The sequence below is a fragment of the Acinetobacter bohemicus ANC 3994 genome (assembly GCF_000367925.1).
Lineage (GTDB): Bacteria > Pseudomonadota > Gammaproteobacteria > Pseudomonadales > Moraxellaceae > Acinetobacter > Acinetobacter bohemicus.
Genome location: NZ_KB849176.1, coordinates 346,029 through 403,699 on the forward strand (window position 1 = coordinate 346,029; position 57,671 = coordinate 403,699).

The 57,671-nt window shown below is 39.7% G+C and carries 53 protein-coding genes, 2 tRNA genes and 1 pseudogene (2 of these 56 cut by a window edge); 32 read left to right on the forward strand and 24 right to left on the reverse strand.

Going from position 1 to position 57,671, the window contains the following annotated elements:
* From lpdA to pgaD, 7 genes are all read left to right on the forward strand, one after another.
* Nucleotides 1–205: the 3' end of a dihydrolipoyl dehydrogenase gene (gene lpdA, locus F994_RS14430; protein ID WP_004651301.1), read on the forward strand. The gene continues 1,229 nt to the left of window position 1, outside the view; the window shows 205 of its 1,434 coding nt (coding positions 1,230–1,434); its start codon lies off the left edge, out of view; its stop codon occupies nucleotides 203–205.
* Nucleotides 206–379: 174 nt separating this feature from the next.
* Entirely contained in the window at nucleotides 380–1,546 is a 1,167-nt protein-coding gene (gene sucC, locus F994_RS14435; RefSeq protein ID WP_004651302.1) for an ADP-forming succinate--CoA ligase subunit beta, read from the forward strand.
* A gap of 12 nt (nucleotides 1,547–1,558) precedes the next feature.
* Nucleotides 1,559–2,449, forward strand: a complete 891-nt coding sequence (sucD, locus tag F994_RS14440) for a succinate--CoA ligase subunit alpha (RefSeq protein ID WP_004651304.1) — start codon at nucleotides 1,559–1,561, stop codon at nucleotides 2,447–2,449.
* Nucleotides 2,450–2,796: 347 nt separating this feature from the next.
* The gene (gene pgaA / locus F994_RS14445) at nucleotides 2,797–5,271 is read left to right on the forward strand and encodes a poly-beta-1,6 N-acetyl-D-glucosamine export porin PgaA (protein ID WP_004651305.1); all 2,475 of its coding nucleotides are present in this window, start codon (nucleotides 2,797–2,799) and stop codon (nucleotides 5,269–5,271) included.
* Entirely contained in the window at nucleotides 5,271–7,109 is a 1,839-nt protein-coding gene (gene pgaB / locus F994_RS14450; RefSeq protein WP_004651306.1) for a poly-beta-1,6-N-acetyl-D-glucosamine N-deacetylase PgaB, read from the forward strand. Before pgaA ends, pgaB (F994_RS14450) begins: the two co-directional genes overlap by 1 nt.
* Nucleotides 7,109–8,377: a poly-beta-1,6-N-acetyl-D-glucosamine synthase gene (gene pgaC / locus F994_RS14455; protein WP_004651307.1), complete on the forward strand. Its 1,269-nt coding sequence runs from the start codon at nucleotides 7,109–7,111 to the stop codon at nucleotides 8,375–8,377. The genes pgaB (F994_RS14450) and pgaC overlap by 1 nt, the downstream gene beginning before the upstream one ends.
* Complete coding sequence (gene pgaD / locus F994_RS14460) at nucleotides 8,370–8,876, forward strand: poly-beta-1,6-N-acetyl-D-glucosamine biosynthesis protein PgaD (RefSeq protein WP_004651308.1); 507 nt, start codon at nucleotides 8,370–8,372, stop codon at nucleotides 8,874–8,876. Before pgaC ends, pgaD begins: the two co-directional genes overlap by 8 nt.
* Here pgaD and pgaB (F994_RS14465) read toward each other — a convergent pair.
* The 4 genes and pseudogenes from pgaB (F994_RS14465) to F994_RS14480 all read right to left on the reverse strand — a co-directional run bounded on the left by pgaB (F994_RS14465) (nucleotide 8,842) and on the right by F994_RS14480 (nucleotide 12,235).
* Nucleotides 8,842–10,065, reverse strand: a complete 1,224-nt coding sequence (gene pgaB / locus F994_RS14465; protein ID WP_004651309.1) for a poly-beta-1,6-N-acetyl-D-glucosamine N-deacetylase PgaB — start codon at nucleotides 10,063–10,065, stop codon at nucleotides 8,842–8,844. The genes pgaD and pgaB (F994_RS14465) overlap by 35 nt on opposite strands.
* A gap of 108 nt (nucleotides 10,066–10,173) precedes the next feature.
* Nucleotides 10,174–11,004 (reverse strand): VOC family protein, encoded by an 831-nt coding sequence (locus F994_RS14470; RefSeq protein ID WP_004651311.1) that lies wholly within the window; start codon nucleotides 11,002–11,004, stop codon nucleotides 10,174–10,176.
* Between the two features lie 151 nt (nucleotides 11,005–11,155).
* Nucleotides 11,156–11,452 (reverse strand): annotated as a pseudogene (locus F994_RS14475) (flotillin domain-containing protein); the annotation flags it as partial.
* Nucleotides 11,453–11,692: 240 nt separating this feature from the next.
* The gene (locus tag F994_RS14480; protein ID WP_004651313.1) at nucleotides 11,693–12,235 is read right to left on the reverse strand and encodes a hypothetical protein; all 543 of its coding nucleotides are present in this window, start codon (nucleotides 12,233–12,235) and stop codon (nucleotides 11,693–11,695) included.
* 339 nt (nucleotides 12,236–12,574) lie between these two features.
* Between F994_RS14480 and cysD the strand changes: the two genes are divergently transcribed.
* From cysD to F994_RS14510, 6 genes are all read left to right on the forward strand, one after another.
* Nucleotides 12,575–13,483: a sulfate adenylyltransferase subunit CysD gene (cysD, locus tag F994_RS14485; RefSeq protein ID WP_171065359.1), complete on the forward strand. Its 909-nt coding sequence runs from the start codon at nucleotides 12,575–12,577 to the stop codon at nucleotides 13,481–13,483.
* 112 nt (nucleotides 13,484–13,595) lie between these two features.
* Nucleotides 13,596–15,212 carry a sulfate adenylyltransferase subunit CysN gene (gene cysN, locus F994_RS14490; protein ID WP_004651315.1) on the forward strand — a complete coding sequence of 539 codons (1,617 nt, stop codon included), beginning with the start codon at nucleotides 13,596–13,598 and terminating at the stop codon, nucleotides 15,210–15,212.
* Between the two features lie 146 nt (nucleotides 15,213–15,358).
* Nucleotides 15,359–15,631, forward strand: coding sequence for a hypothetical protein (locus tag F994_RS14495; RefSeq protein WP_004651316.1), 273 nt, complete (start codon nucleotides 15,359–15,361; stop codon nucleotides 15,629–15,631).
* A gap of 181 nt (nucleotides 15,632–15,812) precedes the next feature.
* Entirely contained in the window at nucleotides 15,813–16,334 is a 522-nt protein-coding gene (locus F994_RS14500; RefSeq protein ID WP_004651317.1) for a PadR family transcriptional regulator, read from the forward strand.
* Between the two features lie 9 nt (nucleotides 16,335–16,343).
* Nucleotides 16,344–16,646: a DUF3861 domain-containing protein gene (locus F994_RS14505; RefSeq protein ID WP_004651319.1), complete on the forward strand. Its 303-nt coding sequence runs from the start codon at nucleotides 16,344–16,346 to the stop codon at nucleotides 16,644–16,646.
* Between the two features lie 33 nt (nucleotides 16,647–16,679).
* Nucleotides 16,680–16,928, forward strand: coding sequence for a DUF2798 domain-containing protein (locus tag F994_RS14510; RefSeq protein WP_004651320.1), 249 nt, complete (start codon nucleotides 16,680–16,682; stop codon nucleotides 16,926–16,928).
* Nucleotides 16,929–16,977: 49 nt separating this feature from the next.
* Here F994_RS14510 and F994_RS14515 read toward each other — a convergent pair whose 3' ends face one another.
* Nucleotides 16,978–17,256, reverse strand: coding sequence for a hypothetical protein (locus F994_RS14515; RefSeq protein WP_004651321.1), 279 nt, complete (start codon nucleotides 17,254–17,256; stop codon nucleotides 16,978–16,980).
* Nucleotides 17,257–17,479: 223 nt separating this feature from the next.
* On the opposite strand from F994_RS14515, the gene F994_RS14520 reads away from it, so the two are divergent.
* A complete protein-coding gene (locus F994_RS14520; RefSeq protein ID WP_004651322.1) occupies nucleotides 17,480–18,472 on the forward strand; it encodes an NAD(P)H-quinone oxidoreductase in 993 nt (330 codons plus the stop codon).
* 241 nt (nucleotides 18,473–18,713) lie between these two features.
* Here the strand turns inward: F994_RS14520 and F994_RS14525 are convergent.
* Nucleotides 18,714–18,799: transfer RNA gene (locus F994_RS14525), tRNA-Leu, on the reverse strand.
* A 12-nt stretch (nucleotides 18,800–18,811) separates the two neighbouring features.
* Nucleotides 18,812–18,885: transfer RNA gene (locus tag F994_RS14530), tRNA-Cys, on the reverse strand.
* A 152-nt stretch (nucleotides 18,886–19,037) separates the two neighbouring features.
* Here F994_RS14530 and folD point away from each other — a divergent pair.
* A complete protein-coding gene (gene folD / locus F994_RS14535) occupies nucleotides 19,038–19,886 on the forward strand; it encodes a bifunctional methylenetetrahydrofolate dehydrogenase/methenyltetrahydrofolate cyclohydrolase FolD (RefSeq protein ID WP_004651323.1) in 849 nt (282 codons plus the stop codon).
* A gap of 271 nt (nucleotides 19,887–20,157) precedes the next feature.
* A complete protein-coding gene (locus F994_RS14540; RefSeq protein WP_004651324.1) occupies nucleotides 20,158–20,826 on the forward strand; it encodes a class I SAM-dependent methyltransferase in 669 nt (222 codons plus the stop codon).
* Between the two features lie 24 nt (nucleotides 20,827–20,850).
* Here the strand turns inward: F994_RS14540 and F994_RS14545 are convergent, their stop codons facing one another.
* Together F994_RS14545 and F994_RS14550 are read right to left on the reverse strand one after the other, a co-directional pair.
* A complete protein-coding gene (locus tag F994_RS14545) occupies nucleotides 20,851–21,279 on the reverse strand; it encodes a hypothetical protein (RefSeq protein ID WP_004651325.1) in 429 nt (142 codons plus the stop codon).
* Nucleotides 21,280–21,503: 224 nt separating this feature from the next.
* Nucleotides 21,504–22,811, reverse strand: coding sequence for an MFS transporter (locus tag F994_RS14550; RefSeq protein ID WP_004651326.1), 1,308 nt, complete (start codon nucleotides 22,809–22,811; stop codon nucleotides 21,504–21,506).
* Between the two features lie 301 nt (nucleotides 22,812–23,112).
* On the opposite strand from F994_RS14550, the gene glpD reads away from it, so the two are divergent.
* Nucleotides 23,113–24,627 (forward strand): glycerol-3-phosphate dehydrogenase, encoded by a 1,515-nt coding sequence (gene glpD / locus F994_RS14555; protein ID WP_004651327.1) that lies wholly within the window; start codon nucleotides 23,113–23,115, stop codon nucleotides 24,625–24,627.
* Between the two features lie 192 nt (nucleotides 24,628–24,819).
* Here glpD and F994_RS14560 read toward each other — a convergent pair whose 3' ends face one another.
* Nucleotides 24,820–25,185: a hypothetical protein gene (locus F994_RS14560; protein ID WP_004651328.1), complete on the reverse strand. Its 366-nt coding sequence runs from the start codon at nucleotides 25,183–25,185 to the stop codon at nucleotides 24,820–24,822.
* A gap of 94 nt (nucleotides 25,186–25,279) precedes the next feature.
* Nucleotides 25,280–27,112, reverse strand: coding sequence for a phosphoenolpyruvate carboxykinase (GTP) (locus tag F994_RS14565; RefSeq protein WP_004651330.1), 1,833 nt, complete (start codon nucleotides 27,110–27,112; stop codon nucleotides 25,280–25,282).
* A gap of 416 nt (nucleotides 27,113–27,528) precedes the next feature.
* Between F994_RS14565 and F994_RS14570 the strand changes: the two genes are divergently transcribed.
* The 8 genes from F994_RS14570 to F994_RS14605 all read left to right on the forward strand — a co-directional run bounded on the left by F994_RS14570 (nucleotide 27,529) and on the right by F994_RS14605 (nucleotide 35,828).
* Nucleotides 27,529–28,467, forward strand: coding sequence for a diacylglycerol/lipid kinase family protein (locus F994_RS14570; RefSeq protein ID WP_004651331.1), 939 nt, complete (start codon nucleotides 27,529–27,531; stop codon nucleotides 28,465–28,467).
* On the forward strand, nucleotides 28,448–29,221 hold the full coding sequence (locus F994_RS14575; protein ID WP_004651332.1) for a metallophosphoesterase family protein: 774 nt from the start codon (nucleotides 28,448–28,450) through the stop codon (nucleotides 29,219–29,221). The genes F994_RS14570 and F994_RS14575 overlap by 20 nt, the downstream gene beginning before the upstream one ends.
* A gap of 197 nt (nucleotides 29,222–29,418) precedes the next feature.
* Complete coding sequence (locus F994_RS14580; RefSeq protein WP_004651333.1) at nucleotides 29,419–29,709, forward strand: co-chaperone GroES; 291 nt, start codon at nucleotides 29,419–29,421, stop codon at nucleotides 29,707–29,709.
* Nucleotides 29,710–29,766: 57 nt separating this feature from the next.
* Nucleotides 29,767–31,401 (forward strand): chaperonin GroEL, encoded by a 1,635-nt coding sequence (gene groL, locus F994_RS14585; protein ID WP_004651334.1) that lies wholly within the window; start codon nucleotides 29,767–29,769, stop codon nucleotides 31,399–31,401.
* Nucleotides 31,402–31,971: 570 nt separating this feature from the next.
* The gene (locus tag F994_RS14590) at nucleotides 31,972–32,472 is read left to right on the forward strand and encodes a Dps family protein (RefSeq protein WP_004651335.1); all 501 of its coding nucleotides are present in this window, start codon (nucleotides 31,972–31,974) and stop codon (nucleotides 32,470–32,472) included.
* A gap of 206 nt (nucleotides 32,473–32,678) precedes the next feature.
* Entirely contained in the window at nucleotides 32,679–33,908 is a 1,230-nt protein-coding gene (locus F994_RS14595) for an efflux RND transporter periplasmic adaptor subunit (RefSeq protein WP_004651336.1), read from the forward strand.
* On the forward strand, nucleotides 33,905–35,128 hold the full coding sequence (locus F994_RS14600; protein ID WP_004651338.1) for an ABC transporter permease: 1,224 nt from the start codon (nucleotides 33,905–33,907) through the stop codon (nucleotides 35,126–35,128). The genes F994_RS14595 and F994_RS14600 overlap by 4 nt, the downstream gene beginning before the upstream one ends.
* Nucleotides 35,121–35,828: an ABC transporter ATP-binding protein gene (locus F994_RS14605; RefSeq protein WP_004651339.1), complete on the forward strand. Its 708-nt coding sequence runs from the start codon at nucleotides 35,121–35,123 to the stop codon at nucleotides 35,826–35,828. Before F994_RS14600 ends, F994_RS14605 begins: the two co-directional genes overlap by 8 nt.
* 364 nt (nucleotides 35,829–36,192) lie before the next feature.
* Here the strand turns inward: F994_RS14605 and F994_RS14610 are convergent, their stop codons facing one another.
* From F994_RS14610 to F994_RS14620, 3 genes are all read right to left on the reverse strand, one after another.
* Nucleotides 36,193–38,283, reverse strand: coding sequence for a TonB-dependent siderophore receptor (locus F994_RS14610; RefSeq protein ID WP_004651340.1), 2,091 nt, complete (start codon nucleotides 38,281–38,283; stop codon nucleotides 36,193–36,195).
* 298 nt (nucleotides 38,284–38,581) lie between these two features.
* Nucleotides 38,582–39,331: a copper resistance protein NlpE N-terminal domain-containing protein gene (locus tag F994_RS14615; RefSeq protein WP_004651341.1), complete on the reverse strand. Its 750-nt coding sequence runs from the start codon at nucleotides 39,329–39,331 to the stop codon at nucleotides 38,582–38,584.
* A gap of 173 nt (nucleotides 39,332–39,504) precedes the next feature.
* A complete protein-coding gene (locus F994_RS14620; protein ID WP_004651342.1) occupies nucleotides 39,505–39,993 on the reverse strand; it encodes a copper resistance protein NlpE in 489 nt (162 codons plus the stop codon).
* 294 nt (nucleotides 39,994–40,287) lie between these two features.
* Here F994_RS14620 and F994_RS14625 point away from each other — a divergent pair, with 294 nt between their 5' ends.
* Nucleotides 40,288–40,875: a 1-acyl-sn-glycerol-3-phosphate acyltransferase gene (locus tag F994_RS14625; protein ID WP_004651343.1), complete on the forward strand. Its 588-nt coding sequence runs from the start codon at nucleotides 40,288–40,290 to the stop codon at nucleotides 40,873–40,875.
* Between the two features lie 153 nt (nucleotides 40,876–41,028).
* Here F994_RS14625 and F994_RS14630 read toward each other — a convergent pair whose 3' ends face one another.
* From F994_RS14630 to mrdA, 4 genes are all read right to left on the reverse strand, one after another.
* Entirely contained in the window at nucleotides 41,029–41,358 is a 330-nt protein-coding gene (locus tag F994_RS14630; RefSeq protein ID WP_004651345.1) for a hypothetical protein, read from the reverse strand.
* Nucleotides 41,359–41,516: 158 nt separating this feature from the next.
* Nucleotides 41,517–42,251, reverse strand: coding sequence for a sulfite exporter TauE/SafE family protein (locus F994_RS14635; RefSeq protein WP_004651346.1), 735 nt, complete (start codon nucleotides 42,249–42,251; stop codon nucleotides 41,517–41,519).
* A 140-nt stretch (nucleotides 42,252–42,391) separates the two neighbouring features.
* The gene (rsmD, locus tag F994_RS14640; protein ID WP_004651347.1) at nucleotides 42,392–42,952 is read right to left on the reverse strand and encodes a 16S rRNA (guanine(966)-N(2))-methyltransferase RsmD; all 561 of its coding nucleotides are present in this window, start codon (nucleotides 42,950–42,952) and stop codon (nucleotides 42,392–42,394) included.
* Between the two features lie 3 nt (nucleotides 42,953–42,955).
* Nucleotides 42,956–44,965 (reverse strand): penicillin-binding protein 2, encoded by a 2,010-nt coding sequence (gene mrdA, locus F994_RS14645; protein WP_004651348.1) that lies wholly within the window; start codon nucleotides 44,963–44,965, stop codon nucleotides 42,956–42,958.
* Between the two features lie 231 nt (nucleotides 44,966–45,196).
* Here mrdA and F994_RS14650 point away from each other — a divergent pair, with 231 nt between their 5' ends.
* The 4 genes from F994_RS14650 (at nucleotide 45,197) to F994_RS14665 (ending at nucleotide 48,127) form a co-directional block, all read left to right on the forward strand.
* Nucleotides 45,197–45,715, forward strand: coding sequence for a hypothetical protein (locus F994_RS14650; RefSeq protein WP_034697383.1), 519 nt, complete (start codon nucleotides 45,197–45,199; stop codon nucleotides 45,713–45,715).
* A gap of 65 nt (nucleotides 45,716–45,780) precedes the next feature.
* Nucleotides 45,781–47,097, forward strand: a complete 1,317-nt coding sequence (locus F994_RS14655) for a DUF445 domain-containing protein (protein WP_004651350.1) — start codon at nucleotides 45,781–45,783, stop codon at nucleotides 47,095–47,097.
* A gap of 91 nt (nucleotides 47,098–47,188) precedes the next feature.
* Entirely contained in the window at nucleotides 47,189–47,848 is a 660-nt protein-coding gene (gene adk, locus F994_RS14660) for an adenylate kinase (protein ID WP_004651351.1), read from the forward strand.
* A gap of 96 nt (nucleotides 47,849–47,944) precedes the next feature.
* Nucleotides 47,945–48,127: a hypothetical protein gene (locus tag F994_RS14665; RefSeq protein WP_034697385.1), complete on the forward strand. Its 183-nt coding sequence runs from the start codon at nucleotides 47,945–47,947 to the stop codon at nucleotides 48,125–48,127.
* A 2-nt stretch (nucleotides 48,128–48,129) separates the two neighbouring features.
* On the opposite strand, the gene nth is transcribed toward F994_RS14665, so the two are convergent.
* Together nth and F994_RS14675 are read right to left on the reverse strand one after the other, a co-directional pair.
* Nucleotides 48,130–48,825 (reverse strand): endonuclease III, encoded by a 696-nt coding sequence (gene nth / locus F994_RS14670; protein ID WP_004651354.1) that lies wholly within the window; start codon nucleotides 48,823–48,825, stop codon nucleotides 48,130–48,132.
* A 1-nt stretch (nucleotide 48,826) separates the two neighbouring features.
* Nucleotides 48,827–49,621 carry an RnfABCDGE type electron transport complex subunit B gene (locus tag F994_RS14675; RefSeq protein WP_004651355.1) on the reverse strand — a complete coding sequence of 265 codons (795 nt, stop codon included), beginning with the start codon at nucleotides 49,619–49,621 and terminating at the stop codon, nucleotides 48,827–48,829.
* 346 nt (nucleotides 49,622–49,967) lie between these two features.
* Here F994_RS14675 and gdhA point away from each other — a divergent pair, with 346 nt between their 5' ends.
* Entirely contained in the window at nucleotides 49,968–51,314 is a 1,347-nt protein-coding gene (gdhA, locus tag F994_RS14680; RefSeq protein ID WP_004651356.1) for an NADP-specific glutamate dehydrogenase, read from the forward strand.
* A gap of 622 nt (nucleotides 51,315–51,936) precedes the next feature.
* Here the strand turns inward: gdhA and F994_RS14685 are convergent.
* From F994_RS14685 to rlmH, 3 genes are all read right to left on the reverse strand, one after another.
* Entirely contained in the window at nucleotides 51,937–52,704 is a 768-nt protein-coding gene (locus F994_RS14685) for an META and DUF4377 domain-containing protein (protein ID WP_004651357.1), read from the reverse strand.
* Nucleotides 52,705–52,843: 139 nt separating this feature from the next.
* Nucleotides 52,844–53,620, reverse strand: coding sequence for a dioxygenase family protein (locus F994_RS14690; RefSeq protein WP_004651358.1), 777 nt, complete (start codon nucleotides 53,618–53,620; stop codon nucleotides 52,844–52,846).
* A 201-nt stretch (nucleotides 53,621–53,821) separates the two neighbouring features.
* Nucleotides 53,822–54,304, reverse strand: a complete 483-nt coding sequence (gene rlmH, locus F994_RS14695) for a 23S rRNA (pseudouridine(1915)-N(3))-methyltransferase RlmH (protein WP_004651360.1) — start codon at nucleotides 54,302–54,304, stop codon at nucleotides 53,822–53,824.
* Nucleotides 54,305–54,458: 154 nt separating this feature from the next.
* Between rlmH and F994_RS14700 the strand changes: the two genes are divergently transcribed.
* Nucleotides 54,459–55,418, forward strand: a complete 960-nt coding sequence (locus tag F994_RS14700; protein ID WP_004651361.1) for a M28 family peptidase — start codon at nucleotides 54,459–54,461, stop codon at nucleotides 55,416–55,418.
* Between the two features lie 532 nt (nucleotides 55,419–55,950).
* Here the strand turns inward: F994_RS14700 and lon are convergent.
* A protein-coding gene (lon, locus tag F994_RS14705; RefSeq protein ID WP_004651362.1) for an endopeptidase La crosses the window boundary here: on the reverse strand, nucleotides 55,951–57,671 show its 3' portion. Its footprint extends 706 nt past the window's final position; only the last 1,721 of its 2,427 coding nucleotides appear in the window; its start codon lies off the right edge, out of view — the gene reads right to left on this strand; its stop codon occupies nucleotides 55,951–55,953.

The window sequence follows — 57,671 nt, forward strand, 5'->3', positions numbered from 1 at the left end:
AGATCGTTTACTGGGTATGCACGTGATTGGACCTGCTGCGTCTGATATCGTACACCAAGGTATGATTGCACTTGAGTTTGTATCTTCTGTTGAAGATTTACAGTTGATGACTTTTGGTCACCCAACATTCTCTGAAGTGGTTCATGAAGCTGCACTTGCAGTAGATGGACGTGCGATTCACGCGATTCAGCGTAAACGCAAATAAGATTCAAAAAAGAGCGGCTTAGGTCGCTCTTTTTACATTTGGTGGTTGTTTTTATTGGAACAATCATCTAAAAATAAAGATAAGAAAGATTTTAAAAAATGCCAGTGCTGCTTTGACGGATGTCTGGGTATTGGTGGTTCATAACAAAGCGAAGAAGTAATAAAAGGTTATTCAATGAATTTACATGAGTATCAAGCAAAAGCGTTATTAAAAAAATATGGTATGCCAGTTCAAGAAGGTGTACTCGCAACAAATGCAGAAGAAGCCGTAAAAGCTTTTGAGCAACTCGGTGGTAAATTTGCGGTAATGAAAGCCCAAGTACATGCTGGCGGTCGAGGCAAAGCGGGCGGTGTAAAAGTAGTGAAGTCGGCTTCAGAAGCTGCTGATTATGCCAATCAAATTATTGGTACGCGTTTAGTAACCTACCAAACGGATGCCAATGGCCAACCAGTAAATAGTATTCTTGTTTGTGAAGATGTTTATCCTGTTGAACGCGAACTTTATTTAGGCGCAGTGGTTGATCGTTCGAGTCGTCGAGTCACATTTATGGCATCGACTGAAGGTGGTGTCGAAATTGAAAAAGTCGCTGAAGAAACGCCTGAAAAAATTATTAAAGTTGAAGTGGATCCATTGGTTGGATTGTTGCCATTTCAAGCGCGTGAAGTCGCTTTTGCACTGAATTTAAAACATGGACAAATCAATCAATTTGTTCAAGTAATGACTGCGGCTTATGCAGCATTTATTGAAAATGATTTTGCTTTGTTTGAAATTAACCCATTATCTGTACGTGAAAATGGTGACATTCTGTGTGTCGATGCCAAAGTGGGGATCGACTCGAATGCATTGTATGGTTTACCTGCGATTGCCGCGCTACGTGACAAGTCGCAAGAAAATGAGCGCGAGCTAAAAGCATCTGAGTTTGACCTGAACTATGTAGCGCTTGAAGGCAATATTGGTTGTATGGTCAATGGTGCGGGTTTGGCGATGGCGACCATGGACATCATTAAATTGTATGGTGGTCAGCCTGCAAACTTCCTTGATGTGGGAGGAGGTGCAACCAAAGAACGTGTGATTGAAGCTTTTAAAATTATTTTATCAGATACCTCAGTTCAAGCGGTTCTGATCAATATCTTTGGTGGAATTGTACGTTGTGACATGATTGCTGAAGCAATTATTGCAGCGGTTCAAGAGGTAAATGTGACTGTACCTGTGGTGGTTCGCTTAGAAGGCAACAATGCAGAGTTAGGTGCAAAATTACTGGATGAATCGGGTTTGAAATTAATTTCTGCGAATGGGCTTGCTGATGCCGCAGAAAAAGTTGTTGCTGCAGTGAAAGCGTAAGGAGTATCAATCATGAGCGTATTAGTAAATAAAAACACCAAAGTATTGGTACAAGGCTTTACCGGTAAAAATGGTACTTTTCATTCAGGACAAGCCCTCGATTACGGGACAAAAGTGGTTGGTGGTGTAACACCCGGCAAGGGTGGTCAGGTTCATTTAGATCTTCCTGTGTTTAATACCATGAAAGAAGCAGTTAATTCGACCGGTGCGGATGCTTCCGTGATTTATGTTCCTGCACCATTTGTATTGGATTCAATTGTGGAAGCAGTGGATTCAGGTGTTGAATTGATTGTGGTGATTACTGAAGGCGTACCGACTTTAGATATGCTTAAAGCAAAACGTTACCTTGAAACATATGGTAATAACGTGCGCCTAATTGGGCCAAACTGTCCGGGCATTATCACTCCGGGTGAATGTAAAATCGGCATTATGCCGGGACATATTCATCAGGCCGGTAAAATCGGCATTATCTCGCGTTCAGGCACATTGACTTATGAGGCGGTATCGCAAACCACCAAGCTTGGTTTAGGTCAGTCAACCTGTATTGGTATTGGTGGAGATCCAATTCCGGGTATGAATCAAATTGATTGCTTGAAATTGTTCCAAGAAGATCCACAAACCGAAGCCATTATTATGATTGGTGAAATTGGTGGTACTGCGGAAGAAGAAGCTGCGGAATATATTCAATCCAATGTGACTAAACCAGTCGTGGGTTATATTGCAGGGGTGACTGCGCCTAAAGGCAAGCGTATGGGGCATGCTGGCGCAATTATTTCAGGGGGTAAAGGGACTGCGGAAGAAAAATTTGCGGCCTTTGAAAAAGCGAGTATGGCTTATACGCGTAGTCCAGCAGAACTCGGTTCGACCATGTATGCGGTACTGAAGGAAAAAGGTTTGCTTTAATCATTCAAAAAGTAATAAAAACCCTCAATCAATTGAGGGTTTTTTATTAGTTGATATTTATAGTGTGATAGCGCAATAGCGGATGATGGAATTTAAAATGATGAATTTAGCGAATCATGCAATGCATGGCTGCAATGTTAACAGCTCCTAAATAAAACACTTTTTTAGAAAATATAAAATTAGAAAAATATAGATGTCTTACAGTGTTAAGTTAATGTGACATGTATCATATTGGTTAATAAAAATACAAAACTAAACATGAAAAATGATTGATGTTATTAGGTTTAAGCGTATTGTTTATAAGGGAATACAACAATTAATAACAATGAATTAAGAGTACTTTAACTATGAATAAGATGAATTCTAAATTAAATATACTTACTCTATCCTGTGGAACTTTACTGTTTTCTACATTGTTGCATGCAGAATTGTTATATAAGGACTCTGCTCTGCAACGTGAAGAAGTAGTAAGTTTAATTAAGCAAGGGCAAGTGGATGCGGGTTTGCAAAACCTTAGACAATTACTCATGCAGCAACCCGATGATCAGAAATTGATTGCTGATTTTGTTGTAATTGCCTATGAAAATAAAAAATTTGTAGAATCTGATGTTAAATACTTAGATGGCATACAAACTGCACAATTTCCAGAATATGGAAAAGTTAATGTTATTAAAGCATTACGAGATTTGAAAAAATTTGAATTAGCAGAACAGTGGGCAAAAAAATTCGCCGAGAACGATCAAAATCAAATGTGGAGGGTGTGGATCGGGGTCTTACAGGCAGAAGCAGGAAAAACCCTTCAATCGAAAGAAACATTGGCTCCGCTTGATATCAACTATATTGACCCTGACTATTTAGCACAACTCGCTTATGCTTATCGCATGTTAGATATGCCAATTGAAGCATTGAATGCAGCGAGCCTAGCCGTTGAAAAGAATCCCAATAGCAGTACGCAAGAACAGTATGTATTGGCACTTATGGCAAATGCTGACTATGCTAAGGCTGAAAAATATATTCAAGATAATGAAGTACTCAGAAAACAGCCTCAACTTAGAGCGAGTGCCAAGATTAGTGAATTCACCCAACGTATTCAAAATGCAGTGCAGTATTACAAGGTTTTAACTTATCGTGATCGTGGGAATATTGCATATAAACAGCTTAATCAAGTTCTCGCCGATATGGCGAAATTTGAATCACAACTGCCTAATGATCAAAATATTAGACGTCAATTCTACTATGAATATATCTATGCTTTAAATGAGCGAAATTTGTCTGGAAAAGTACTTGAGCAAATTCCAAAAGTTGGCATACCGATTGATAAAATGCCTCCTTATGTACGTCAATCAATTGCGGATGCCTACCTAAAAGATCGGCAACCTAAATTGGCTGAAGCACTCTATAAAAATTTGTTGAAGGAAAAGAACTATCAAACCTATGAAATTTATTCTGGCTTGTATTACGCCTTAATTGAACAAGAAAAGTATAAAGAAGCGAATCAATTGATTTTAGCTATGGATAAATTATTACCGACTTTTCAATATAGTAATGCCAAAGGGGTTGATAGGGTTACCCATGATGATCGTATTGAATATATAGCCTTAGTGGGTCTCAATTATGTTTATCGCCATGAGTATGCTAAAGCTGAAAAGTATTTTGAAGAACTGGTTGCAAAAGCGCCAAATAATATCATTTATCAAAATCACCTTGCACAAGTACAACGCTGGCGTGAACAACCACAGCGTTCCGAAGAAACCTTGGCACTGTGGGATGGTGTTGAACCCGTTGATCAGGCAATACGAATCAATAACTTACAGAACATGCAAGCCTTGGGTCATATTCCAGAATGGCGTAAGCTGAATGCTTATCTCATGGAAGCGATGCCGGGGGATTCGGGTGTTGTAAAGAGCAAAAAAGAACTCGATGATCGTGATCGTGCATCGATTCAGCATATGAGTACTTTTTCAAAAAGTGACTCTGATAATACGGCTTTGCTCAATCGCTTAAAAGGAAGTCGTGAACAGGACTACTTGACCCGTGTTAATAGTCCATGGTTTTACGATACTTTTCGTGCTTATGTCGATCATAGTCTGCGTACGGCTGACTATACCGAAGGCAAAATTGACGATCAACGCGTAGGACTGGGTCTGGAATGGGAATCGCATCGTAAGGCTGCAAATATTTTACTGTCTCAAAGTGTAGATGGAGGTAATGATCGTTTTGGGGTTGAACTTAATTGGTCGCAATGGTTGGGTGACCATTTGCAGTATGTTTTAGGCTTCAATAGTCAGGCAGATATCCCATTACAAGCGATCAAAAAAGGCAATGAGGGGAAATCTTATACTGTTGGCTTGAACTTGCAAAAAAATGAATCTCAAGAAGCAGGGGCAGCATATCAATTAACAGATATTGATGACGGTAACACACGTCATGAAATCACAGGTTACCTTAAACAACGAATTTTTGCGGCACCTCATAATATTACCAGTGCTACTTTAGGGGGTTATTACGGTAAAAATGATAAGGTACTGGTCGATTATTTTAATCCTAAAGAAAGTTATAGTGTCGAACTGGCTTTACAACATGACTGGATCACTTGGCGTAGACATGACAGAAATTTCACCCAACATTTTGAAGCAACTATAGGCACTTTTAGACAAACATCATTTCCCTCAGAAATGATTTATAACGTTTTTTATCGACATGATTGGCAACTTTCTCGAACTTGGGATTTGAATTATGGCATAGGATGGGGAACACATCCATATGATGGGGAGGATGAAAAAAGGACTTATGCAACTCTTGGCTTTAAGGGGAATTTTTAATGAAAAAAATTGCAAAAAGTTTATTTTCTTCAATTCTAACAATAGTTTTGGTGGTTCCTACAGTTGGTTTGGCTCAGAATGTGACAAAAACTGCACCTGAAATATCAGATAATTTATTTGTCACACTCACTTTTCATGATGTGAGAGATGATGTTGCAAGAACAGGGGACCGAGATGTCTATGCCATTAGTACAAAAAATTTAGCACAATATTTTGCTTGGATTCAGGAAGAAGGTTGGCATCCCATTCGTTTAGAAGATGTATGGCAAGCTCGTCAAAAGAAAAAGCCATTGCCAGCTAAATCGGTATTGTTAACTTTTGATGATGGGGCATTAAGCAGTTATACCCGAGTTTTTCCTTTGCTGAAGCAGTATGATTTTCCAGCAGTATTTGCTATTCCAACCAGCTGGATTAATGGTAATACTAAAGATGCTGATCAAGCTTATGGCGAACATAATCTGATGAATTGGGATCAGATGCGTGAAATGCAACAGTCGGGTTTAACTGAGTTTGTTTCACATTCCGACAATATGCATAAAGGTATTGTGGCTAATCCACAAAATAGTATGCAGCCTGCTGCAATTACACGTGAATATTCACCAATGTTTTCTAATTATGAATCTGATGAAGCCTATTCTAATCGGGTATTTTCAGACTTAAAACGGTCGAAGGAAACTTTAGATTTTGAACTGGGTATTAATAGCTTAGCTATTTTCTGGCCTTATGGGGCTGTGACCAAAGAAAGTGAAGAAATTGCGGTAAAAGCGGGATTACCCATGTCCTTTAGCTTAGGTAGTATGTCGACCTTGGCAGACTCGGGGGCAACCTATCAACGTGGTCTGATTATGAACAATCCATCACCTGAAATGATCCATGAGGAAATGATGGATTTTTTGACTTTTGCGCGTGCTGACTATAAGCAACGCAAAAGTTTTATTCGTTTCGATTTGGCAGAAATGCTGAGTCCAAACAATCAAGTTTTTGATCAGAAATTGGGGAGATTTTTAAATCAAATCAATTCATTAAGCAGCAATACTATTTTATTGCAAACAGTGGCTGATCAAAATGGTGATGGAAAAATCGATACTGCTTATTTTCCAAACCAGCAATTGAAAATGAGTCAAGATTTGCTCAATCGTACTGTTTGGCAAGCGCGCACCCGAATTAATAATCGTGTATATGCAGAGCTACCAGTGAGTTTAGAAACAAAACAAGGGTTAAATCTTGCGGAGTTAACGGCTGATTTGGTCAAAAACAATTCTTCAATTGAAGGGTTAATGATAGAAACAGGTGATGAGTTTTCATGTGCTATTGAAAATAAAACATGGGATGCAGCTTGTATCCAGAAAATTAATCAAGTTTTTAAAATTAAAGAGCGAACCAAAGACCAGGCAAAATATTATACGAATATCAGTAATAACTATCAAACTGCATTAAAAATGACTTTGAAAGATAAGCATATAGAGGGTTTAAAACCTTTACTTGAACATAGTTTAAATTATAGTGATTATCTATATCTTGATTTTGACCCAGTAAATCAGCCTGAAATATTTAAAGCTGTACAAAAACAGTTGGAAAAGTTAAGTGATCAACAAAAGCAACGTTTGATTTTTAGTTTTACCATTGATCCAAATGCATCAAAAAGAGAGTGGAAACGCTATCAACGCGATTATCAAGTGTTGAAAAAGTTAGCGATACAAAAAATTGGGATTAATAATTACCAATTGGCACAAGGACAGCGTGTTCAGGAAAACCTTTATAGAGAGTTAAGCTCGAATAATAGTCCATTAACTTATCTTAATCCTTATGAACAAGCTAATGTTAAGGAGAGAAAATAATGGAAAATTTAAATCTACTGCAATTCAGCGATTTTTATTTTGGCTTTGCTTTCTTCTACCCACTATTTATGGCTTGGCTGTGGATTGCCGGTGGAATTTGGTTTTATTTAAAACATGAACGTAAACAACCTGTATTGCCAGAGCCTAGTGAGCATGCTTGCAGCATTATTATTCCTTGTTTTAATGAAGAAGCACAGGTCAGAGATACGATTAAATTTGCAATGCAAACCCAGTATCCGAATTTTGAAGTCATTGCAGTCAATGATGGTAGTAAAGATGGAACTGCTGAAATTTTAGATGAACTTTTATTGCAATATCCAAAGCTTCGAGTGGTTCATTTGGCTGAAAACCAAGGTAAGGCTTATGCCTTACGTGCCGGAGCGATGGTCAGTAAAAATGAATATTTGATCTGTATTGATGGTGATGCCTTGTTACATCCATATGCGGTGTTATGGATGATGCACCATTTAACCAGTTATCCTCGGGTTGGAGCCGTGACGGGCAATCCGCGTATTGTGAACCGCTCTAGTATTCTAGGTAAAATTCAGGTGGGTGAATTTTCATCTATTATTGGGTTGATTAAACGTGCACAACGAACTTATGGGCGTATTTTTACCATATCGGGAGCAATCGCAGGTTTTCGCAAAACGGCATTAGACCGCATTGGTTATTGGCGTGATGATATGATCACGGAAGATATTGATGTGTCGTGGCGTTTGCAGTTCGATCATTGGGAACTGCAATATGTACCCAGAGCACTGTGCTATATCTATATGCCAGAAACGTTAAAGGGGTTATGGAAGCAACGTCTGCGCTGGGCTCAGGGTGGTGTTGAAGTCTTATTTGCTTATATTCCACGTTTATTTAAATGGAATTTACGCCGTATGTGGCCGATTGCACTGGAGTCAATGATCAGTGTGCTTTGGGCATATGTGATGTTTGGTATTATTGTTTTATATTTATATGGTCTATTTTTTTCTTTACCAGGCGAGTGGGCAATTCAATCGCTATTTCCTCAATGGTATGGGATCATTCTCGGATTGACCTGTCTGATCCAATTCTTTGTTAGTTTATGTATTGATAAGCCATACGATAAAAACCGAATCTTCAGGAACTATTTTTGGGTGATTTGGTATCCTTTGTTCTTCTGGATTCTTACGATGCTGACCACAGTTGTCGCATTACCTAAAACAATTTTCAAAACTCAAAAACGTGCGCGATGGGTTAGCCCAGACCGTGGATTTAGAGGAGAGCCAGAAAATGACTAATATAAAAGAACGTTTTTTGATTAAAGATGAGTCAAAGTTAGAGCTTCCTGAATATATTGACCGACCTGAATATGTACGCAATAAGAGTGTGGGCTATAGTTTACAAATTGCAGGTTGGTTTATTTTTATGTGGTTGTTCATGCCGCTGATAACAGTGTTTTTTTGGTGGTTTGAAGGTAAAACCATTTATCAGCAAATGGTGGTACAAGCAGCACCGAATAGTCAATTAAGTTTAATGAATATCATGGTTATGATTTTACTCTCTATTTGTGTGCTGCTCCTTTGGGCAAGTTACAATTGGGTTCGCTTTGCTGGTGATGAGCGACGTACTGCGCCGTTAGAAGTAGATGAACAACAGCTGGCGATGAGTTTTAAAGTCAATACAGACGATATTTTAACGATGCAGCAAGCCAAAAACCTAACCCTTTATTATGATGATAAAGGGATGCTTGAATTTTTCGAGGCTAATCATCAGTTAAAAAAGCGGATTTCAGCTTAGACGGTTGAGGGTGTTCATTCACAAAATCATCAGGATAGTAACCAATATGTTTTACCCCATGCTGTTTTAAAAACTGGATGGTTTCGGTAATTTCTTGAGTTGAAAGTTTTTGATTATTGATCCAATTTACGGCTTGAAGTTCAAAAATAGTACGATCCAATGTTGGGTCGTATTTTTTACTCTGCTGAATTAAGTTTAAATAGAATTGTTGATGATCATCTGCCTCTTCCATATACGGCATGGCCATGATGGCATTGTAGTCATAGTATTGATAGGTGCTAGGCATAGACTGGCTAAACCAATTTTCACTTTCAGGATCCAATACTACAGGTGCATACATATTTCGTGCTGTGAGCATATTGGGTTGTTGTTGTTTAATAATTTTACTAATGCCTTCTGCAAATTGATCTAAATAGGCTGTTTTGAATTTCGCCAATTGTGATGGTTTCGGATGCTTCGATTGTTTTAATAATTGGTCAGCATTAAAGCCCCAAGACTGGTACATTTTTTTTGCGATATTGGAGGAGTCTTCATAATCACTCAGGGTCACATCGTCATGATAGAGGATCCCATCGACTGAGTTTGATTGCATGAAATCTAAATAAATTTCAGAGACATATTTAAGATTTTGTGGGTCAAATGGTGACACCCGAATATAACCTTGCTTTCCGCCTGCACTGTGTGAGACATAGGAAAGCTTGTAGCGTTTAGGAAACTCCCAAGCCATTAACGGCAGCCATGCATAAATATGTTTGACCTGCGTTGTGCTACGAATTTGACTGACAAGCGTGGGAAATAGATTGTCTCTTAATGGGATGTGTCTATTTTTAAAATAAACTTGATCTGCGGATCCATTGGCATCTGGATCAGCAAAAGCCTGCAAAAAAATGGTATTGGGTTGAACCACATTGATGCGTTTTAATAACGCTTGAATATTCTGTTGTTGTTGTTTTTTGTCTTCATCATAGACATAGTCAATGTCGATATGCATAATCCGCATTTGATCAATCTTACTTACTTTCTTTACAGTCGCCGTGGTTTTAGAGGCTGCATATTGTTGCACAATATCATTTATAGGGTGGTGTTGAATTTCAGCTAAACCGGCTGACGTCGATAAAGGAAAACAACCTAAACTCAAATAAAGACAGTGAGTAAAACGATTTTTGTATACATTTTTAAAATTAATCATTTTGAATGGCTCTCTTTTTAGTAAATGATGAATTGCACTGCCTATTGAGTTATCGAAATGAAAGCCCTAAGGTGGCTGTTTAGTGTTCAAATTATTGTTTGTAAAAAATTATTTTGTTTGAATTAAATCCTGAATGATCAGTTTTTTCATTTTAAATAATGCGGTGAGAGCATGAGGATTATTTGTTAAAATTTCCCATAAATTTTGCGGGACAATTTGCCAACTGACACCAAATTGATCTTTACACCAACTACACTGGTCTTCAGTGCCATGTAAGGTGATGGCATTCCAGTAATAGTCAATTTCAGCTTGATCTTTGCATTCAATCACTAAAGATACGGCTTCACTAAATTCGAAATTTTGTTGAATGCCACTGTCCATGGCCATTAATGTCAGGTCGTTGGCTGTAAATTGTGCATGTTTGACTTGTCCAATATATTCTCCCTCGCTATATTTTAGAACACCTTGAGATTGAAAGTTTTTAAATAGAGTTTGATAGAAATTCAATGCGGCTAGGCATTGTCCTTGATATGAACCGCAATACATGAGCGTTGGGACAATTTTTTGTTGATTGACGTCCGATAATTTACCTAAATAAAGTTGCCAGTTAAAACCATGTTGGTCTTGTAACCAACCATAATAATCACTCCAAGGATATTGGCCCAGCTCCATTCGTGCGAAGCCAGCATCAATCAATTGTTTCCAATATTTATCAATTTCAGTTCGACTTTCACAAATCACCATAAAAGAAATAGAGGGATTGGGGGTGAAAGGGGGACCACCATTAATGCCGATAAATGGAACACCTGCGAATTGTACTTTTAGTGCAGTGTCATGTTCTTGCATGATTTGGCTGTTTGGAAAAATAGAGCAATACCATTGCAATGCAGTTTTGGCATTTTTTTTAAACCGCAAAGCAGGGTAAATAGAGTGAGTCATTATTGTGCTCTATATATATGCAGTATCAGCAGATAATGTAGCTTTTTTTCGAGTTAGCTTAAGTAAGTTTACGTAGATTGATTGTATAAAATTTATTCAATATGAAATAAAAAATGCAGCATCTAGGCTGCATTTTTTAGACTTTAAAGACTTACTTCGCTGAAGTAATTTGAGGTTTTAAACTCTGCGTTAAGCCATTAATATCACCCCCTTGAATACCCAGTTCATTCATCAGGCTGTCAATCAGTGGCGCTTGAGTGCGGTAACGTAATGCACTATTTACCACTTGATCAGATAGGGAAATTTGCCCTTGATCTGCATAGCCTTCACCTTGTGCATTGTTGCCAGCAATACCACCTAAACCAGTCACTTGCAAAATCTTAATATCATCAATATTTTCCATAGGTTTAACGCTTTCACGGATAATTTCTGGTAAATATTTTAATATTGTTGTAAAAAGCTTTGAGAACCACCATCCAATAACAGCAAAATCAGCTTTAAAATGCCGAATAACAGCATGAGATAAATTGAAATAATAAATGCATTGTTTTTAATCAATTATTTTATTCAAATGAACATCAAGCAGAATTGATCTCTTCAACAATATACTCAGAATAAATCAAGAGATACCTATGGTTGCTATGTTGTGCTATAGGTGAAATGAAGGCTATTTTAGAACAGGTTCATTTTAATCTAAGCAGGTCTGCATTCGGACTTTCATGTCTAAGGCTTGTTGCACAATAAAACTTTTCATCCAATTATACTGTTGCCCCATGGGATTGGTTTTCATCGCGCTATTGAGAAAGTCTAGCTGTTCTTGGTGAAACAATTGGCTTTCAATCGCCTCTTCTAATTGGGCACTATTTGCCATTAAAGGGAGGTGAATCAAATAAAATGCTTTGGGATAATTATAAAAAGCATAAAGTAAATTAAAGGCTTTCTGATCCGCTTTTAAATGCCCCGCACCAATTTCATAGCGACGGTCTTGGTTGCTGTGGGTTAAACCAAGTAAAAATTCAAATGTATTGTTTGAAAGTCGTAGACCAAATTGCAGACCAATTTGGTCAGCTGTCAGCTCATGTTGAACAAAATTATTGAGGATTGAACCATCGTCATTTAAGGGTTCTTGTAGGACCCATAGATGTGAATGATGTTGATAGATAGAACCTGCCAGTTGTGCATCTTCTAGGCTGGCTTTAACGGTTTCGATCTTGTGGTCTAGCGTAAGCATCATTCAACACATCATAAGGTATGGGAGGCATTTAGACACTGTATGAAATTTTTCAGCTGAATAGAATAGATGTTTTGGATAAATGACCAATCAGTCTATATTTTGTACATTTTATGCGGAAGTTGTTGTATTGGCTGTATTTAAGTAAAATCATCATGCATTTCAAATTGATCATTAATAAAAACTTATACTTATTATTAGATAAGCTCTATATGATAATTTTGCATATCAATATAATAAAACAAGCAATAGTTCATATAACTAAATCTTTATAATGAATATATATATTTTAAAAGTGTAATAAGTACACGTTGATCTGAGCTGGTGTTGTCAATGTCCATAAATGAGGAAAGACTTACTCATCTTAAACAGCTTGAAGCTGAGAGTATTCACATTATCCGTGAAGTGGCTGCCGAATTTGAAAATCCGGTCATGTTGTATTCTATTGGTAAAGATTCGGCAGTCATGCTGCATCTTGCCTTAAAAGCATTTTATCCTGCAAAACTTCCATTCCCACTATTGCATGTCGATACAGGCTGGAAGTTCAAAGAGATGATCACATTCCGTGACAACATGGCAAAAACCCATGGTTTCGATTTGATCGTTCATCAAAATAAAGAAGGGAAAGACGCTGGGATCAATCCATTTGATCATGGTAGTTCAAAATATACCGACATCATGAAAACTCAGGGCTTAAAACAAGCACTGGATAAATACGGTTTTGATGCGGCCTTTGGTGGTGCACGTCGTGATGAAGAAAAATCACGTGCGAAAGAACGTGTGTATTCTTTCCGTGATAGCAAGCATCGTTGGGACCCTAAAAACCAACGTCCTGAACTTTGGAATCTTTACAACGGTAAAGTGAACAAAGGCGAAAGTATTCGTGTGTTCCCATTGTCAAACTGGACTGAGCTTGATATTTGGCAATACATCTATTTGGAAAGTATTCCATTAGTGCCTTTATATTTAGCTGCAGAACGTCCTGTGGTTGAACGTAGCGGTACACTCATCATGGTTGATGATGAGCGTATGCCTTTAAAAGAAGGTGAAGTTCCACAAATGAAATCGGTACGTTTCCGTACTTTAGGGTGTTACCCACTCACGGGTGCGGTTGAATCAACTGCCAATACCTTACCGGAAATTATTCAAGAAATGCTGCTTGCCACAAGCTCTGAACGTCAAGGTCGTATGATTGACCATGATGAAGCAGGCTCGATGGAAAAGAAAAAGCAAGAAGGCTATTTCTAATTAATCTCTCCCAGTTTCTCTTTAAGAAAGAGAGGAGAAAAAGTCCCTCTTTAAAAAGAGGGATTTAGGGAGATTAAAAAATCGATTTCAATGAATTTGTGGAGTTTGAGCAATGTCTCATCAATCTGAACTGATTAGCCAAGATATCTTGGCATATTTGAAACAACACGAAAATAAAGACTTATTACGTTTTTTGACTTGCGGTAATGTCGATGATGGTAAAAGTACTTTAATCGGTCGTTTACTTTATGATTCAAAATTGATCTATGAAGATCAATTGCAAGCCGTGACTCGTGACTCTAAAAAAGTGGGTACAACGGGCGATGCACCTGACTTGGCACTTCTTGTAGATGGTTTACAAGCAGAACGTGAGCAGGGGATTACCATTGATGTTGCTTATCGTTATTTCTCAACTGAAAAACGTAAGTTTATCATTGCCGATACCCCAGGACATGAGCAATATACGCGTAACATGGCAACAGGTGCGTCTACTTGTGACCTTGCGATCATCTTAATTGATGCGCGTTATGGCGTACAAACGCAAACACGCCGTCACACGTATATTGCAAGCTTGTTGGGTATTAAGAACATTATTGTTGCGATTAACAAAATGGACTTGGTTGAATTCTCTGAAACACGTTTCAATGAGATTCAAGCAGAATATGCCAACTTTGTCAGCCAGTTGGGTGACCGTAAGCCAAGCAACATCATCTTTACGCCTATTTCTGCATTGAATGGTGATAACGTGGTGAATGTTTCGGAACACACACCGTGGTACAAAGGCGAAACCTTAATGGGTACGCTGGAGTCGGTACAAATTAACCGTGATACCGCGAAGCGTGATTTCCGTTTCCCTGTGCAATATGTAAACCGTCCGAACCTCGACTTCCGTGGTTTTGCGGGAACGATTGCCCTTGGTGAAATCAACGTGGGCGATAAAGTTGTTGCTTTACCATCGGGTAAGTCTTCAACGGTTAAAGAAATCGTGACTTTTGATGGCAACCTTGAACATGCATTTGCAGGTCAAGCGGTGACATTAACGCTAAACGATGAAATTGACGTATCACGCGGCAATATGTTGGTCCGTGCGGATCAGGGTGTTCCTGCAATTTCTCGTTCTGTAAAAGCGACTGTGGTATGGATGGCGGATCAACCGCTCGTGATTGGCAAGTTGTATAACTTAAAAGTGGGTACACAAACTGTTCCTGCGAAAGTGACTGCCATTAATTTCCGTACTAACGTGAACACACTTGAGCAAATGCAAGTGGATCATCTTGATCTCAATGCCATTGCCAATGTGACTGTTGAATTTGATGCGCCAGTGGTATTTGACCGTTATCAAGACAGCCGTTATACAGGTTCGTTTATTTTCATTGATCGTTTGAATAACGTAACGATTGGTGCGGGTATGGTGGAAGAATCTGTTGAGTGGTCTGCGCATAGCAACCCTGTCACAGCAGAAGACCGTGCAGCACGTTTGGGTCAAAAACCTGCGTCTATTACGGTGTCGAACAAAGCCTTGGAAAATGCACAAGCACTTGAGAGCTTATTGCTTCAACAAGGTATTGTTGCGATTGCTAAAGCGGATTTAGATGTTGCGCAAGTCGCATTGCTTCGTGAAACAGGGATTGCGGTGATTACGACTGTGACTGAAGGTACAGATGTAAGCTTCGCGCAAGAGTCAGTTGAAGAACTGGCTGAGAAAATTGTGGAATTGGTTCGTCTTTAAGACTGAGCTGATTTAAAAGGAACCCACCATTAGGTGGGTTTTTTATTTGTGTAAGCTTTAAGTGGTTGAATAGTATACAGTCATTTTAAAGTTGAACTTTCACTTAAATTACTTCTCGATACAATATAAATATTGAGGGGGTATTTATGAAAAAATTATTATTTTTAATTGGCTTATGTTTATCTTTTGGGGCGGAAGCGAAGCAAGGCACGGAAAATACCGCAGCAATTAAACAGAAAATTATTCAGCAGTCGATAGAAAGTTATCCGGGAAATTGTCCTTGTCCATACAATACTGCACGTAATGGTAGCCGCTGTGGTAAGCGTAGTGCATACAATCGGGCGGGTGGATATGCACCGATTTGTTATGCGAAAGATATTACAGCACAGATGATTAGAGAATTTAAAGGACAAGGATAATCTTCTTACAACATGAAGCTGGGATTCTAAAAACCACCATATGGTAGTTTTTTTGTAATAAAAATAATGAACATAAAAGTAGTTAGACTCAACATGGTTTTTAAATTTGATAAAGACGCTTTTTAAACAACATAAAGATATGTTAAGATATATCTTAATTAAGTAAAGCTATATCTTAGTTATGTCTAAAACTCCCAATCCAGAACTGCTTACAGACCTTGAAAATACACAAACACCACGCAAAAACCGCTTGTTTGAAGCGGGGCATATGAAGCTTGTGGTGTTGAATCTTATCTCGCTCGCACCTAAGCACGGCTATGAAATTATTAAAGAAATAGGTGAGATCGTTGGTGGCGGTTACACCCCAAGCGCAGGCACGATTTATCCGACACTGAATTATCTAGAAGATATGCAGTTCATCTCCGCAGAAAAAATCGAAGGTGACCGTAAACAATACAGCATTACTCAAACAGGCGTAGAGCATTTAAATGCTCAGCAAGCGCAAGTCGAAAATATTCTAGGTCGATTCGAAACCCGCCGCGAAATTCAAAACAATCAGCAATACATCGACATTTATCGTGCGATGGAAAATCTAAAAACTTCTTTACGCCTGAAGCTGAAAAATTCAGAAATTAATGCTGAAGAAGTCCGTCTAATTGCAGAACAAATCGATCAAGCAGCGGTAAATATTGGCCGCTTGTAGGAGAAAAATATGAAACAACATGAATATGAAGTGACTGTAAAACATATTGCAGATGCGCAAGGCAATCCATCTACATATACAGAAGCGTTGCAGTTTAAAGCCTATAACCATGACGACATTTTTAAGGTATTGGCGTATGTGCAGAAAACAGAACTGGTTGATGATGAAGCTGCAAAAGCGTTCGCAGTTGGGCTAAAACTGTTTAGTGAGGTGTTACTGGAAAATAAAGATGTACCTTTGTTTAAAGAGTTTATGCCTCAGTTTGTACAGTTTATGAAAGCGCTAAAAAAATCTGCTCCAAAAGAAAGTTAAGTGCTTATTTAATCCATATCCCTTAGGTGCTTTATGTCAAATTCTCTTCCAAAATTTCATCCTAAACATATGGCTTGGCTCATGCCTTTAATCCTGTCATGTGTCATGAGTGGTTCACTGTCATGTTTTAATCTGTTGATGAATAAAGGTTTGGTCGATGGGTTTATTTCGATCTGGCTGCATACGTGGGCATTGTCTTGGTTGGTGGCTTTTCCATTAATTCTGGTCTTTATTCCTCTGGTTCGTAAATTCTTGATGCAATTTGTAGAAATGCCAAAATAAAAAAACTATTAAAACGTTGAATATAAAAGATGGGGTGAATTCATAAGATTTAGCCCTGTTTTTTTATCAGCCAGATCACTAAACGGGCCAACATAAGCAGTACTGCAAAATAGATCTGAAAGATACCTGCAAAGATCATAATCCAACCGCTATTTCCCGGCGTTTTTCTTGCATCAAGCTCAATAATAAAAACAATAATCGCAACCATGATTTCAAAAGTAATCACGGTTTTAAATAGCCAAGTCCACGGAAAGTGTAAAATCCACGTTAGAAAAACAATTGCCAAACAGGGAAGCGTACAAAACAAAAATACGATTTTTAAATCCATATCTATGTATCATTTTTATTGTTGGTGTTGGCCTAACAGTAAATTGAATAAAAATAGAAATAAAGCTTTAAGTGCTAAAAATTTCTAAATTTCATTCAGTTGAGTATTTCCATACATAATGAAAACGTTTAAGACATAAGTCCGAGCTGACTTCATTCCTTCTGCTATCTATGTTCAAATAGAATTTTAAAATATTAAAAGTAACGAATAGGGAAACGCTTAAATGTCACAAGCAACCATGCAACAAGTCATCATTACCGAACCGGGTGGCCCAGAAAAATTAGCTTATGAAGCCGTCGCTATTCCAACTGCACAAGCAGACGAAGTTTTAGTAAAAGTACATGCCTTTGGTATTAACCGTCCAGACATCTTACAGCGTCAAGGCTTATACCCAATGCCTAAAGGTGTAACACCTGTACCGGGCTTGGAAGTGGCTGGGGAAATTATTGCAGTCGGTACAAATGTTAGTCAGTTTAAAGTGGGTGATAAAGTTTGTGGGCTTACTAATGGCGGTGGCTACGCAGAATATTGCGTTGTGCCTGAAAGCCAGACTTTGAACATTCCTGAAAATGTCAGTTTTAGTCAAGCGGCAGCGATTCCTGAAACCTTCTTTACCGTCTGGGCAAATGTATTCCAAATGGCTAAAGCCAAAGCGGGCGAAACCATTTTGGTTCATGGTGGAACCAGTGGGATTGGTACGACTGCGTTGATGCTGTGTAAAGTGCTTGGTCTTAAAACTTTTGCAACGGTCGGTTCTGATGACAAGGTGGCTGCTATTGCAGAACTTACAGATGCCATTAACTATAAAACTCAAGACTTCGAACAAGTGATTAATGAGAAAACGGATAATGGTGGCGTAGATATAATTTTAGATATGGTCGGTGCACCTTATTTAGAGCGTAATTTAAATCTTTTACGTCGTGATGGGCGTTTGGTCTATATCGCATTTTTGGCTGGGGCTAAAGCCAAAGATGTAAAACTCGGTCAAATTATGATGAAACGTTTGACCATTACCGGTTCAACTATGCGAGCGCGTACCACGGCTGAAAAAGCTGAAATTGCTCAAGGCTTAAAAGACACTGTTGCACCACTTTGGGCAAAAGGTGAATGTTTACCTATGATTTACAAGACCTTTAAGTTTGATCAAATTGTCGATGCGCATATTGCGATGGATATAGGTGATCATGTCGGTAAGATCGTAGTGGAAGTGATTTAAAAATTTAAGTCTTCTTAAATCCCTCTGTAATAAAGAGGGATTTTTTTCTGTTTTAAAAGGTGAGCGGTTTTATTAGACCACTACAAGTGCTGCTGCGTAAGAAGGGGGTAAAATAAGAAATAAAGATCGGAAATAAATCGCTAAGTTTTTATGATATAAATATTGTTAAACTCAAATTTCAGACATAAAAAAACCAGCATAAGCTGGGATTTTTATTGCACCATTTTAAGAAGTATTAAAATGGTGCCCGAGGCCAGACTCGAACTGGCACGCTTTGTGGGCGGGGGATTTTAAATCCCCTGTGTCTACCGATTTCACCACTCGGGCATTTTAACAAGATGGAGGCGGAGGTCGGAATCGAACCGGCGTACACGGAGTTGCAGTCCGCTGCATGACCACTCTGCCACCCCGCCATGTCTTGTTGATGCGTATATTAGCAACCTTTGAAAAAAAAACAATACTATAAATAGTGTATATGCACATAAAATCGGCATATAGAATAAAATTGGCTAAATAATCATGTATTATTTGCGAAATTGATTCATATCTACTCTGGAGATGTGCCGTGGCATTAGTTTTAGATGGTCGTGCATTGGCAAAACAAATTGAAGCTGACTTGCTAACACGTGTAGAAGCGTTAAAAGCAAAAACAGGTCGTACCCCAATCCTTGCGACGATTTTGGTCGGTGATGATGGTGCATCTGCAACGTATGTGCGTATGAAAGGGAATGCTTGCCGTCGTGTCGGTATGGATTCATTAAAAGTTGAATTAGGTAAAGAAACCACCACTGAACAACTTTTGGCAGAAATTGAGAAACTCAATGCCAATCCAGATGTTCACGGTATTTTGTTGCAACATCCAGTACCAGAACAAATTGATGAGCGTGCATGTTTCGATGCAATCTCCCTTGCAAAAGATGTCGATGGTGTAACTTGCCTTGGTTTTGGTCGTATGGCAATGGGTGAAGCAGCATACGGTTCTGCAACGCCTGCCGGCATCATGACCATTCTAAAAGAAAACAACATTGAAATTGCAGGTCAACATGCGGTTGTTGTTGGTCGTTCTGCAATTTTGGGTAAACCAATGGCGATGATGTTGCTGCAAGCCAATGCAACAGTCACGATTTGTCATTCACGTACTAAAAATCTTCCAGAACTTGTAAAACAAGCGGATATTATTGTCGGTGCTGTCGGTAAAGCTGAATTGATCCAAAAAGACTGGATTAAACAAGGCGCTGTGGTGGTTGATGCCGGTTTCCATCCACGTGATGGTGGCGGTGTGGGTGATATTCAATTGGTGGGTATTGAAGATGTGGCATCTGCGTATACACCTGTTCCGGGTGGTGTAGGGCCAATGACCATTACCACGTTGATTCGTCAAACGGTTGAAGCTGCTGAAAAAGCTTTAGGTTAATTTTTATAAGATTCCAAAATCAGTTTTATGTTGGTTTTGGAGTCATGACATCGTCATTTGCTGCTGTTTGAGGCAGGACTAAATTCGATAAAAATGTTTCTGCGAAGCATTAAATAAATGATGGTTTCAGTCGAGTTCAGCAAATGGCAATGGTTTTCCTACTTTTGTCGAAACAAAAGTAGGTCGAACCGAAGGTTATGCACACCATGCGTCTTAACGTGTAAGACCCCGTCGTGCGTTTATTAAAAAATTCAACAAATATAAAGTGTCCATGACCTGTACTTTCCAATTTCCTCAAGCACCCGAACATCTGCTAAAAGCCTTGCATGAGGTGATTCCAAATTGTGATCTTTTAGCTCAGCAACTTCCCGAGACACCCATTTCACTGTGGCTCATTCCACCCGTATTTCCAACCGATCGCTTGGATGATGAAGTGATTCGTCGTATTTGGAACGATACGCCATATTGGATCTTCTGTTGGGCTTCAGGGTTGGCAATGGCGCAGTGGTTGCTTGCAGAGCCGCATCATGTCAAAGATAAAGTCGTTCTGGATTTTGGCGCAGGATCGGGTGTCGTGGCCATTGCAGCGAAAATGGCAGGTGCAAAACGCGTTATCTGTTGTGATATAGATCCAATCAGTTTGGATTCTTGCCGTGCCAATGCTGAATTAAATGCTGTGGAACTCGAATATTTAGATGATCTGTATCAAGCTGAACAAGTCGATGTACTTTTGGCTGCGGATGTACTTTATGATCAATGCAATCGTTTTTTCTTAGATGAGTTTCTGAAATTTGCGCCAGAAGTATGGGTTGCAGACAGTCGAGTAAAAAACTTTAGTCATTCGAATTATCAAAAACTGGATGAACGTAGTGCGACCACTTGGCCAGATTTGGATGAGTCGAAGGAATTTCGTAATGTCAGTTTCTATAAGACGCTGTAATGAGCGTCTTATAGATTATTTTACTTAAGAACAGGTATAACGAACCACGCGCAATGTACTCGGGCGAGTATTTAGGGCTTGGCGAGTTGCATAATCTTCGCTGTTGTATAGGTCGGGCGTGTTGCTCAAGCTAATACTGGTACGGCTGTTACCAATTTGACGACCCGATTTTTCAGGTTGAGTGGCAGGGTTTACAATTTCATTGATACTTAAAATACTTAAGGTGTATTGTTTGTTTGCGCCTAAAACTTTTTGACATGCACGTTGTAATTTATTTTCATCCTTTTGTTGGTTTTGGCGACCAGCCAAAGTATAAGCCAAAGTTGCGGTATTCTGCGATTGGCTTTCAATTTGATAGCCTGTATAGCCATTGTCTTGACGGGGAGTGCTTTGACACGCAGTAAGCCCAAGCGCAATAAAACCTAAGCCAAGCAATTTATAGGTATTGTTCATCTTCAAAAGTTCCAAGCGTTATTATTGTATTGAGTATGCCATAAGCTTATTTTTTTAACGATCTCAGATCGGTCTATATTGCATAAAAAAGCTTTCCAATGGTGACTCTTTAGAAAGCTTTTTTTAGATGATTTTTCAACTAAGTTGCATAGGCTTAGACATGAATAATGATGTCATCCAGCAAAAGAAAATTGTAAAATATCTCCTTTAAAAAAGCCCTCAAATTAATGTTCTTTAATTTCTGAATGGTGTTTGGTATCTTTCATAAAGATATAAACAATCAAAGAGATAGAAATTAAAATAGTGACATAAATGAAGTACCAAGACTCATGTCCCGCTTCTTTAAAACTGAGTGCGAAAAACTCTGCTGTTCCCCCAAATAGGGTGTTGGCAAGTGCGTAGGGAAGGGCAACCCCTAATGCACGGATGTGGGCAGGAAACATTTCTGCTTTCACCACAGCATTGATGGATGTGTAACCTGTAACAATCACTAAACCTACTAAGCAAATCCAAAATGCTGACCAATAATCTTGAGTTTGTCCTAATTTATCAAAGAGGAAATAAGTAAATAAAACACCAAGTACACCAAAGCTAATCATGAGCGGTTTTCGACCAACTTTGTCGGACAAAGCACCTGCGAAGGGTTGCAAACACATGAAAATAAACAGTGCCAAGGTGGTGATTTGCGTAGCTTCAGGTTTGCTAAATCCGGAAGTATTTACCAGATATTTTTGTAGATAAGTCGTGTAAGTGTAAAAAGCAACCGTACCGCCAGCAGTTAAAAATAAAACTGTAAATGCTTGTCTAGGATAATGTTTGAATAAGGAAAACATGCTGGATTCAGGTTGGTTTTTATCTTGTTGTGCATTTTTAAAAGATTGAGTCTCTAATAGTCCGCGACGAATATAAAAGACCACAATAGCGAGGCAAGCACCGATAAAGAATGGAATTCGCCATCCCCAAGCATGGAGTTGTTCTTCGGTGAGTACAAATTGCAAAATGAGTAAAACGCAGAGGGCGGTGAGCTGTCCTGCAATAAGCGTGACATATTGAAAACTGGAAAAAAAGCCGCGTCGATTTTTTTCTGCCATTTCACTGAGATAGGTTGCACTTGCACCATATTCTCCACCAACACTTAAGCCTTGAATGAGTCGGGCAACCACTAAAATAATCGGTGAAAATATCCCAATTTGATCATGCGTGGGAGCGATCGCGATCATCAGGGAGCCAATACACATCAGTGTCACAGAAAGGGTTAGGCCTGATTTACGTCCTTTTTTATCTGAGTAAATGCCCATAATCCAAGCCCCAATCGGGCGCATTAAAAAGCCGACCGCAAAAATAGCAGCAGCTTGGAGTAATTGTGCAGTTTGGCTGCCTTTGGGGAAGAATGCATGGGCAAAATATAATGTAAATGCAGCATAGACATACCAGTCATACCATTCAACCAGATTACCTGCTGATCCGCCTAGAATGGATTTGACCCGCGTTTTAGTGTCTAGATGTGCTTGCGGGACATTTTGTTCAATCATATCGACACGTCCATTTTGTTATTCTTTTTAAATGGTAAACCAATTGTTTTAATGACATAAGCATATGGATTTTTAGTTTTGTACAAAAAATGTGCGATATTGGGTTTTTTAAGGAATAGGTTGAAAGGAAGAGGGGAGTTATTGCTGTAAATGCTTTAAATCACTCATGTGAAATGGTGATTTTCTTTCCATTAAACGGATAGATGATTTCTCGGTGTCATTTCATTTTAAATAGTGTTAAGTTTCCTAAAATAAGAACAAGTTTAAGCCCAATTTTTTTAATAATATAAGGGAGGGAATCATGCAAGTTAGTCATCCTGTTTATGATGTGGTTGTTGTGGGTGGTGGAATTAATGGCGTTGGTGTTGCTGTTGACGCTGTAGGGCGTGGCTTGTCTGTGTTTTTGTGTGAGAAGGATGATTTAGCCAGTCATACTTCTTCAGCGAGCAGTAAGCTTATTCATGGTGGTTTACGTTATCTTGAGCATAAAGAGTTTCGTTTAGTGCGTGAAGCTTTAGCCGAACGAGAGATTTTATTGGCCAAAGCCCCGCATATTATTCGCCCTTTGCGTTTTATTATGCCCCATCAGCCCCATTTGCGTCCTGCGTGGCTAATTCGAACGGGCTTATTTTTTTATGATCATTTGGGTAAAAGAGAAAAATTAGCAGGTTCAAAACATATTACTTTTGATGTGGCAACAAGCCCTTTAAAAGCGGAAATTACTCAGGGTTTTGAATATTCTGATTGTGCTGTGGATGATGCACGATTAGTGGTGTTAAATGCGATACAAGCGCGGGAACAAGGGGCTCATATTGCGACCCAAACCCGATGTACATCGGCTTACCGTGAAAATGGTTTGTGGGTGATTGATTTAGAAAATACGCAAGGCCGTTATACCGTTCAGGCGAAGGCGTTGGTGAATGCTGCTGGGCCGTGGGTGGCGCAATTTATTCAACAGAATTTAAAGCAAAAATCACCTTATGGTCTTCGGCTGATTCAAGGCAGTCATATTGTTGTGCCTAAAATTTATGCAGGGGGTAAGGCATTTATTCTGCAAAATGATGATCACCGGATTGTTTTTGCAATTCCTTATTTAGATCAATACACCCTTATTGGGACAACGGATCATGAATATCAAGGTGATTTAAATAAAGTTGCGATTACCCAGCCAGAAATGGACTATTTATTGGATGTTTATAATGATCACTTTAAGCATCAATTAGGTCCTCAGGATATTTTATATACTTATTCAGGCGTGAGGTCTTTATGCGATGATGAGTCTGATAATCCATCGGCGATTACCCGTGATTATACTTTGGCGCTCTCGCAAGAGCAGGATGCGCCTTTGCTTTCGGTGTTTGGAGGTAAACTCACCACCTATAGGAAGTTAGCAGAATCTGCCATGACATACTTACAGCCTTTCTTCCCGACCATGAAAAAGCCTTGGACAGAAAAAGCGTTATTGCCCGGTGCAGAGAACTTGGTTTCAGTTGAACTTTTAATTCAGCAGATTTTACAAGCAGTTCAAGATGTATCTGTTCAATTGGCTTCAAGGTGGGCGCATGCCTATGGTTCAAGGGTGTGGGTGTTTTTGAACAATATTTCAATGTTACATGAGCTTGGGCAAGATTTTGGGCATGGGCTGTATGCGCAAGAAGTGGATTATTTGGTGAATCAAGAATGGGCGATCACGAGTTCTGATATTTTGTGGCGTAGAAGTAAATTAGGTCTAGAATTTACTGAAACTGAGATTCAAGCTCTGGATGAGTATTTGCTTGAGCTACATAAACGCCGTGCCATGTCTGCTGTAGCTTAATTTTTTGATTGGATATTTTGAGCCTTTGGGTGGAAATGGCAATGATCTTGTCCGACTCCATTTGCTTTTTGCGATGTTAACTTTGAATGGATAGCAGCTCGGGTTGCTATCCATTTTAAATTTTATTTTGAGCTATAGGTTGTTTATATAAAAAAAGGTCACCGCAGTGACCTTTTTAGCTGTTTTAAATCATTAGATTTCTATGCCGCCTAGTGCTTTGCAGTCAACAGGGGTATTCCATTTTACAGCTGTGCCCCACATTACTGGTCGTACAACTCGCCAAGGCCAAAATCCAAATCTTTGGCTGGCATTGTAGCTGATGACCACGTTACCACCCACTTGATGCGCTCGCTCTGCAAAGCGCGGATACAGCTCTACGACGCTGCCGTATGTACCTTTGGCAACTTTAATACGTTTTTTAATCTGAAATTGGCTAGAATCTGGCGTACCTTTGATTGCACAGATATGAATAGCAGGTTGTTCGGTCGTCTCTGGTTTAGCCATCGCAAGACTAGATACGCCGAGTAAGCAGGCTGTTAGTGTGAATGTTTTTAGCATGAGTTGCCCCTTGTTGTAATAAAGTTTTTTAGATTTTTTGTAATGTGTAATTCTAAAAAAAAGGTCGCCGAAGCGACCTTTTATTCACTTTAGATTAAGCAGATTTTTTAACTGCTTCTAAAAGTTCATTTTGACGTGCTGTTAGAGCAGCGGGTAAACGCTCACCCAGTTTACTGAATAATTCAGTATGGCTTTCAAGCTCTTTGATCCATTGATCTTTGTCTTGCGCTGTTACGGTGTTGAATTGCTCTTTAGAGAAATCAATACCTTCCCAGTTTAATTGTTCGTAAGTTGGAACAAGACCAATTGGTGTTTCAGTCGCTTCAGCGCGACCTTCACAACGGTCAATCATCCACTCAAGAACACGCATGTTCTGACCGAAACCAGGCCATACGAAGTTGCCTTCAGCATCGCGACGGAACCAGTTTACGTTAAAGATTTTAGGAAGTTTATTGCCTGCAACTTCAGCTTTAGCTGCAACTTGTTCACCCAATTCTAACCAATGAGAGAAGTAGTCAGCCATGTTGTAGCCAGCAAATGGAAGCATCGCAAACGGATCGCGACGAACAACACCTTGTTGACCAACAGCAGCAGCAGTGGTTTCAGAACCCATTGTTGCTGCTTTATATACGCCATCAACCCAGTCAAACGCTTCAGAAACTAAAGGCACTGTGTCTGCACGACGACCACCGAAGATGAACGCTGAAATTGGAACACCTGCTGGATTTTCCCAGTCAGCGTCAATTGAAGGGCATTGACCCGCAGCAACAGTAAAGCGTGCATTTGGATGTGCTGCTTTTTCTGCGCCAGTATGTGGTTGACCTTTCCAGTTGGTGAGGTTAGCAGGCGCTTCTTTGGTTAGACCTTCCCACCAAACTTCACCGTTGTCCGTTACCGCAACGTTGGTATAGATCACGTCTTTATGCAGAGTCGCCATACAGTTTGGATTGGTTTTGGTATTTGTACCCGGTGCTACACCGAAGAAACCAGCTTCAGGGTTAATTGCATATAAGCGACCGTCTTCACCTGGTTTGATCCAAGCAATATCGTCACCTACAGTTTCAATTTTCCAGCCTTCATAACCTGCTGGTGGAATCAACATTGCAAAGTTGGTTTTACCACAAGCAGAAGGGAATGCCGCTGCGATGTAATGTTTTTCACCTTGTGGATTGGTCACACCAAGGATCAACATGTGTTCAGCCAACCAGCCTTGTTGACGCCCCATAGCCGATGCAATACGTAAAGCTAAGCATTTTTTACCCAGCAATGCATTACCGCCGTAACCAGAACCGTAAGACCAAATTTCACGTGTTTCTGGATAATGAACGATGTATTTTTCAGGGTTGCAAGGCCATGCAATGTCTTTTTGATCCGCTTCAAGCGGTGCGCCTACAGTGTGTACGCAAGGAACGTATTCACCATCAGTACCAAGAACGTCATAAACAGCTTTACCCATGCGAGCCATTTTAGACATGCTGACTGCTACATAAGGAGAATCAGTGAGTTCGATACCGATGTGTGCAATATGAGAACCTAAAGGACCCATAGAGAAAGGAACAACGTACAAAGTACGGCCTTTCATAGAACCATCAAACAAACCGTTTAAGCGAGCGCGCATTGCAGCAGGCTCTTCCCAGTTGTTTGTCGCGCCTGCATCTTCTTGTTTTTCTGAACAGATGTAAGTACGGCCTTCAACACGAGCAACGTCAGAAGGATCAGAATTAGCAAGATAAGAACCAGGATGAGTTTCTTGGTTAAGCGCTTGCATAGTGCCGTTAGCGATCATCAAGTTGATATAACGTTGATATTCTTCTTCGCTGCCGTCACACCATTCAATTTTCGCTGGTTTCGTTAATTTTGCAATTTCTTCAACCCATGCAATAAGCTTAGGGTGACGAACGAATTCTGGTGCGTTCACTTGGGTCATGGTGAGGCCTATCTCGAATGTGTACAATTTAACTGTAAAAAGTACAATCTGAGTAATGAAATACATCACTCAGATAAAATATGAAAAAAAAGTGGCTGTATTAAAGCATAAAATCATAAAAAAAATAAGACCAAAGACGTGCTGGATTTCTGTAGGTGGTTTAGGTTGATTTGTTATAAAAACGATAAAATACAATTGTTTATTAGGTTTTTACAATCTGTATCTCTTTATTTAATGTATTTATGAGTGTTATTTATTTTAATTATGTTTTTAATAATCAATTGTTTATGCATTAATTCTTTATGAGAATTGTTATTGATTAAATAAATGGTGCTAATTCAATTTTTACATAAAGGGGCTTTAAATAATAGCTCAACTGGTTGAAATTAGAACAAAAGCTTTAATTGTGTATAAAAATGTTTAAACAGCACAAACCATTATCCATTATCTATAATGCAAAGTCAGGATTTCACGCTTCAAACCAAGCTGAGTTTTATGAGCAAATCATCGATCGATTATCTAAGCATGGTTTTGAAATTCAGTCTTTTGAAATCAGTTCACAGAGCAGTTTCGATCTTTTGATGCAAAAGGTATTGGCACGGCATCGCTACTCAGAACATAAAGGCGTGATTGTTGCAGCAGGCGGGGATGGCACTTTAAATGCTGTCGCTGCAAGCTTAATGGGTTTGGATATTCCGATGGGAATCTTACCCTTAGGTACTTTTAACTATGTTGCTCGGGTGCTGAATATTCCTCTGGATTTGCTTGAAGCCACAAAAGTGATTGCTACAGGAACCACCAGAAATATTCATGTGGCACAGATCAATGATCATATTTACCTAAACAATGCCAGCTTGGGCTTGTATCCATTATTTATTCAAAAGCGCGAACTTTACAATCAGCGTTTTGGTCGATTCCCTTTGCATGCTTATACTTCAAGTTTGGATGTGTTAATCCGTGATCGTAAAGAATTGAAGCTTGAAGTTGAAGTGGATGGTAAAAAGTATCCAGTCAAAACACCGCTGATTTTTTTTGGCAATAATCAATTGCAATTAGCGGAAATGAATTTGAAAATTGCCAAATGCGCAGAACTTGGACAGGTTGCTGGGGTGGTGGTCGCGAAAAGTGACAAACTGACCTTATTTAAAATGCTGTGGCAATTGATTCAAGGGAATTTGGAAAAAGCCCCAGATGTTTACAGTTTTGCAGCAGATGAAGTCAAGGTTCATTCGAAGCGCAACAAGCTGACTGTTGCTATCGATGGAGAAATTGTGGAAATGCAGCCACCATTAAAAATTACTGTGCGGAAAAATGCGTTAAAAGTCATGGTGCCTTATGATTCTGCATCTGTCTGATTTACATTTTGGTACTGAGAAATCTGCCTGTATGGCTGCGATCAGGTTGTTTTGTCTAGAGCATGAAATTGAAGCTGTTGTGGTCAGTGGTGATTTAACCCAGCGTGCGCGTTATATGCAGTTTTATGATTGTAAACAGTTTTTGGACAGTTTAAATCTGCCTTATTTGGTCGTGCCGGGGAATCATGATATTCCACTGTATCACTTATGGAATCGGGTCTTCAGCCCATTTACCCGTTATCAGTTATTTTTTGGCAATATGGAAAGCACACTGGAAACAGAACACTTTTTTATTGTGGGTGTGAACAGTATTCGGCGACGTTATCATACCAAAGGGCATATTTCACTGGAGCAAATTCAGCAGATTGATCAGTCTTTGCAGCAGGCGCCACCAAATAAAATTAAATTAATTGTGGCGCATCAACCTTTTTATACCCCTCCAAATGCTGAACATGGCGTGAAAGACTGTCCAATATTGGGGCAAATGGCGCTGGAAGTGTGGAGTAAAAGTGGGCTAAATGGCTTATTACATGGGCATTTACATCATACGGCTGTTTATGATTTGAATGAGCTTTATCAGTTAAATGCGAGTCATGCGGTGTTAGAAATTCATGCAGGAACGGCAACGTCATATCGCTTACATGGTAGTTTACCAAACAGTTTTAATGTGATCCATGCCAATTGTGCTATCGCACATTATTATTTTGATAATGCGTTAGCTGATTTTGTTCTGAATGAAAGAAATGCAGATTAAATCAAGAAATAGCGAGAATCGAATAAAAAAAAGCCAAAATCATAAATATTTTTTCATTTTACCCTTGAAGCGTTTTTTTCCATCCCCACAAAAGTGTCATCGAAATTATTTTCTGATAATGACCCATGGAATAATTAAGTCATTATCCATTCACTGTATAAAGACCTGTTTTTACAATCAGGTAGATGGAGTTTCAAATGAGCAACATTCGTCCTTTACATGATAACGTTGTTATTCGCCGTGTTGAGAAGGAAACCAAAACTGCCGGTGGTTTGATCTTAAGTACTTCAGCAGCTGAACAACCTGCTCAAGGTGAAATCATTGCTGTAGGTAACGGTAAAATCACTGACACTGGTGTACGTGCTTTAGACGTTAAAGTAGGCGATAACGTATTGTTTGGCGCATATGCTGGAACAAAAGTAAAAGTTGATGGTGAAGAACTTCTTGTAATGAAAGAGTCTGATATTTTAGCCGTTTTAGAAGGCTAATACAGACCTGTTCTATTGAATCAGATTCTTGAAAATTAAAAATATTTGGAGTAAGTCATGTCAGCTAAAGACGTAAAATTTGGTGATTCAGCACGTAGCAAAATGATTGCAGGCGTAAACGTACTTGCAGATGCAGTAAAAGTGACTTTAGGTCCTAAAGGTCGTAACGTTGTTATTGATCGTTCTTTTGGTGCACCGCACATCACTAAAGATGGTGTAACTGTTGCTAAAGAAATTGTTTTAAAAGACAAATTTGAAAATATGGGCGCTCAACTGGTTCGTGAAGTATCTTCAAAAACCAATGACATCGCTGGTGACGGTACAACGACTGCAACTGTATTGGCGCAAGCTATTTTGAATGAAGGCATCAAGTCTGTAACTGCGGGTATGAACCCAATGGACTTGAAACGTGGTATCGACCTTGCTGTTCGTGCCGTGGTTGAAAATATTAAAGCAACAGCTAAACCAGCTTCAGACACGAAAGCCATTGAACAAGTCGGTTCAATTTCTGCAAACTCTGACACCACTGTGGGTAAACTCATTGCACAAGCAATGGAACGCGTGGGTAAAGAAGGCGTGATCACGGTTGAAGAAGGTTCAGGCTTTGAAGATTCGCTTGACGTTGTTGAAGGTATGCAGTTTGACCGTGGTTATATCAGCCCGTACTTTGCAAACAAACAAGAAACTTTAACGGCTGAACTTGAAAATCCGTTCATTCTTCTTGTTGATAAAAAAATCAGCAACATCCGTGAATTGATTGCAGTGTTAGAAGCTGTTGCTAAAACGGGTAAACCACTGCTTATTATTGCTGAAGATGTTGAAGGCGAAGCGTTAGCAACACTTGTTGTCAACAACATGCGCGGCATTATTAAAGTATGTGCGGTTAAAGCACCTGGTTTTGGTGACCGTCGTAAAGCAATGTTGCAAGATATCGCGATCTTAACTGGTGCAACTGTGATTTCTGAAGAAGTTGGCATGTCTCTAGAGCAAGCTTCTCTTCAAGATTTAGGTACAGCGCATAAAGTGACTGTTTCTAAAGAAAATACAGTACTTGTTGATGGTGCTGGTAATGCGACTCAAATTTCTGAACGTGTGACTCAAATCCGTGCGCAAATTGAAGAATCAACCTCAGAATACGACAAAGAAAAACTTCAAGAACGTGTTGCTAAATTAGCAGGCGGTGTTGCAGTCATCAAAATTGGTGCAGCAACAGAAGTTGAAATGAAAGAGAAGAAAGACCGTGTAGACGATGCACTTCATGCAACTCGCGCTGCGGTTGAAGAAGGTGTAGTTGCGGGTGGTGGTGTTGCGTTGGTACGTGCTGCATCTGCACTTGATGGCTTAACAGGTACAAATGATGACCAAAATGTTGGTATCAACATTTTACGTCGTGCAATCGAAGCACCTTTACGTCAAATCGTTGCCAATGCGGGTGATGAGCCATCTGTTGTGATTAATGCTGTTAAAAATGGTGAAGGTAACTTCGGTTATAACGCTGCAACAGGTGAATATGGCGATATGCTTGAAATGGGTATTCTTGACCCAGCTAAAGTAACGCGTTCTGCACTTGAGCATGCTGCATCTGTTGCTGCTTTAATGCTAACAACAGAATGCATGATCACTGATATCCCAGAAGACAAACCTGCTATGCCAGATATGGGCGGCATGGGTGGTATGGGCGGTATGATGTAATTTGCCTTTGAGTAATACACGTTGTTGTAATTATTGATAAATCATTACTTTTGTCTCAAGATTACGCATGGTGTTACTCACATTTGTTTTGTTGTAGAAAAGGTCGCTTAAATGCGACCTTTTTTATGCTTGGATTTCATGTTATTTCCAACTGATTTAAGGCTTGGATGAATCTCAGTTAATCAACACACTTGGTTTATTTATGCTTTTAGAAGATCTATGTATAGAAGTGGGATTCTATTACGGCTATATCTGTGCCTAGAAATAATCTTTAAGCCTATGCCAATGCAGAGGACGCCTTAACAGAAGCAAGCAAAATTGCACATAGCGGGTGCTAAAATAGAAATGAAAGTGATGAAAAATCTAGCGCTTGGAGAAGCGGTATTTTTGCTGTAATACAACTTAAGGTCGATCTAATGGCGATGAAATTTTATGATCGTAAAGGTTTGCAAAATGCTGTTAGGGGAGTATAACAACAGATATCCTTTGTTCGACAGAACTGATGGTCTGAGTGATAAATTTTAACTTTATATAGAATAAACAAATACTTAAAATATAAGGAATCTTAAGATGGGTACTTCTAAAAAACAATCTAAAACCATGAAAATTGATATTGGCATCTCTCATAATGATCGTGCCAAAATTGTTGAGGGTTTATCAAAACTACTCGCTGATAGCTATACTTTATATTTGATGACCCATAATTTTCACTGGAATGTTACAGGGCCACAATTCAATAGCTTACATAACATGTTTATGAACCAATATACTGAGCAATGGAACGCATTGGATATCATTGCTGAGCGAATTCGTGCTTTAGGTTTTCCTGCTCCTGGGACATATAAACAATTTGTAAAATTAACCGCAATTAAAGAAGTAGAAGGCGTTCCAAAAGCACAGGAAATGGTCAGCTTATTGGTCAATGCTCATGAAACTGTTGCGCGCACGGCTCGCGCTATTTTCCCGATTGTCGATGAAGTCAATGACCAGCCAACAGCAGATATCATCACGCAAAGACTTGAAGTACATGAAAAAACAGCGTGGATGTTAAGAAGTCTTTTAGAAGAGTAACAATAGACATCTCTCTATTGAATAGGTGAATTTTATTTATAAAAGTAATCTAAGCTCAATGAGTTACTGTTAATTTAAAAAATCTGTTTCATTTCTCGTTGAGTGAGTGAGACAGATTTTTGAATGCGTTTTAAAATATATTGTTTTACAGGGCATGGTACTTTTGATTGAGGTACTAGGCTTTTAATTTGAACTGGAGAAGCTCATTGCGCGCTGCCCGCTATAAATCTGTGGTTATGATTATACTGCTTATGCTCACAGTTGGTTTTGCGGTATTTCACTGGTGGCGGGGGCCGCTGTTGTCGGGTTATACCGTTGCGTCGATGCCATTGGTGCAAACCGTAGTCGCGACTGGGCGAGTAGTGACGGTGTCACGTACCCAGATTGGCAGTGAAATTACTGGGGTGGTACTTGAGCGGCTTGTGCAAGAAGGGGATCGGGTTTCACGCGGTGATTTACTGTTGGTACTGAAATCGGATGAGATGACTGCTCAGGTACGGCAGGCAGAGGCTGCGCTGACCGAGTTGGCGACCAGCAGGCGTCCACAAGCTGAAGTGGATTTGGCGAATGCGAAAGTACAGTTTGAACAGGCTAGCCGTGAAGCAGAGCGTAGACGCAATTTGACCGAACCTGCAATGTTGTCAGCCGAAGCAAGGGAGCAGGCGGACAAGGCAGAGAGGGTTGCTCGTAATAACTTTGAGTCGGCACGTTTAAGAGTGGCAGCACTGGCACCCGGTAAAGTTGAGGAGGTTCTGCTCCGTGAGCGTCTTGCTGCACTACAAGCACAGCTTGCCAAAACAAAAGTACGCGCCGAAGTGGCAGGTACAGTGCTAACACGCAATGTAGAACCAGGTGATCTGGTACAGCCGGGGCGAACTTTGCTCACGATTGCGCTTGATGGCAGCACGGAAATTCGTGTGCCGTTCGACGAGCGAAATTTACCACGGCTTGCATTACAGCAAAATGCGGCAGTCATTGCCGATGCCTATCCAGATAAAGCTTTTCCTGCCCGTATCAATTTTATTGCACCCAGCATTGACCCACAGCGTGGTACGGTGGAGGTTCGGCTAGCGGTTAATCCAGTGCCTGAGTTTTTGCGTCAGGATATGACGGTGTCGGTGAATATTGAAACGGGCAAGCGAGAGCAAGCATTGGTTATTCCAAATGATGCTTTAAGTGATGTACAGGGCAATCAGGCAAGGGTGCTGTTGCTGCGTGATGGGAAAATACAACGTCAGCAGGTCATTTTGGGGTTACGTGGCTTGGCCATGTCTGAGGTAATTTCAGGTTTAAGTGCGGGTGATCATGTACTGGCTGATGCTGAATCCTCACTCGCGGATGGTACGCGGGTACGCTTAAAGCTGCAAAAAACAGCGTTTGCCAACCATGCCAATAACGCAAACAGCAAGAATGAATTACCGGTGAAATTCGATTGAAACATTTTTTTGGGCGACTTTGGATCGAGTGGACCATTGCCATCAGTTTTTTGCGCGAGGGGCGTGCGCAATCCATCATGATTACTGTGGGGGTTGCAGTGGGTGTAGCTGTGATTGTGTTCGTTACGGCTTTAATGCAAGGTTTACAGTCCAATATTATCCAGCGCACCTTAGGCACACAGGCTCATATCCGTTTGTTGTCACCGGATGATGTCAACCAAATAATAGCACCGGCAGCAGGTACTTTACAGTTGTTGCAAGAAGATAAACGCCCACAGCGCCTACGCTCTATCAACAATTGGCAGCAGATTACCGCAACTCTGGATCAGTTGCCATTATTGACAGCTGTGTCACCAGTCGTATCTGGGCCTGCATTTGCCCAGCGTGGTGATGCTTTGGAGTCGGTGGCATTGGTGGGTATTGATGTTGAGCGTTATCAGAAAATCATTCCCCTTAAAGAGTATCTGATCAGTGGTCAGCTACGCGTGGGAGCCGATGAGGTGCTGATTGGCAGCCAATTGGCTGAAGATCTAGGGGTGCAGGTGGGCAGTAAGCTGCGGCTGGATACTGGTCAGCAGAACAGTGCGGTGGTGAATATTGCTGGTATCTTTGAACTGGGGGTACGTGAGCTGGATGCTCGCTATGTCTATCTGGACTTGAAACAGGCACAATCTTTGCTCAGCCTCCCCGGTGGTGTCACGGTCATTGACTTAACTGTTGCCGATATTTTTGAGGCAGAAAATGTGGCTGCACAGGTCGGACGTCTGACATCACTACAAGCCGAAAGCTGGATTAAAACCAATGCGCAATTAATGAATGCGATTTCAGCGCAGAGTCTATCAACCAGTATGATTATTGTTTTTGTGGCTATTTCGGTGGCCTTTGGCATTGCCAGTGTATTGTTGGTTAGCGTTGTGCAGCGCACCCGAGAAATTGGTATTTTACGTGCGACAGGCGCGACGCGACAGCAAATTTTACGAATTTTTCTATTTCAGGGCGCTATGTTTGGCTTACTTGGCTCGGTTCTGGGCAGTGTGGCCAGTTACGCGTTGGTGTGGGTATTTAATAATTTTGGTCCGGGTTTGTTTTATATTCCAGTGTCTATCGATCTGATTATGCTGGCATTGTTATTGGCCATACTGACCGGTGTATTGGCTGCTGCTATACCCGCACGCCGCGCAGCAGCACTCGACCCTGTGGAGGCTATTCGTCATGTCTGATCAGTCCGCTGAAGTGTTACGTCTAGAGGCGCTGCGCAAGTCTTACAATATTGCTCAGCCCAATGAGGTTGAGGTGTTGCATGGGATTGATCTATGTATTGAACGTCACGACTTTGCTGCACTGATTGGTCCGTCAGGCTCTGGTAAAAGTACCTTGTTGAATATCCTTGGCTTACTGGATAAACCCAGTAGCGGCGAGCTTTATCTGTTGGGGCAGGCGACAAGTAGCATGGATGACGCTGGACGTACTGCACTGCGCGGCAACAGTATCGGCTTTGTCTTTCAGTTTCATCATCTTATTCAGGCTTTTACGGCTTTGGATAATGTACTGATGCCATTGATGCTGACACGAGGTAAACCAGATAAATTTTTGATACAACAAGCACGTGAATTGCTTGCCGCGGTTGGTCTGGAAAAGTTTGCCAACCGTAAACCAAATGAACTTTCAGGTGGTCAGCAACAGCGGGTTGCGATTGCCAGAGCGCTTATCACTGAACCGGCATTGCTTCTAGCCGATGAACCTACGGGTAATCTTGATACTCAGACGGCAGCTGAGGTTTTTGAGTTGTTCCATAAAGTGAATCGCGAACGAGACTGTGCAGTACTGCTGGTCACCCATGATCCGCGTTTGTCAGCAAACTGTGATCGAACCATTAATTTGGTCGATGGGCGTATTGAAAGTGATTCGCAAAAGAATTAAAGCAGATTGGTCTACTTAAACGTCAGGGGATAAGAGCAACGAAGAATTAGCACTTTATTGCCATTTATATAATTGTTTATTTGGTTGTTTGTTTTTTAGTCTCTAGCCAGAAATCATTTAAGCGCTGTAAAGAATTTCCAATGCATTCTAAAGCACAATATCTTGAGATAATAGTCATCTGGTTTTTTGTTTGTCCAACCTGTTTTTGCGCATAATGGGGTTGTTTAAAATTTGCAGTAGCTCTTTTAATAAATTCGAATGAGCTTATCGTCATTTAAAACTTATTATTATCTGTGGAAAATACCGAAAAGTCAGACGAGGTGTCTAACTTTTGGCGGATAGTACGAGAGCTACGTCAAATCATTTAAAATTTAAACTGTGCAGAAACAGAAGCATGTAAAGGTTCGCCCGGTTGAACCCATAATTCACTATAACTAGAAACATAGTATTTTTCGTCAAATAAATTTTTCAGATTAAGCTGATAACGTAACCGATCAGAGGGTGAGTAATAAGCATTTAAATTGGTGAGGGTGTAACTTGGCAGATTAAAGCCATTATCTAAGTTATGGCCACTACGTTCCCCAACATGAATGATATTTGCTCCAATTCCAGCACGTTGACTACCGTTGAGTAACCATTCGTATTGACTACTTAAAGATGCTTGGTGTTTTGGGATATTGCTTAAACGAGCGCCTTTTGCCAAATCTTGATCTTTTTCAATTTTAGCATCAGTCAAACTATAGGTTGCTGCTATTGTCCAATGGTCTGTAAGTTGACTGTTTAAATCAAATTCGATGCCCTGACTGCTTACTTCCCCAGCGGCGGTTTGAAAGTTAGAATCAAGCGGATCAGTGGTTAACACATTTTGTTTTTTCATTTTAAATAGTGCCATACTGATTAAACTGGATTCATTTAATCGATATTTTCCACCTAATTCATAACTTTGCCCTTGTTCTGGAGCGAAAGTCTCACCCAAACGATTCATGCCACTATTCATTGCAAAAGAATGTCCATAGTTACTATAAATAGACGCTTGATTTGAAATCTTAAAATTAATACCTACCCGTGGGCTATTGCGTTGCAGGTTTTGTTGATCTTGTTTTGCACTTAAATGATTTTCAAAATTTTGTTGGATATAGTCGTAGCGATTACCAATTAAAATACTCCATTGATCATTAAAGAATATTTGATCTTGCAAATTAATCGCAGCATAGCGTTGTCGTTCCTGAGTGTTGGTAAAAACTGCCAGCTCAGGAGCATACACGCCATATATAGGTTGATAAATATCGATGGTATTTAAATAGCCCGTACCATGGTTACGGCGTAATTGATCTTGTTTAAAATCAAGTTGTCCTAATTCTGTTGAAAGCAGTAATTCGTGACGTGCCCACGTATGATCAACTGTTCCAAGTAACTCATTTTGCCATAGAATATCTTCACTTTGATAATCACGATAACGGCGCTGACGCTCTAGAGTTTGACCATCGGCCTGAATACGGCGTGGCTCAGTTGAATAACCGACCATTTCAGCATCTTTATAGCTCATAGCCGTTTTAAAGCTCCATTCATCATTTAAAGCATGATTCAAACGTAACTGAAAAAAATGATCCTTTACCCGCATGTCTCCATCACTGGGTTCGCCAGTAAAGGTCTTAGGATCCATCACAAATTGTTGATGAAGGGTGCTAACCCCACGATCAAATGTACCCATGTGCTGGGTCAATTCGCTGTCGAAATCCAGTTGGGTTTGATCTGAAATTTTCCAAGAAAGTTGAGGTGAAAAGAACCAGCGTTCACTAGATACATGATCTCGAAAGCTCTGATTATTTTCATGTGCAACGGCAAGACGATAAGCAATTTCATCATTTAAAGGTGCTGTGTGCTCGGCACTGAAACGATATTGTTCGAAGCTATTGGCACTTAAGTTCATTTCACTTTCAGATTGCCAAAGCGGTTTTTTACTATTGATATTAAGCAATCCACCTGTTTCACCACGGCCATATAATGCTGCGGCAGGCCCTTTTAAAAAATCGAGAGATTGAATATTGACCATATCTTTGGGTGCACTAATACCACGATTGACACTTAAGCCATTGCGAATGATTGCCGCACCTAAATTTGGATCGCTACTAAAGCCACGGAAAGAGTAATTATCCCAAAACCCACCGCCATAGTTGTTTTGATGAAAAACACCACTGACGAATGTGAGTGCATCGTCAATGCGTTGAGCATCTTGTTGCTTTAACGTTTCGGAATCAATAAAAGCACGATTGAAGGGAACATCTAATACATCGTGTGAAAATTTGGTCGCGGCAGTGTTTGTTTGCACATCATGTTCTGATGAAGTCTCAGCACGAACTTTAATGGTTTTTAACACCGTCATCTCATCGCCCCAAGCCAAACAGGAAATAAATGAGAAGCCCAAAACAGGTAAAAAAGTGGTCTTGTATTTCATTATTGAGCAAAGTCCAAAGATAAATAGATATTATTGTTATGATATAACATATCGTAATGTTCAGCTATTCATGTTTATGGCTTTAGCGCATAAATTGCCGTGATTACAATCAATTGAGGTAGGAGGTGGCTGGGTTGTATATGCAATGATGTTTGGAGTGCTGTTAATGAAGTTGTTCGATTGGGTTATTTCAGACAATGATCCTCGCCAAAATAATTGTGTAAGTCAGATAGATTATTCGACCTTAAAAAATCCCCATATGGTGCAGGGATTTTTTATTCTGAGATTAAAATTTAAATTATTTAATTTTAATATAGGTGGGTGGGGAAGGGTTAGGATAAACAAAGGAGACAAGCTCATAACGGGTTTTATTGGGTGCAATAAGGCTATTTTCTATTGTGGAAATGTGCTCATTATTTTTTTCATCGACTAAAACAATATCGTTGTCGCGTAACTTAAGTACACGATCTGAGTGATTATTAATTTCAAAAAGATACGTTAGTTTTGTATTTTCAACGCTAGTCAGATTTATTTTTTCTATTTTAAATAAATCTGCCTGTATGCTCACGTGTTTAAGTGCATTATTGACTTCGATAAGCTGTACTTTGGGAATTTGATATTTTTCAAAATTTTCAAAGCGATTTTTATTTTGATCAAGAAGTTCAATGAACTGATCATGCAAAGCAATATAATGAATTTTATGGGTTTTATCTTCAATTAACTGTATTAAATTAGAATTTTGAGCATTGAAATGAAATGTTCCTGAAGATTCTTTTTGCTGCTGCTTTTGCTTAAAAAATTGAACTTCTTTTAAGGTGTAGCTTTTATTTTGATTCAGTTGTAATGAAATCAGTTTTTTTTCACAAGAATGACAAGGAACGAACGCTTTATAATGTCCAAGCCAGTTTGGAGCTTGAGTTTGCATCGCTTTTAAGGATGGTTGATGTGGATCAATATTTTCTTTAATTGAGGACGTACTCGATGATTTCTCACAACTACTTAAAAAGAGTATGGAAAAAAAACCGAGCAGCATCATCGTTTTTTTCATAATGAGCATCAAATTATAAAAAAGATTTTTTTAAACATAATCACAACTGAACGATCTATCTAGTATAAATCAGCAAAATAAGTCATTTATTTGTAGCAAATCATGATCAAGACATAAGAAAAGTAACCGAAAAAAGCCATCAATCAGGCTTTTTTCGGCTCAAAATAGAAGAATTAGTTCAGTTTTTTCTGTAACTTATAATTAAGTTTAGAATCAATCGCTTTACCTGTATCCATCTCGCGTGCTTCAACAAAGTTTTCGCCGACAAAGAATTTACGACTTTCCCCAGCTTTATCTAAACTAATCACAGATGGATTATCCTGATCAAAGCTAAATGTTCCTTTCACTTTAAATTCATTGCCTTTTCCTTTACCTAGATATTCTTCTGTAAGCTCATAGGTTTTATCCGCTTTTAATTCAAGTTCTGTTTCAATTCCTTCGCAGTCGGCACAAGGGAAAATGCCGGTATATTCGCCCGCCCAATCCAGCGACGTTTCGGCTGTGTCACCTATTGGCATTGCAGGTTGGCTCGCCGTAGTTTCAGTCGTTTGCGCTGCTGTATTTTCAGGTGCTTTATTGGTCTGATGAGTATCGGTATTTGGTTTTGTACACGCGCTTAAAGCCAATGTGGTCAGAGAGAGGATAAATATTATTTTTTTCACGAGGTGATTCCTAAGATGTTTCAATGCAACGGCTAAAACTACTGAAAAATTGAAGTTTATTAAATATAGATATTGTTATGCTTTGTTATTCTGTACATAAATTTTGCTCGATTCTGCTTTTATCGTGCTTAAAATAAGACCATGATTTTCGTCAAGAAGATAAATTTTGAAAAATAATGAATCAATTAATTTATACATTTATATATTAATTGATGGTTTATTGATCATATTGTGCTTTCATATTTCGGCCGCATTGTTAGAATCTGCACACTTTCTTAAGTGTGGTGTTTTTAGGTGTTCGAAAAATTAGCTGAACAAAGTTTAGAAATGATGGGATGGGAACTGGATAATCATTGGCCGGTTGATTTAGATCAATGTGTCATGATTGCCGCACCACACACCAGTAATTGGGATGCCCTATATGCACGTTTAGCACTTAAAGCTTTAGGGGTTAATGTGCGTTTAACCATTAAAGATAGTTACATGAAATTGCCATTTGGTCCATTTGTAAGAGCGATGGGTGGAATAGGCATTGACCGCACGCCAAAAAATGCAGGTGAACCTCGTCTTAGTATGGTTCAGGTCATGACGGATTTATTTAAGCATCATCCAAAGTTGGTGATGTTGGTAACACCCGAAGCGACACGTGCCAAACAAGAAGAATGGAAAACAGGGTTTTATCACGTTGCTATTAGTGCAGGTGTGCCTATTGCTTTGGCATATATGGATTATGCGAAAAAGAAAACTGGTGTAGGGAAAATTGTATATCCTACTGGGGATTATGAAAAAGACATGGCTGAAATTATGGATTTCTATGCTCAAATTAGTGCTAAATTTCCAGAAAAATTTAGCGTTGATACGCGTTATTCCAATCAATCATAATGTTTAAAAAGACAGGGTGTTAGCCCTGTCTGACTTTAAAGTAAGGCTAAGATTGACCCAGCGTAAAACGCTTAGCTTGATGTTTTACAATTTGATCATTTTTAATAAAAAACAAAATTTCAGTTCATTCATCAATTTATTTTGCTCAATTTCTTATTCAGCAAATGTCGGTTCAATACCACCCAAGTTCTGGCAAGCAGCTTTGTAAATGACATATTGCTGCTCAATGACTTCGGTTAAAGGCATATCAAATAATTGTTCACCATCTTTATAGCTTTGCACATACAAGGCGGCTTTTTGGTGGCTAGAGGCTAAAGATTGTTCGTGATAACTCGTAATAGAATTATGTGTCATTTGTGCGGTTTCAATTTTATTACATTGAAAATGTGAGAGCATTTTTTCAGCAAGTTTGACTTCACGTGATGTACCCAAGGAGCAGGCAGTAAGAAGAATAACCCCTGCTAATAAAATCAAGGTTTTCATTTTTAAAACGACTGGTGAAAGGGAGCCGATATTGTATAAAGTTTTCTTTATTATAAATGCTCGAGCGCATATTGATTGGGTGTTTTTTGATTAAATGAAATTGGGATTAATGGTGCAATTTATTATAAAACAATAAATCTGCCAATTCGGTCTAAAAGTTAGAGCAGGTTGCTGAACATTAAGAAACAGCCTGATGAAAATAACAGGCTTAAAACAATATGTTTAAATTGTTTTTCTGAAATTTTATAGAATAATTTTGCCCCTAAAATGGCAGGAAAACTGACAAAAATAAGCAAGATAAGCATATACGGTAGCAGTTGTATATCTAGCGTGCCTTGGACTAAATATGTAAGTAAGGTAAAGAGCTGAATGCCGAAATTGAAATGGCGTAAAATATAGCGCTGTTCTTGTTTGGATAAGTTTTTGAGCATGACCCAGGTGGAAGGTAGAGAGCCACAAAATCCTCCTAAACCACCCAATATTCCACCGATAAATCCAACCCAACTATCTGCAAATTTTCCGGCTTGTTGCAGACGTGGAAATTGTGGATTGAAAAACATCATCGGGCACCACAACATTAAAAATAAGCCTAAAATTAATTTAAAAGTATCGGGTTGGATGATGTGGAGTAAGTAACTGCCTAAAGGAACGCCAATCATACCCGCGATCAGATAAGGTAAAACCAGTGATTTATTCAGATGAGTTTGTTTCTGTTCGTTGGATAAAGAAATAATATGGCTCCATACCGAAGCAAATACCACTAAAGGGGCGGCAATCTGAGGAGAGAGTACCCATACCCAAAAAGACATGGCAATTAAAGCGAAGGCAAAACCTGTAAGTCCTTGTACAAAACCAGCGACTATTGCACCAAGAATAAATAACAGCCAAGTCATAGCAATGTGTACAAAAGGAAAGTGAGCAGTATTCTAAAGATAAGTGAAAAAGCCAAGTCTATATTTAGCTGTATTTCTGCAAATTAAAGTCAAAATTTTAATAAAAAAGGATTCCGCTATGGAATCCTTTTGGGTTGGCTTCAATTAAGTTGTTGTTTTTGATATAGCCCTGAGCGCACTGTTCCAGCTTTGGTTTGTTTGATTTGTTGCCAAGACGATGGCAGTTTTAACTGGGTTAAGTCACGATCTGCTTCGACATAAATGAAACCTTTATCTTTAATTAAAGGGTCTGCAAGTTGAGCAAGTTCTTGCCACAAATCCAAACTATAAGGTGGATCTAAAAAAACCAAATCAAATTGCTCTTTGAGCGTAGGTAAGGTTTGTTGCGCCGTTGCAATTTTTAATTTTGCACGTTGATTGGTGACTTTAAGCAACTGCAAATTGTCGGTTAAAAATGCAGCTTGATTACGATTCGGTTCAATCATGATGACGTGTGCTGCGCCGCGTGACAATGCTTCAAAACTTAATGCGCCAGAGCCAGCACAAAGATCTAAGACCTGAGTATTTTGAATATCCCACATTAACCAGTTGAACAAAGTTTCACGTACACGGTCAGGTGTAGGACGTAAACCATCCACACTGGCAAAAGGAAGTTGGCGGCGTTTCCATTCACCGCCAATAATGCGGAGTTGATTTTTCATAGATCATTCACCCTGTACTTGTTGTGGGCTGGTTAATGCTGGAGCTTGAGTTGCAGCTGGTTGATTCGGATGGGCAGGCGTAGCGCCCGTGACCGGTGTTGTACCACTGGGTAATTCACCGGGTTTAATTCCTGCTGTCATTAAGCCACCACTAATTTGATGTGCTGCTGGACGGATTGGATTTTTTTCACGCTTAAGTAGCCAATAATCAAAAATAGGACGGGCCAATTGTGCAGCTGAACCGCCGTGTTTACCATTTTCCCAAACCACTGCAATGGCAATTTCAGGATTTTCAGCTGGTGCAAAACCGACAAATAAACCATGATCCAGTTGACGCTCGGTCAATAACGATTCGTTATATCTCTTCCCTTGGGCAATACTTTTAACCTGCGCTGTTCCTGTTTTACCTGCAATTTTATACATAGGGGTGCGGATACCACGACCCGTACCCGTGTCAACGACATCGACCATTGCATCTCGCATTTTAATCCAGTCTTCAGGCTGCCCATTAAACTGAATTTTCCCATCGGGTGCATTGATGGGGGTATATGGTTTTGCACCATGACTTTCACGCAGTACATGCGGGGTAATGTGCGAGCCTTGATTGGCTGTAATTGCTGTTGCCATTGCCAGTTGTAACGGGGTTGCTGTAAAAGCCCCTTGGCCAATACTGACGGAAATGGTTTCACCTTTTAGCCATTTGCTTTTACGGGTTCGCATTTTCCATTCTGGATTTGGATATAAACCTGTACTTTCACTTGGTAAATCAACCCCTGTTTTTTCACCAAAACCAAACTGGCGCATCCACGTATTCATTTTGTCGATCCCCATACGGTACGACAAGACATAAAAATAAGTATCACAAGATACATTTTGGGCTTTATGCATATTGACCACGCCATGCCCCGTTTTTTTGTGGTCACGGAAACGGTGGCTGTCACCCGGTAAAGTAAAATAGCCGGGATCAGAAATAGCCGTATTCCAATCGACATATCCATAATGGATTCCGCCTAAACCAAACATTGGTTTAATGGTTGAACCGGGCGGGTACGCACCTTGAACAGCACGGTTATACAGCGGTTGGTCAAGGTTGTCTCGTAACGCGCTGTAATTGGTAGTACTAATGCCTGTGACAAATAAATTGGGATTAAAACTTGGACTCGACACCAGTGCTAGAATTTCCCCCGTTTTCGGGTTCAGGGCTACAATTGCACCTCGCCGTCCCGCAAGCTGTTCTGTCGCGACCACTTGTAAGCCATAATCAATCGACAGATATAAGTCATTGCCACGAACCGGATCTTTACGTCCTAAATTACGCAGTACATTGCCGTGGGCATCTGCTTCGACAGATTCATTGCCGGGGACACCGTGCAAAAGTTCTTCATAGGATTTTTCAGCGCCAATTTTGCCAATTAAGTTGGTGCCAGCATATAAATCTTTATCAATGGATTTTAATTCTTTGTCATTGATACGACCCACATAACCAATCACATGAGCAAATAAGTCACCATGTGGGTAGTAGCGTGTCATTTGGGTTTCTATATTGACCCCGGGGAATTGAAATTTAACTTCACTAAATTTAGCAATATCCGTTTCAGTTAAATTGAGTTTAAGCGAAACACGTTCTGTTTTTTTTGAGGTTTTAATTCGACTACTAAAGCGGTCTATATCTTCTTGAGTCAAGCCTAAAATTGGAATTAAGCGTTGCACCGTGCCATCAATATCGTCAACATCTGCACGAGACATGGTTGCTGAAAATACAGGATAGTTGTCAGCGAGCAAAATACCATTACGGTCATAAATGTAGCCACGCGCGGGTGCTAAGGGTTGCAAGCGGATTCGGTTCTGATCCGATGCGGTTGAAAACTCATCATAATGTGAGATTTGCAAATAAGCATAACGAACAATCAGTAATAACAGAAAGAATGCAACAATCCCGGCCGAGATAAAGATTCGATTGCGATAAATGCGCTTTTCTTGTTGAGCATTTTTTAAAGGAAAGTGCTGCTTCATACGTGATCGACTTACATACAGGAGAGGGGAAAAACCAGAGGCATATTCTAACGCATGTCATCATTTTTTGATATTTGTTCAGCTAAACAGTTGGGCTTGTTTAGCTTAAACTTTGACTTTACAGACATTAAAATTGTAAAGTGCAGTATATAAGAGTTCTCATAATTCTGCTAAAGTCAAAATTGAAAAAGGACTGTATTAAAAATAAAATTAGGGACCACGATGAAAAAAATGACAAAAATGTATCCTTTATTGGCATTTTTTGCGCTAACCAATGTAGCGTATGCACAAGATAATCCATATTTACCAGAAGCGAAATTGGCAGCAGAAAGTGCAACAGCATGGAATTTAGGGGCAGGATTTACACAAGAACTACTTCATATGAATGTAGAGTGGGTGAATCCTTATGGGATTGCTTATGCTAAAGCAGGTGTGTTCATCGATGATGATTATACTGCGGGTGGTCAGGTCGGATTTCGCTATCCTTATCAGCTCACAGGTAAAGATAAGAATGGCTATTATATAGGTGTCTATGCGGGACATATTGAAAGTAAGGGCGTAGACAATGAATATAAAGCACGATTGGGTGCAGGGGTTGATTTAGCCTATGTGTTATTGAGTTCTGAACGGATTAGTACTTTTAGTGTCGGTATTGGTGCGGGTGAAGAGCTAAAGGATAAATCAGGTTATGTGGTTGCTGAGACAGAACCAAGGCTACAATTTTCCTATACCCTAAGTATTGGTTTATAGTAAAAAGAATTGATTTTATAACATTTATTATTTTGTGATTAAAAAATTAAATATGGATTTTATGCATGCTTGAGTACGTCAACGAACTGTGGCAAACCTTCTTGAATCGTCCTGATTTTTGGGCAGTACTTAGCATTATTCCCGTCACGGCTTTTGTTACTTGGGCGCATGTGTGGATGGCGCTTAAAATGGTATTTTATCCGCTTACTTTTTGGGGATTCCATTTAGGTCCATTACCTGTCGGTTGGCAGGGCATTGTGCCACGTAAAGCGGGCCGTATTTCAGGCATTATTACCGATAACACCTTATCTAAACTTGGTTCATTGCGTGAGTTTTTAGATGCAATGGACCCTGAAGATATGGCACGGATCATTGGTGAACAAGTCGGTTTGGAACTTGAACATCTCATTGATGAAATGATGCTTGAACGTAATGCCGTACTCTGGGAAAACCTCCCTTATTCGATTAAACGCCGAATTTATGCTCAAGCACATAAACAATTGCCGGGCATTTTAAGAGAACTTGTGACTGAGCTGACCATGAACGTCGAGTCACTTGTTGATATGCGTGAAATGGTGGTTCGCCAAATGGAAGGTGATCGCCGTTTAATGGTCAATATGTTTCTTAAAGTTGGTCAGAAAGAAATCAACTTTATTTGGCATATTAGTGCTCTAATTGGCATGTTCTTTGGTGTATTCCAAATGATTGTTTGGTTCGTTGTGCCATGGCATTGGACCGTACCGTTTTGGGCATCAATTTGGGGCTTTTTGACCAACTGGATTGCGATCTGGATGGTGTTTAATCCACTCGAACCGCACTATGTACGTTATCCGCAATTCTTTGAATTAACTAAAGATCGTAAGTTTCCGTGGGTAAAACCTGTGATTCCACGTATTGGCACATACAATATTCAAGGCGCGTTTATGAAACGTCAGGATGAAGTGTCTGATGTCTTTGCACGAGTCGTCACAGAAGACCTAATTACGTTAAAATCCATTATGACGGAAATGATGTATGGCGGGAAAAAAGATAAAACGCGCCGCCTTGTGAAACGCCATATTAACCAAATTATGGAAACACCGCTGGTCAGAACCTCTTTACAACTCTCTTTAGGGCCAAAAGAGTATGCAAAACTCAAGACAGACTTGATCGATCGCTCAATTGAAATTACGATGGTGCCTGTATGCGACCCTGCGTTTAATGCGAGCCGTGCACAGAAAATCTATCAAATGTTTAGAGAGCGTATTCTAGAGTTGACACCAAGAGAGTTTCAAAATTTATTACGGCCTGCTTTTCAGGAAGACGAATGGATTTTGATTGTTCTGGGTGGCGTAACTGGATTTATAGCAGGTACAATACATTTGTTTGTGGCTTTCTTATAATTAGATTAATTGGATGCTGGACTACATGGCGAATCAATAGATTTGGCATGAACAAAGCGTCATATACATTGTTAAATGAGGATGTTTTTTTATGCGCATTATATTACTCGGACCACCTGGAGCAGGTAAAGGCACACAAGCTCAGTTGATCTGTAAGCGCTACAATGTCCCACAAATTTCAACCGGTGATATGCTCCGTGCTGCAATTCGTGAAGGTACTGAATTAGGTCTTAAAGCTAAAAGCGTGATGGAGAGCGGTGGTCTTGTCTCTGATGAGCTAATCATTGGTCTTGTGAAAGAACGTATTGCTCAACCTGATTGTGTAAACGGTTGCATTTTTGATGGTTTCCCACGCACGATTCCTCAAGCAGAAGCTTTGGAAGGCGAAGGTATTAATATCGATCATGTGATTGAAATTGATGTTCCAGATGAAGAAATTGTACAGCGTCTTTCAGGTCGTCGTCAGCACCCAGCTTCTGGTCGTGTTTATCATATAGTTTACAATCCGCCTAAAGTGGAAGGTAAAGATGATGAAACTGGCGAAGATTTAGTTCAACGTCCAGATGATCAAGAAGAAACCATTCGTAAACGTCTTGGTTCATATCATACTGAAACTGAACAATTGGTTGGTTTTTACCAAGGTCGTGCAGCGTCTGGTGAAAATGCACCGACGTATGACAAACTCAATGGTCTTCGTCCAATTGATGAAGTTCAAGCAGATTTGTTTGCAATTTTAGATCAAGCAAAATAATTCATATGCGCTAATGCTGTGAATGTTTTGACATTAAAAGAGTCCTAAGTCATATTAGGGCTCTTTTAATTTGTGCAAAATTTTGAGGATGCTATCTTGCTGAAAATGGGTTTAATTGTACTGGTGATTGTATTTGGTCTTGTGGTATTGGCCTTAATGGTTCAGAGTTTTAAAGCTTTACGTCACGTGCAAAAGCAAGAAGCGGCAGAAAAGAAAAATAGCCAATCAGCACGTCAACTGCATCCGAAATTGCAACAGAAAAATAAAGATCAAAACTAAATTTAGTTTTGATCTTGCAGCATTTTGACTGGAATGCTTTTGGCCGCGCCAAATTCAAAGCGATCTGGCCACTGACAGACATCAGACACCACGCATTCATTGCATTTGGGCTTACGGGCAATACAACAATAACGACCATGTAAAATCAGCCAATGGTGCGCATCGAGCATAAATTCTTTAGGAATCACTTTAAGCAGTCGTTGTTCAACCTCAATCACATTTTTGCCTACCGCTAACCCCGTACGGTTACCTAAGCGAAAAATATGGGTATCGACCGCCATAGTTGCTTGTCCAAAGGCGGTATTGAGCACCACATTTGCTGTTTTACGCCCCACACCGGGTAAGGCTTCTAAGTCGGTACGGTTATTGGGAACGATGCTATTATGCTTATCAATCAATATTTTACATGCTTTAATCACGTTTTCGGCTTTAGCGTTATATAAGCCAATGGTTTTAATATATTGCTTTAAACCATCGACGCCTAATGCATAAATGGCTTCAGGTGTATTGGCAATCGGAAATAGCTTGTCCGTGGCTTTGTTTACACTCACATCGGTGGCTTGTGCCGAAAGCGTAACCGCGACCAACAACTCAAAAGGACTGGAATAATTGAGTTCAGTTTTAGGGTTGGGTCTTTGCTCACGTAATCGCTCAAAAAATACCTGAATTTGTTTTTTAGTCATATTCTTTACAGGCATTTTATATTCCTTGACAAGCATTGAGCTGTTGGTTGAGTTCATCTAAGAGCAGACGTTTTTTTGCATCATCACGAACACTGAGCTGTTTTTCTAACTTTTTGATTTGTGTACGAAGTTTTGCTAATTCAATGGTGGATTGAGCATTTAACTGAACCGCTGGTTTATCTTCAATTTGTTTAATTAGGATGTCAGGCACACGGTCATCTTGAGCTGAAAATTGAGCAAATAATGCAGTGTCAATATTGGCGCGTACCACAGGGCCTTTACGATTGATACGTCGTTGTTCTTCGCGTTGAATATGTGAGTAATAACGATTGCGTAAGTTATTTTGTTCGCGAATACGCAAAGTTTCATTCGGTATAACGTGATTATCTTCAATCAAATCAATGCAGTCGACAGGGCATGGCGGAATGCAAAGTTCACAACCAGTGCAGAGGTCGGTCAAAATGCTGTGCATGAGTTTACCTGAGCCGATAATGGCATCCACAGGGCAGGCACTGATACATTTGGTACAACCAATACACTCATCTTCACGAATAATCGCTTTCATGCGTTGTGGACGACCATCGCTTTGAATGGGCCAAACACTTTCTTCGGCTAGCAATTGAGGGCGTTTAAGTAGGGCTGCAAGTGCATCAGCGACAGGCTGGCCTCCGGGGACACATTTATTGGCTTCTTCACCTTCTGCAATGGATTTGGCATAAGGTAAGCATCCATCTCGATGACCACATAAACCACATTGGGTTTGAGGAAGTAAGGCATCAATATTTTGGATGAGAGCAATTTGAGAATTCATGTGTAAACCACAACCGCTAAAGAAATAGCAGCATACAAAAAAGAAGATTAAGTCAAGATGTGCGATTTTAGCATGATTTTATTGTTTAATCTCTTGCCCGAAAATAGAGCTATGAATGCATTATTATTGAGCAAAAAAGTCAATGAAAACAGCACTGAAACATGCTTAGGATTAAGCACTTTTAGTCGGTTATAGTTAATATAAATATATGTTATTAAAACTTTTTTTAATTTTTTTAAAATAACTATTGTGGATTGGTTGCAAAAGATATTTAATATTTTGCGCCAAAAATTATCACTTTTTTAAAATTTGATCAATTTTGATCCATCTTTCTGCTGAGGATTAAGTGTTGAAATATAACAGTCTTAACGACTTCCTAGAGTACGTTAAATCACGTGATGCACATCAACCCGAGTTTCTACAAGCTGTAGAAGAAGTCATGACTAGCCTTTGGCCATTCATTGAAAAGAACCCACAGTATGCTGACCACGGTTTACTTGAACGCTTGGTTGAGCCAGAACGTGCGATTCAATTCCGTGTTTCTTGGGTGGATGACAAAGGTCAAACCCATGTGAATCGTGCTTTCCGTGTACAGTACAATTCAGCAATTGGCCCGTTCAAAGGTGGCATGCGTTTCCACCCATCGGTGAACCTTTCAATTCTTAAATTTTTAGGTTTTGAACAAACATTTAAAAATGCCTTAACGACACTTCCTATGGGTGGCGGTAAAGGCGGTTCAGACTTTGATCCTAAAGGTAAGTCTGAAGGCGAAATTATGCGTTTCTGCCAAGCATTAATGATTGAATTGTACCGTCACCTTGGTTCAAATACGGATATTCCTGCGGGCGATATCGGTGTAGGTGGTCGTGAAGTCGGCTATATGGCTGGGATGATGAAAAAACTCAGTAATGACACTTCATCTGTATTTACAGGTAAAGGTTTGTCATTCGGTGGTTCATTGGCTCGTCCAGAAGCAACGGGTTATGGCACGGTGTATTTTGCTGAAGAAATGCTGAAAACTAAGGGTAATTGCTTCCAAGATAAAGTGGTGACTATTTCAGGTTCAGGCAATGTTGCACAATTTGCTGCTGAAAAAGCGATGTTCCTAGGTGCTAAAGTGGTTTCACTTTCAGACTCTGCGGGTACTGTGTATGTGAAAGACGGCTTTACCGATGAATTATTGGCTGAAGTGATGGAGCTTAAAAACGTTAAGCGTGGTCGTATTTCTGAATTCGCGTCTAAACATGGCTTTGAGTATCTTGAAGGTAAACGCCCTTGGTCAATCAAATGTGATATCGCGCTGCCATGTGCAACTCAAAATGAATTGACGGGTGAAGATGCGCTTGCATTGATTGCAAATGGTGTGATTTGTGTTGCTGAAGGTGCCAACATGCCATCGACTTTAGATGCTGTTGAAAAATTCATTGAAGCCAAAATTCTGTATGCGCCGGGTAAAGCATCAAATGCGGGTGGCGTTGCGACTTCTGGTCTTGAAATGTCGCAAAATGCGATTCGTTTAGGTTGGACTTTCGAAGAAGTGGATGAGCGTTTACACGCGATCATGAAAGAAATTCACCGTAACTGTGTTAAATACGGTACTAAAGAAAATGGTACTGTGAACTATGTTGATGGTGCGAACATTGCAGGCTTTGTAAAAGTTGCAGATGCAATGTTGGCTCAAGGCGTATTCTAATACCAATTTTCATCAATATCTCAATATCCTAAAAATCTCCCCTCTTGCGAAGCAATGCTTCTCATCTTTATTAAAGAGGGGAATATCATGAATCAGATCAGTATTTGAATTTGTGTCACTCCTCCCTTTTTCAAAGGGAGGTTGGGAGGGATTTTAGTTGATGAAAGATGAGCATTTAATTTTAAAAATTGGTATATGATTTTACTTTCTTGAATACTAAAAAACTGATGCTTTGGTATTAATGCCAGTCAGTTAAGGAGTTTTGTAATAAACTCCTTAACTTTTTAGTTCTTCACAACGGAGTCTTATATTTTTAAATCAAATACTTGGAGCTCATCTATTACTTTGGATAAGCCCAAATGAGAAACTCAAAATATATTTTGAGTTCGCAAGAAAGGCATCTTGCGGCGCAATGCGCCTCACCGCAAAACTCGCCAAATATCTTTTATTAATTAATAAATCGCAGAAACTGTGCTTTTCCAAAGTAGTCTTGCCTCGAACAGTTGCGGCTGACGTTTCCGCGTATCGAATAAGATCATGAATTTAAAATAAAAAGCCAGTCAATTTCTTAACTGACTGGCATTACCAATAATGGTGGTTTTTTATGACTGAAATAAACCGCTTATTTTACGGTTGCGCGTTCAATCGTCATGTCATGTACATAGGCATATTTAGACTGATCTGCGGCAGGGTTCTTAATTTCATAACGTTTTACGCGAATGATTTGGCGCTCATTGGGATTATGTTCAAAACCTTCAATATGGTTGTAAAACAACGTCCAGTCTTTATCGACCTGAGTTTTAACACCGTTTTCTGCGTATTTAATTTCACGTACTTGTAAACAGGTTTGTGGTGCTACACCTGTACATTTTTTTGTTTCTGGGGCAATTTCAAGAAAAATAGTTTCAGCTTGCGTTTGATATTGTGTTTCTGGGGTCATTTTGCCTTCGAATACAACTTTTTGACCTGTTGCATCAATCAGCGTTAATGTTGGTTTATTTACATCTTGTGTATTTAAGACAAAGGGAATAGTACGTTTAGCAAAAAGTGAGCTGGAGAACTGTTCTTGTTTCATCAATTCTGGTGAACAAGCCATCATGGTTGACATCAAATCAGCAGTGACAATTTGACCTTTTTCAATTTTCCACGATGTACCTTGAGTATTACAACCCGTTGCAATACTTAAACGTTGTTGATCATTGAAATTCAATACAAGTGGTTTATCTGTGCCTTGTGGTTGATAAGACCATTGGTAGTCCGCGAGTGTTTTATCCGCATTTTGTTGTTGAACCATAGACACGGCTAAATCTCCAACTTTTTGTATATCGCTAGATTGACAAGCTGCAAGCGTTAATGGAAAAAGGGCAATCGCTAAAAATTTGAGTTTCATTTTAAAAGTACTTGGTTTTGAAAGATTTTTAGAAGCATAGCCTATTCAAGGTCAAAAAAAATGGATACATTTTGAGGAATTAAGTTTCAAAATGTATCCATAACTATTATTTTGTTGATTGTTGATAAAAAGTTATGAATCAATCAAAACGATAGATATCCATACCCAGTGAACCCATACTAAAACTACTATGGACAATGTTGAAGCGATGACCTGTTCCCATTGCAAAGAACAGTGGGGCAAAGTGTTCTAAGGTTGGATGATTGCGTTGTACATAGGGAATCGTTTGCCAATCCAGCACAGCATCATAATTTTGATGAGCAAGTTTACTCACGACATAATTACGGAAACTGGATGCCCATACCGGGACTTCGGTCGGTTCACCACGCCAAGCTAACTCAGCTAAGTTATGAGTGATACTACCCGAACCAATAATTAACACTTGTTTTTCACGTAGTGGGGCAAGTGTCTGACCAATTTTATAAAGATCTTCAGCAGGCCAGTTCATCGGTAGTGAAATTTCCACCACAGGAATATCTGCATCAGGATACATATGCAGCAGGGGCATCCACACGCCATGATCACGCGGACGGGTACTATTGGCATGAGCCGCTAAACCTGCATTTGCTAAAAGATTCAAAATTTCTTCAGCAAGTTCTGGTTGACCCGGTGCAGGGTAACGGATGTCATAAAGTTCAGCGGGAAAACCACGGAAATCATGCCAAGTTTCGGCCCGTACACTGGTGCTTACTTCAAGTGAGTTACTTTCCCAGTGTGCAGACATGACAATAATGGCTTGCGGTTTAGGCAGATTCAGGCTGAGCCGATGTAATGCAGGACCCACTTGTTCTGGATTAAGCGCAAGCATGGGAGAGCCATGTGAAATAAATAAACCGGGTAAAGTTTGTAAATTCATGATGATGCGCCTAATTCAAATCATATTGACTAAAACAATGATGCCAAAATTACCCTATAGACGAAATAGAGTTTATTTCAACAGGTCGTTGCATAAACAGAACAGTAAAAATAGTCTTACTCATTTTTATCAAAATTGTTCGATGGTCTTTACCATAATTTCAGTTTGATAAAAATTCAAGGAAGGATTCAGCAGGTGCATTTAACCCGCCCGATGATAAGGATGATTGTGATTGATGGTCATTGCGCGGTATAACTGCTCGATCAGCATCACTCGAACCATAGGGTGAGGCAAAGTGAGCTTAGACAACGACCAGTGCCATGCAGCTGCTTTACGCACTGCTTCCGAGTGACCATCTGGTCCGCCAATGGCTAACACCACATCATTGCCTTCAAGCATCCATTCTTTCATGGTTGCAGCCAGTTTTTCAGTGCTAAATTCTTTGCCACCCACTTCAAGTGCAATCAGGATTTCATTCTGCTTTACTGCATTTAAAATGCTGTCACCTTCAATTTGACGATATTTTAAGATATCGGCTTCAGAATCATTTTTCCCGCGTTTGGCCATGGGTAATTCAATAATTTGAGTTTGCACAAAAGGTTGGATACGCTTGAAGTAATCTTCAAAACCAGTGAGTACCCAAGCAGGCATTTTTTGACCGATGGTAATAATACGGATTTTCATAAGATTCGATGGTTTGAGAGTCTGCACTATTATAAGCACTAAAATAGTTTTTACTTATTTTGAGCAACAAATTGAAATTGAAAGTTAGTATGTGATGCTGTTTTAATCATGAATAATGGAGTAAATATAAATAAAAAACATGGATGAAGAATAAATGAGAGCAAAAAAAAATCAAAATATAGGCTTATGCTTGGGCACATTTCTTTTCTCTATTTTTTTCACTGCTTCAACATGGGCAGCACCTAACATGACGGCAGCGAGCACGAATAATTTAAAAGTCTATTTGGAACAAATTATTGGCAATGACAGCTATCGTAATTATAAAAATATAGAAGAATTACAGCGTGTTTCTGCATGGATTAAAGAACAAATGCGCTTGTTTGGTATTCCATGTCAATATCAAAACTATTCGGTCAATAGTTTAGGTTATCGCAATGTGGTGTGTACTTTAAATGCGGGTCATGCGGATAAAGTGATTGTTGGTGCGCACTACGATGTCTTTGGCGAACAGCAGGGTGCTGATGATAATGCTTCGGGTGTAGCGGGAGTGATTGAGACCGCACGTATTCTTGCGCAACAGAAATCCCAACTCACGCAAAATATAGAATTTGTATTTTATACCTTACAAGAACCACCATTTTTCAAAACCGAGCAGATGGGCAGTTATATTCATGCTAAATCGGTGCAAACACAAAAGGATCAAATTCAAGGTGTATATATTTTAGATATGATTGGTTACTTTGATGAAAAATTGGTGCAAGACTATCCAGTCGGTTTGAAATGGGTGTATCCGAATCATGCGAATTATATTGCTGCAGTGAGCAATGTACAGTCTTATGATTTGGGCGCGAAATACTGTGAAGAAATGCGAACACTGAACCGTTTAGAGTGTCAAAGATTGGTTGCACCGTCTTTTGTGTCAGGAATGGAGTTCTCAGATCATCTTAATTATTGGAAGTTTGATATTCCAGCAGTGATGATTACCGATACCGCTTTTTTTCGAAATAAGAATTATCACACTGAAAAAGATACTTTAAAAACGCTGAATATTGGAAAAATGGCCAATGTAATTGATGGGTTAGTGAATAATTTAATGATGCCATCTGGGCAATAGATAACTTGCATAAATCAAAAAAATTTCAATATTGGATTGTTTAAAATCAGCACTGCCTCATTTTATTGATTCAATTTTTATGCCTTTGCGTAGGCATTATCCCTACTTTTGAAAGGTCAAAAGTAGGCAAAAACCTTTTGTTTCCCATACACTACATCCCTGTCGTGATGGGAAACGTGTGGCATCCATGCCACACTCATGAATCTAATATCTGCTAAAATTTACTTTTGGCTTTACGAATTACTTGTATTGATTAAAAAATGATTTATAAAAGAAGTTTAATAAAAAACGCAGTCCACTAAGAAAAATTGGACTGCGATCAAAAGATCATCTACCTGGAGATGTAGATGACCATTCACATAACAGCTAAAATAGAAGCTTACAGCGCATCTGTATTTCTATATTTGTGTTTCTATAATAAAGAAATGAGGTCAAGCACTTGGTTTTTCAAGTTTGCTATATATTTCTAATATAGCAAACTAAGCGCATAAAAAAAGAGAGCCGAAGCTCTCTTTTTTGTATCAAATTACCATTAATGACGTGCAGCTTTGCTTTCAGCAGCCGGTTTTACAATCGGATTTTTAGGCAAAGGTTTTGGCATTTCGGTTAAAGCCAATGGCAAGATATCATCGATACTTTTCACCGCTTTAATTTCTAAACCAGCTTTGACATTGTCTGGAATTTCCACCAGATCACGTACATTTTCTTGTGGAATAAAGACTAATTTAATGCCGCCACGGTGTGCTGCAAGCAGTTTCTCTTTTAAGCCACCAATACGCATGGCACGACCACCTAAATTGGTTTCACCTGTCATTGCAATATCAGCACGAACAGGAATTCCTGTGAAGGCAGAAACCAAAGCTGTGGTTAATGCCAAACCAGCAGATGGACCATCTTTCGGTGTTGCACCTTCTGGTAAATGCACGTGAATATCGGTTTCTTCAAATCGTGCAGCTTCAATACCCAGTGCATCTGCACGAGTACGTACCACCGTCATTGCAGCGGTAATCGATTCTTTCATGACATCGCCGAGTGAACCCGTTGTGATGAATTTACCTTTACCTTTTACTGCTGCCACTTCAATCGACAGTAATTCACCACCGACAGAAGTCCAAGCTAAACCATTGACACGACCAACTTCTGCTTCTTCTTCTGCCATACCATAGTCGAACTTATGTACGCCTAGATAATCGGATAGGTTTTCCGCAGTGATATCGATATGCAAGTTTTTGGCTTTTTTGCTGACCGCTTCTTTTACAACTTTACGGGCAATTTTTGAGACTTCACGTTCAAGGCTACGTACACCGGCTTCGCGTGTATAACGACGCACGATGTCACGAATCGCTTCTTCATGAATAGTCAATTCTTTGCCGCGTAAACCATTGTCCTTAATTGCTTTAGGCACAAGATAACGGTCTGCAATATTAACTTTTTCTTCTTCGGTATAACCTGGAAGACGAATCACTTCCATACGGTCAAGCAACGCTTCTGGAATATTCATGCTGTTTGCAGTACAGATAAACATCACTTCAGACAGGTCAAGATCAAGATCTAAATAGTGATCGTTAAACTTGCTGTTTTGCGATGGATCCAGTACTTCAAGCAATGCAGAAGCAGGGTCGCCGCGGTAATCCTGCGCCATCTTGTCAATTTCATCGAGCAAGAACAATGGATTCTTCACACCGACTTTGGTTAAAGATTGCACAATTTTGCCCGGCATCGCACCAATATAAGTACGACGGTGACCACGGATTTCCGCTTCATCACGCACGCCGCCTAAAGCCATGCGGACAAATTCACGACCTGTGGCTTTGGCAACCGATTCACCGAGTGACGTTTTACCCACCCCTGGAGGTCCAACTAAGCACAGGATAGGCCCTTTGAGTTTTTTCACACGTGATTGAACGGCTAAGTATTCAACAATGCGTTCTTTAACTTCATCTAGACCATAATGGTCTGCATCTAGAATTTCCTGTGCTTTTGCCAAGTTAATACTCACTTTGCTGGCTTTGTTCCACGGAGTATCTAAAATGGCTTCGATATAGTTGCGAACAACAGCAGCTTCACTTGAAGCAGGTTGCATTGCTTTCAGCTTACGGAATTCTGACTCTGCTTTTTTACGCACATGTTCAGGTAAATCTGCTTCTTCAAGACGACGTTCAATTTCTGCAACATCATCTTCAGCACCGCCATTCATGTCGGAAAGTTCGCGCTGAATGACCTTCATCTTTTCATTGAGGAAGTATTCGCGTT

Excerpts from the sequence above, each read along its gene's own strand:
- F994_RS14470 (WP_004651311.1), bottom strand. The coding sequence starts at position 11,004 with ATGACTCACTCTATTTACCCTGCTTTGCGGTTTAAAAAAAATGCCAAA.
- F994_RS14605 (WP_004651339.1), top strand. The coding sequence starts at position 35,121 with ATGTCTGATCAGTCCGCTGAAGTGTTACGTCTAGAGGCGCTGCGCAAG.
- pgaB (WP_004651309.1), bottom strand. The coding sequence starts at position 10,065 with ATGATTAATTTTAAAAATGTATACAAAAATCGTTTTACTCACTGTCTT.
- F994_RS14480 (WP_004651313.1), bottom strand. The coding sequence starts at position 12,235 with ATGCTTACGCTAGACCACAAGATCGAAACCGTTAAAGCCAGCCTAGAA.
- F994_RS14520 (WP_004651322.1), top strand. The coding sequence starts at position 17,480 with ATGTCACAAGCAACCATGCAACAAGTCATCATTACCGAACCGGGTGGC.
- F994_RS14570 (WP_004651331.1), top strand. The coding sequence starts at position 27,529 with ATGTTTAAACAGCACAAACCATTATCCATTATCTATAATGCAAAGTCA.
- F994_RS14655 (WP_004651350.1), top strand. The coding sequence starts at position 45,781 with ATGCTTGAGTACGTCAACGAACTGTGGCAAACCTTCTTGAATCGTCCT.
- F994_RS14515 (WP_004651321.1), bottom strand. The coding sequence starts at position 17,256 with ATGGATTTAAAAATCGTATTTTTGTTTTGTACGCTTCCCTGTTTGGCA.
- sucD (WP_004651304.1), top strand. The coding sequence starts at position 1,559 with ATGAGCGTATTAGTAAATAAAAACACCAAAGTATTGGTACAAGGCTTT.
- rlmH (WP_004651360.1), bottom strand. The coding sequence starts at position 54,304 with ATGAAAATCCGTATTATTACCATCGGTCAAAAAATGCCTGCTTGGGTA.
- F994_RS14500 (WP_004651317.1), top strand. The coding sequence starts at position 15,813 with ATGTCTAAAACTCCCAATCCAGAACTGCTTACAGACCTTGAAAATACA.
- F994_RS14590 (WP_004651335.1), top strand. The coding sequence starts at position 31,972 with ATGGGTACTTCTAAAAAACAATCTAAAACCATGAAAATTGATATTGGC.
- pgaC (WP_004651307.1), top strand. The coding sequence starts at position 7,109 with ATGGAAAATTTAAATCTACTGCAATTCAGCGATTTTTATTTTGGCTTT.
- F994_RS14610 (WP_004651340.1), bottom strand. The coding sequence starts at position 38,283 with ATGAAATACAAGACCACTTTTTTACCTGTTTTGGGCTTCTCATTTATT.
- F994_RS14550 (WP_004651326.1), bottom strand. The coding sequence starts at position 22,811 with ATGATTGAACAAAATGTCCCGCAAGCACATCTAGACACTAAAACGCGG.
- pgaB (WP_004651306.1), top strand. The coding sequence starts at position 5,271 with ATGAAAAAAATTGCAAAAAGTTTATTTTCTTCAATTCTAACAATAGTT.
- nth (WP_004651354.1), bottom strand. The coding sequence starts at position 48,825 with ATGCCTGTAAAGAATATGACTAAAAAACAAATTCAGGTATTTTTTGAG.
- pgaA (WP_004651305.1), top strand. The coding sequence starts at position 2,797 with ATGAATAAGATGAATTCTAAATTAAATATACTTACTCTATCCTGTGGA.
- F994_RS14560 (WP_004651328.1), bottom strand. The coding sequence starts at position 25,185 with ATGCTAAAAACATTCACACTAACAGCCTGCTTACTCGGCGTATCTAGT.
- F994_RS14615 (WP_004651341.1), bottom strand. The coding sequence starts at position 39,331 with ATGAAAAAAACGATGATGCTGCTCGGTTTTTTTTCCATACTCTTTTTA.
- mrdA (WP_004651348.1), bottom strand. The coding sequence starts at position 44,965 with ATGAAGCAGCACTTTCCTTTAAAAAATGCTCAACAAGAAAAGCGCATT.
- F994_RS14650 (WP_034697383.1), top strand. The coding sequence starts at position 45,197 with ATGACAAAAATGTATCCTTTATTGGCATTTTTTGCGCTAACCAATGTA.
- glpD (WP_004651327.1), top strand. The coding sequence starts at position 23,113 with ATGCAAGTTAGTCATCCTGTTTATGATGTGGTTGTTGTGGGTGGTGGA.
- F994_RS14690 (WP_004651358.1), bottom strand. The coding sequence starts at position 53,620 with ATGAATTTACAAACTTTACCCGGTTTATTTATTTCACATGGCTCTCCC.
- cysN (WP_004651315.1), top strand. The coding sequence starts at position 13,596 with ATGTCTCATCAATCTGAACTGATTAGCCAAGATATCTTGGCATATTTG.
- pgaD (WP_004651308.1), top strand. The coding sequence starts at position 8,370 with ATGACTAATATAAAAGAACGTTTTTTGATTAAAGATGAGTCAAAGTTA.
- F994_RS14685 (WP_004651357.1), bottom strand. The coding sequence starts at position 52,704 with ATGAAACTCAAATTTTTAGCGATTGCCCTTTTTCCATTAACGCTTGCA.
- F994_RS14495 (WP_004651316.1), top strand. The coding sequence starts at position 15,359 with ATGAAAAAATTATTATTTTTAATTGGCTTATGTTTATCTTTTGGGGCG.
- F994_RS14565 (WP_004651330.1), bottom strand. The coding sequence starts at position 27,112 with ATGACCCAAGTGAACGCACCAGAATTCGTTCGTCACCCTAAGCTTATT.
- F994_RS14635 (WP_004651346.1), bottom strand. The coding sequence starts at position 42,251 with ATGACTTGGCTGTTATTTATTCTTGGTGCAATAGTCGCTGGTTTTGTA.
- F994_RS14675 (WP_004651355.1), bottom strand. The coding sequence starts at position 49,621 with ATGAATTCTCAAATTGCTCTCATCCAAAATATTGATGCCTTACTTCCT.
- groL (WP_004651334.1), top strand. The coding sequence starts at position 29,767 with ATGTCAGCTAAAGACGTAAAATTTGGTGATTCAGCACGTAGCAAAATG.
- F994_RS14580 (WP_004651333.1), top strand. The coding sequence starts at position 29,419 with ATGAGCAACATTCGTCCTTTACATGATAACGTTGTTATTCGCCGTGTT.
- F994_RS14630 (WP_004651345.1), bottom strand. The coding sequence starts at position 41,358 with ATGAAAACCTTGATTTTATTAGCAGGGGTTATTCTTCTTACTGCCTGC.
- F994_RS14540 (WP_004651324.1), top strand. The coding sequence starts at position 20,158 with ATGACCTGTACTTTCCAATTTCCTCAAGCACCCGAACATCTGCTAAAA.
- adk (WP_004651351.1), top strand. The coding sequence starts at position 47,189 with ATGCGCATTATATTACTCGGACCACCTGGAGCAGGTAAAGGCACACAA.
- rsmD (WP_004651347.1), bottom strand. The coding sequence starts at position 42,952 with ATGAAAAATCAACTCCGCATTATTGGCGGTGAATGGAAACGCCGCCAA.
- sucC (WP_004651302.1), top strand. The coding sequence starts at position 380 with ATGAATTTACATGAGTATCAAGCAAAAGCGTTATTAAAAAAATATGGT.
- F994_RS14545 (WP_004651325.1), bottom strand. The coding sequence starts at position 21,279 with ATGAACAATACCTATAAATTGCTTGGCTTAGGTTTTATTGCGCTTGGG.
- F994_RS14575 (WP_004651332.1), top strand. The coding sequence starts at position 28,448 with ATGATTCTGCATCTGTCTGATTTACATTTTGGTACTGAGAAATCTGCC.
- F994_RS14510 (WP_004651320.1), top strand. The coding sequence starts at position 16,680 with ATGTCAAATTCTCTTCCAAAATTTCATCCTAAACATATGGCTTGGCTC.
- F994_RS14700 (WP_004651361.1), top strand. The coding sequence starts at position 54,459 with ATGAGAGCAAAAAAAAATCAAAATATAGGCTTATGCTTGGGCACATTT.
- F994_RS14505 (WP_004651319.1), top strand. The coding sequence starts at position 16,344 with ATGAAACAACATGAATATGAAGTGACTGTAAAACATATTGCAGATGCG.